The following is a 57,671-nucleotide window of genomic DNA, read 5'->3' as shown; positions in this document are numbered from 1 at the left end:
TTGAAGCCTATATTAATGAGTTACGTGAGCGCACCCAATTAGAGCTGGTGTTTGAGCACGATATCGAAGGAGAAGAGTTTGTTTCACAAGTAGAAACGACACTCTATCGAGTTGTACAAGAAGCGCTGCATAACGTCGAGAAGCATGCCAATGCGCAGGGTGTCGATGTGATCATGCAACGTGAAGGACGAATGTTGATTTTGACCGTTAGTGATGACGGTGTTGGGATCCCTGCAAACCATCTCAAAGCGTATAGATCCAAGAAATCCACTTTTGAGCATATGGGATTACAAAACATGGAAGAACGGATTCAAGCTATTGGCGGCATGTTTGACGTCACTAGTGAACCAGGGCAGGGCACGGAAATACGTGTGAGTTTAAACATGGAGTTTATATGATTAAGTTGGTCTTAGCCGATGATCATAGGTTAATGCAAGACGGGCTGAAGTCGCGCTTAGAACGTGAAGATAACTTAGAGATCCTCGATTGCGTTGGCAATGGCAAGGATGCACTCAACAGCACATTAACTTTAAAGCCAGATGTGTTGCTGCTTGATATCAATATGCCCAAGCTTAATGGAATTGAAGTATTAGAGAAGCTGGCGAAAAGTCCCAGCAAAACTGCCGTCATTATGCTCTCAATGCATGATAGCCGTGACTATGTCATGCGTTCGGTTAAAGCCGGCGCCAAAGGATACGTTTTAAAAGATGTGGGTTCGGAAGAGTTAGTCATGGCAATAAACCAAGTAGCTCAGGGCCGCTCTTATTTGTGCTCGCAAGCTTCAGATCGACTTCTCGAACAAATTAATGAGAAAGCTGAACCAAACGATAACGCCTTATCAAAGCGGGAGTCAGATGTGCTGAAAGCCATCACCAATGGTGCTTGTAACAAGGAGATCGCTGACTCGTTGCACATCAGTGTTCGGACGGTAGAGACGCATCGTTTGAGGATTAAAAAGAAACTCGGTGCCAACTCTACCGCTGCATTAGTGAAGCTTGCTTTACAAAAAGGGCTGGTGAGCTAATGGCCGCCAACTTACTCTCCAGTCGCCAACCCATCCTCGACAAGGTCGTATTCTTCTGTGCAGTCGTTCGTTTAGGATCGTTTCGAGAAGCGGCATTACAGCAAGGAATATCTCCAGCGGCTGGCAGTCGTTGGGTAAAAGAACTCGAAGATGCGCTTTCCGTCGAACTGATAAAACGTAGTACACGTCAACTCGTTACAACACAGGCAGGGCAACTTCTCTATGACAAATTCGCACCTTTGCTCCCCGATATTGCCAGCTTATGTGAAGAGGTACAGAACTTGGCTGAGGAGCAGCAAGGTGAAATAAAACTCTCTTCAACACCGCTATTTGCGCGTCAATATTTAACCAAGATCGTGGCTGAATATATGACGTTGCATCCGCAGGTAAACTTCAGAATTTTCATTGAGGCAGGAGAATTTGATCCGCTTAATGTCGACTTCGCGTTTCGCGCCAGCGCGAGTTATCAGGGGGAGCCAGAGCAAGACTCACTGCTGGTTCGGCGTCGCCTTCTGAGTGAACCGTTATATCTGTGTGCCTCCAAACACTATCTAGAGCAGCACGGGACACCGCAGAGTCCGCAGCAACTTAGTCAACACCGTTGTTTATACGCAAGTACTTTGGTTGGTGGAAATCGTTGGTGTTTTGATTTTCGAGGTAACGTAGAAATCGTGACCATTTGTGACACGTTGGAGTGTGACAACAGTGAAATGCTCATGGATCTTGCACTGGAACACGCGGGGATTGCTTATCTTCCGCATTCGCTGGTTTCTGACGCGATTAAACGCGGTGAGTTGATTCATATTCTGCAGGATCATAAATGCGCCAGTTTTGACATCAACATGTTTTACCGTCCCCGCACACCAATGCCAGAGCGTTGCAGCGGATTTAAAGCTTATCTCTATCAGCGCGTGAATGAGTTACGCGACTGTTCCTAATATGAAATTCTTAATCTCTGTTTCTGCAATTAACATCTTGGTAACATCGCACTAAGCTAAGAGTCAACAAAGTAGAGTGACTAAGGAAGGTTAATGTGGTTACCAAATTAACGGCAGAACAAGCGGCGTACTGGATTGAAGACGGTGATGCCGTATTACTTGGCGGTTTTATTGGTAGTGTGGTGCCAGAGGCGATTGAGAGGGCTATAGGGCAACGCTTCAGAGAAACCCAGACTCCACGAGATTTAACCTTGTTATTTGCCGCAGGGCAAGGAGACGGCCAAGGCCGTGCAATCAATCATTTATCTGAACAGGGATTAGTAAAATGTGCCATTGGCGGGCACTGGGGTTTGGTACCTAAACTGCAGCAATTAGCGGTAGATAACCTCATTCAAGGCTACAACTTACCGCAAGGTATTATCTCCCACCTGTTACGTGATACAGCAGCAGGTAAGCTGGGTACAATTAGTAAGGTCGGATTGGGTACTTTTGTTGATCCCCGTTTAGAAGGCGGGAAAATCAATAAGGCGACGGAAAAAGATTGGGTAGAACTGATTGAATTAGGCGGTCAGGAACACCTTTTTTATCACAAATTACCTGTGACCGTTTCTATACTCCGTGGCACCACAGCAGATGAAAATGGCAACATCACCATGGAAGACGAATGTTTGATCGTCGAAAGCCTTGCTGCTGCACAAGCGGCACGTAACAACGGCGGTAAGGTAATTGTGCAGGTGAAACAAATAGTACCCGCAGGGCAACTCGACCCCCACTCAGTCAAAATTCCGGGAATCTTCGTCGATGCTGTCGTAGTGTGTGAAGACCCAAATGAACACATGCAAACTTTCGCAACCATGATGAACCCCGAGTTTGTCGGTATTAAAAACAGAGACAACGTGGTTACGTCAAAGCAAACCAATTCACCAGAACCACTGCTAGATGCAAAAACGATCATTGCCCGCAGAGCGGCAATGGAACTGGAACCGAGTTCAATTCTAAATCTTGGCATTGGGGCACCAGAGTACATCGCAGAGGTCGCCAGACAAGCCGGTATACTCGACCAATTTACCTTGACTGTTGAACCCGGGGCTGTCGGTGGCACACCGCAAAGTGGCCTAGACTTTGGTGCATCTCGTTTACCTCAAGCCATTATTAGCCAGGATCAGATGTTTGATTTTTACGATGGTGGTGGCGTAGACCAAGCGTTTCTTGGCTTGGCTCAGAGTGACGTCACGGGGAATATCAACGTGTCACGCTTTGGTAACATAATTGCTGGCTGTGGCGGATTTATCAACATTACCCAGAATGCGAAAAAAGTTTATTTCTGTGGCACCTTTACTGCACAAGGCTTAAAAATAGATGTTGATAATCATAAGGTTACTGTCACTCAAGAAGGCAGGCAGAAAAAGTTCATTAATCAGGTTGAGCAAATAACTTTTAGTGCTGCGCAAGCGCTGAGCAACAATAAACCCGTGATGTACATTACCGAGCGAGCGGTATTCCTACTTTCCCAGTCGGGACTAGAGTTAATTGAAATCGCACCTGGCATTGATTTAGAAAAAGACATCCTTCAGCAGATGGAATTCATGCCTGTCATTAGTTCTTCATTGAAAATGATGCCGAGTGCCATCTTCCAGTCAACATTCGAACTGACTATATAAACGCTGGATAGGTGTTTAAGTACTAGCAAAGTTAAGTATTACCAAAGGATTAGGATATGTTTGAGAACAAAGTCTGCTTAGTAACGGGTGCTGCACAAGGGATTGGCCGAGCCATTGTGGAAAGGTTTGCAAACAATGGTGCAACGTGTGTTTACGCATTGGATGTAAACGCTCAAAGCTTAGAAAGCGCATTTCATGCTTATGAAAATGTAGAGCCTGTAGTTATTGATATCTGCGATCGCCACGCGATTGAGAACGTAGTTGAGCACATAAGAGAAACTCATTCACGAATTGATGTCTTGGTGAATAACGCAGGAGTCACTCGTGATGCACTGCTCGACAAGATGACAGAGCAGGACTGGGATTTCGTGATTGATGTAAACCTCAAAGGTGTGTTCAACCTGACCCAAGCTGTCGCGCCAATTATGATGGCAAACAATTATGGTTCCATCGTCACCATGTCTTCGGTGGTGGGCACTGATGGCAACATTGGTCAATCTAACTATGCCGCGACAAAAGGCGGAGTGATTGCGATGACCAAAGGCTGGGCCAAAGAGTTCGCACGCAAAGGTGCTCAGGTGCGTGCAAACTGTGTTGCACCGGGATTTATTGAAACTCCGATGACAGCGGATTTGCCAACTAAAGTACTCGAATTAATGAAACAGAAAACACCTCTTGGCAGAATGGGAACCGCCGAAGATATCACTAATGGCGTCGAGTTTTTAGCGAGTGACAAATCCAGTTTCATTACAGGGCAGGTGTTAAAGATAGATGGTGGTTTAGTGCTGTAAAACCGATAAGCGCCTCGATGACGACCTGAGTGATGAGACCCCTATTTTCTGTCGCCCCATATTGGTGATTCATGCACTTAAAAGCCTATTATTTAAGGGCAATAATAGGCTGTTGGGAGTGATTAAATTTTCGTTAATAGAAATTGCTATATAAATCAAATTGTTATTATGAATGATTTGAGTGGTACAATCGTTGCAGTTATTTGTCTTTGTTGTTTCAATTGCTTCTCTGTTATGCGAATAAAGTCGGGGAAGGTTCATCTCAATTGGAACATTCATTACAGATATTGATATTAACGACGAGATCGTTAAAAGGTTGACCGGAAATAGCCAATGACGAACAACAACTCATTAAGTGCCCGCATTACTGAGCATTACTCTTCGCTTAGTGATGGTAATAGACGGATAGCGGATTTCCTTCAGGTAAATCCTGAAAAAATATTGATGTTATCCACCAGTGAAATCGCAGAGGCCTGCCAGGTATCAAAGACTAGCGTCAGTCGGTTTATTCGTAAATTGGGCTATGACGATCATGTGGCGTTGAGAAATGAGATGATGTCTGAGCGCGATAAAGGCAATCCTGTAATAACCGGATATCTACAAGATACTGGCTTTTGTCAAGACGCTGTCTCTCTTGAAAAATTGTGGATGCAGTTAGCGGAAGGAAATACTAAACACATTATCAGTAAGTTAGCGACAGCCAAGCGGGTTAAAATTATTGGGTATAGGAACAGCTATCCGTTAGCGATGCATTTTCGTCAACAGTTGGCTCAATGTCGTCAAGGGGTCGAACTGCTGCCTCTCCCGGGGCAGACTATTGGTGAAGACTTGACGTCGATAAGTGACGATGACTTTGTCATTTTATTTGGGATTCGTCGTCGCGTGGCTAATTTTGAACAAATTGTTGAGTTTCTTAAACCCTATGATTGCTTGTTGATCACCGATCAATCTGGTCAGAAATATGCCTCTATGGTAAACGAGGTCTTCGTTTGCTACATGAACAATGAGCTACCTCTGGATAGTTATGCTGTTCCCATGAGCCTTATTCATTACTTTGTAAATGAAACCTTCATGTTATTAAAGGAAGAGGCTTCCAATCTCAGCCAAATGATAAGTTCCAATTATCGCCTGCTAAGTGAATTGGAATAAGACACTTAATACCTTTTTAGATTGCCAGTACCACAGATAGCTCTTGCGACATTCAGATAGAGTAGGAGCTATTTTCAGCAAAGTTTCTTACTTGAACTTGGGACGGATTACCCGACGCTTGCATGGGATCAATGTTCAGTACCAATTTCATCTTTTCACCAATTTATCCAATCTTTGGCTACACAGTTAATCGAAAAGCAGTAGTCCTGTCTGGAACTTATTGCTCGATAGTAGAAGAACAAAAACGTTGGACTGTATTGCTGCATTATGGTGGTTTTTGCACCAAAAATGATCTTCGTTTTTTGTGCATTATTATCAAATTATGGCTTTATAAATCAGGCGTTGAATTAATTCCCTTTAAAAACAGATGATTATATTTTCGTATCAAATGGGTACGATCGTTGCAAAGTACTAATAAAGTGTTTCAATCGTATCTTGCTTGTATAGGGAAATAATCATGAAAGTATGTAAGTTAATGTCTTTAGTCGCCGTTGCGGCAGCGTTAGTAGCCAATATCTCTACTGCGACAGCGAACCAGTTGGAAGCTATCAAGGAAAAAGCCGTATTAAAAGTTGCCGTTCCTCAGGACTTTCCACCTTTTGGCTCAGTGGGTACTGATCTACAGCCACAAGGATATGATATCGACATGGCGAAATATCTGGCTAAAGAACTCAATGTAAAAGTGGAGTTAGTGCCAGTGACCAGCGCCAACCGTATTCCTTATCTGCAAACTCAGAAAGTGGATCTGGTCATTTCTAGTATGGGTAAAAACCCAGAACGTGAAAAAGCAATCGACTTCAGTCAACCATACGCTCCATTTTTCCTAGGTGTGTTTGGCACGTCAGATGAAAAAGTGGCTGAGGCTGCCGATCTAGCTGACAAAACCATTGGTGTTACTCGTGGCTCAGTTGAGGACATTGAACTAAGCAAGGTTGCACCAGAAAGTACCACGATAAAACGTTTTGAGGATAACAATGCCACACTATCTTCTTTCCTATCTGGCCAGATTGACCTAATCGCTACTGGTAACCTTGTGGTTGCGGAAATTGCAACACGTTACCCAGCTAAGGCACCGGAAGCCAAGTTTATGCTGAAGAATTCTCCTTGTTACGTAGGCGTAATGAAAGGAGAAAGTGAGCTAGTCGAAGAAGTGAACAAGCTAATTTCAAAAGCTAAGGAAGAAGGCGTGTTAGAGGAGTTATCACAAAAATGGTTGAAAGCTCCATTCCCTAAAGATCTTGGTGCATAAGGATAATTTCAATGAGTTACCAGTTAGACTTTACTGGCTTGGCTCCCTACCTGCCACAATTTGTGGCAGGTCTGCAGACAACCGTTGAACTAACCGTTATTTCAACGGTTACAGGTTTAGCTGTGGGAACGTTTTGTGCAGCAGGGCGCACGAGTAAGCAAGCATGGTTACGTTGGTTATGTGCAACCTACATAGAGGTAACACGTAATACGCCATTTATTGTCCAGTTGTTTTTTATTTTCTTTGGATTGCCAGCACTAGGAGTAAAGCTAAGTGCATGGGAGGCGGGCTGTATCGCTATGGTTTTCAACCTTGGTGCTTATAGTGCGGAAATAATACGTGCGGGCATTGATGCGACACCTAAAGGTCAGTGGGAGGCTGGTAAAACGCTAGGCTTAACCAGACGACAAATCTTTACACGTATTGTACTGCCTCCGGCTTATCAGAAGGTTTACCCAGCGTTAGTCAGTCAGTGCATTATTGTCATGCTCGGCTCGGCGGTCGTTTCCCAAATTTCTGTAGAGGAACTCACGTTCGCGGCTAACTTTGTGCAGTCCAGAACCTTTTTAAGCTTTGAATCTTATGCTGTCACTGCGCTCATTTATCTTGTTCTTGCGGTCTTGATGCGCCAGTTGTTTGCATTAATTAAATCCCGCGTATTTAAAAACCCAGCACTGTAGGAGTACACGATTATGATGCAATTTACAGACTGGGATATTCTGCGCAATTTATTGCTTGCTGCGCGTTGGACGGTTTTGCTCTCGATGATTGCTTTTGTTGGTGGAGGTCTGGTGGGGTTAGGCCTTACGCTACTCAGAAGTATGAAAAATATTCACCTTGGCAAAGGCATCCAACTGTACGTTGAACTGTTTCAAGGGACACCGCTTTTGATGCAACTGTTCATGGCATTTTTTGGCTTATCTCTACTGGGGATTGAGGTGAATGCCTGGTCAGCTGCAGCCTTGGCATTAACCTTATATAGCAGTGCCTATTTCCACGATATTTGGCGTGGTTGTATTGAGGCGCTACCAAAGGGGCAATGGGAAGCATGTAGAACACTAGGACTCAATTACATTCAGACCATGCGCAATGTCATTATTCCTCAAGCTTATCGTATTGCGATTGCCCCAACGATTGGTTTCTCGGTTCAAATTGTAAAAGGTACCGCTCTCGCTTCGATAATCGGGTTTGTCGAGTTAACCAAAGCTGGAACCATGCTTAACAATGCGACATTCCAACCCTTTAAAGTATTCGCGATGGTTGCCTTACTTTACTTTGTTATTTGTTTCCCTCTGTCATTATTCGCTCGTCATTTGGAGAAAAAAACCTATGTCTCTCGTTAGTGTTGATCAAGTACACAAATACTATGGTGAGAACCATGTTCTAAAAGGTGTGGACATTAAAGTTGAGGCAGGTGAAGTTGTCTCTATCATTGGCCGAAGTGGTTCTGGAAAAAGTACATTGTTGCGTTGTATGAATGGCTTGGAAACGTATCAGGAAGGAGCCATCATTGTAGACCGCCAGGCAGTGGAAGATGACGACTATAAATTGCGCCTGCTGAGTCGAAGCGTCGGTATGGTGTTCCAGAGTTTTAACCTTTTTCCTCATATGACAGTGGGTGAAAACGTAATGCTGGCACCAAAACTGGTACTCAAAAAGGATGCGAAAGCTTGTGAAGCCCAGGCGAGAGAACTGCTTGAGAAAGTAGGCTTATCGGATAAATTCGATGCCTATCCTGCTAATTTATCCGGAGGACAACAACAGCGCGTTGCGATAGCACGTTCACTTGCTATGAATCCTAAGGTACTGTTGTGTGACGAAATAACCTCTGCACTCGACCCGGAGCTGGTAGGTGAAGTGTTAAAAGTGCTAGAGCAATTAAAAAGAGAAGGGATGACGCTAATTCTGGTTACTCACGAAATGAACTTTGCACGAGAAGTGGGTGACAGAGTCATCTTTATGAATCAGGGCAAAGTTTGGGAAAGCGGACCTAGTGAAGAAGTTTTCGATAACCCTCAGACCGAAGAATTACGCAGCTTTTTATCTGCAGTGAAGTAATGTTTGTGCCCCGCCCACCAAAATAAGAGCAACATAGAAACATACCTCCTTAGCTGAGAACAGCATTTGGTGGTCGTTTACGATCACCAACATTCTGGTCTCAATCGTAGCTGTCGCTTGGTACGCGCAGGGTTTAGTTGGATTTGAGTTTTAACTATTAACCTAAAAAGACCATAAATCATTCGCTCAATAAATAAACGAATGAACGGTGATCACAAACAAAGCGCTTTGATTTGAATCAAATTGTTATATTATAACGTTCTAGTTTGTTCAATTATCTATATCGTGTCTTACTTCCATCATCTTAAGCTAAAGAAATTGCTGCTCCTTGCGATGCTCTTGATCCCTCTAGGGTTGAGTGCGATTTCGCTTGTGCACTCAATGGAGATGGATCAAAACGTTCACGAACATCACACCTGTGAAATTTATGAAGCGATTTGCCACGCTTTAAGCTCGCAACCTACGATCGTAGTACACTCTGATAAAGCACAGTGCTATCAGATATTTGATATTAAGTTCACGACACTGGTTTCTTCAGAGCTTCCACGAACTCGCTCTCCACCTCAAATCGTCTAACTCCCTCTCCGTTAGGAGAACCCATCATTTTTCATTTTTTACCCAAATAGCCTCTAAATCTTTGGTTTAGTGAGGTTGCGTCGGCTTGTGCTTGTAAAACGGATTTAAAGCAATATGGGCAGGAACTTAAGCCGTTCAAAGCGAGATATTGGCTCGATGCACCCCGTTATTTGGGAAATAACGTTTAAAAAATACGTTAGGGATTGTTATGACCGAAATTTCTTATGCTTCTATCGCTAAAAAGAAGAAGCTCGTACGTGGTTTGATTCTGGCTACCTTACTTGCAGCAGGTGCTGCTATTGCATTAACCAGCAATGATTCATCGTCAGCAGATACATCGCCAAGTAAAAATAATACCTTGTCTATCAGTGGGCCTTGGGAGATCTCCAGCTTAGATCCGTCTAAGCAAGGTTATATGCTGATGCGAATGCAGGTTATAGAGACACTACTCAATGTTAGTGATAAGGGAGTAATCACCTCTGGGTTAGCGACCAAATGGCAAAGCAGTGAAGATGGCCTTTTATGGCACTTTACACTTCGCGACAACGTAACGTTTCATGATGGCTCCAAATTAGATGCTGAAGCGGTCGTACGTAGTCTGTCTTTTGCACAACGCAAACACGGCACACTTACTAAAGCAGATGTGCGAAGCATCTCTGCAGTTAATGGTCGTGAGATAAAAATCGAACTGAACAAACCATACGCGGCTTTTGCATCTCTGTTAACCAACTATTCCAACGCCATATTGGCTCCGGCATCTTTTAGATCCGATGGTGCAATAGGGACGCTTTATGGAACGGGTCCTTATCAAATGGAGAGCTTTACACCTCCACACAAATTGACCGTTAAGAAGTTTAACGGGTACTGGGGTGAAGACGGCAAGATAAACTTCGCCACTTACTTGACCGGTCACCGAGCAGAGAGCCGAATTCTGCAAGCTAAATCGGGTGAAGCGGATATCGTGTTCACGCTTGACCCATCTATGCTGCCGCAACTAAACGACAGCGATGAAGTTCAAGTTCACAGTAACCTGATCCCACGAACCATGTTTATAAAAGTGAATGCAGGGCACTCGTTTCTGAATGATGTGAGAGCTAGAAAGGCTTTGAGCATGGCACTGAACCGTGCGTCGATTGCGAAAAACGTTTTGGGTGTACCAGGCTCAGAAACCTATCAGATTATGCCAAGCTCGATGTCGCATTGGTTCATTGAAGGTGCGAAAACGGATGAGTTTAATCTAGAACAGGCGAATGCATTATTAGCTGATTTGGGTTGGATACGCAGTGCAACTGGTGTACTTGAGCGTGAAGGCGTGCCATTCAAGCTTACGATGACTACGTACGCGGATCGACCAGAACTCACAACGGTTGCTACGGCTATTCAGGCACAATGGGCGAGGTTGGGAGTTGAACTCAAAGTTGATGTAACAAATTCAAGTATGATCCCTGCAGGCCACCAAGACGGCTCACTGGAAATGGCGTTGATTGCTCGCAATTTTGGTATTAGCGCGGATCCTCTGCCTATCATCAGTACTGACTTCGCTAACGGTGGAGGTGACTGGGGTACGATGAACTGGAATAACGCTATTGTTGATGGTGCGATAGCAGAGCTACTGCATAGTCAGGATAAAGAACGTGCTTTTGAACTTAGCCAACAAGTCGCGAAAGAGATTTATCAGGACACTCCGGTCATTGCGATAGCGAGTTACAGCCAACATACGTCAGTGAATAAACGCATTAAAAACTTCAAGTTTGATCCGTTTGAGCGTAACTATTTCATCAATCAGATGGAAATCAACTGATGCTGTGGAGTCTTCTAAAAAAGCGCTTCTACCAACTTATTTTGGTGGCCTGGGGTGTAGGTACACTCACGTTTGTTCTTATGCGCAGCTTGCCCGGAGATATGGCATATCGAATTGCGGCGAGTCGTTATGGTCAGGATAACGTAGATTCCGCAGCGGCTGAACTAGTACGGCAGGAACTCAATTTGGAACAAGGGTGGTTCAGTAGCTATGTAAGCTGGATAGTTGATCTGTTGCAACTCAATTTAGGTAATTCGCTTGTGAGTGGTTTACCAGTGAGTGAAGCGGTTGTGCATCAGCTGGGCCACTCTTTGCTTCTTGCTGGGTTTGGTATTGCGCTATCGGTTTTGATAGCACTTCCCCTTGGTGCCTGGTCAGCGAAGAAGGGAGGGTTGGTTAACTCTCTCGTAGTATGTTTTTCGACGTTTACGCGCGCAATGCCTGTGTTTGTACTTGGATTATTGATGATCCTCATTTTCGCAATGAGCTGGAACTGGCTACCCGTTGCGGGGTTCGGCACCTGGCAGCATTTGGTTTTGCCAAGTCTTACGTTAGCTATCAGCTTAGCTGCAGTGTCGAACCGTGTTGTTCATAGCAGCGTCAGAAACGTTTTGCGATCACCGTTCTATACCTTTTCGCGAGTTAAAGGTTTAAGCGAAAGACAGACTTTCTTCCGTCATGGCATAAGGAATATGGCAGTACCCATTGTGGCATTTGTCGGAATTCAGTTAGTCAGTGTGATTGAGGGAATCGTGATGATTGAGTCTCTGTTCTCATGGCCGGGTGTTGGTCATGGTCTCGCACACGCTATTTTTGCCCGTGACATTCCCGTTATTCAAGGTTGCGCGCTAACGATGGGCATTCTGTTTGTAGTCCTCAATAGCATTATTGATGTGCTGTGCTACTGGATCGATCCAAGAGGTCAGCAAGAGAAATGATGAAACAATTTACATTAAATCAAAAGATAGGATTAGTACTCTTACTAGGGCTGTTTAGCTTTTCACTATTTGTAGGGTGGTTGTCACCTTACCCGATTGATGAACAACATCTATCTATTCGATTATTGCCACCAAGTGGCGAACATTGGTTTGGTACCGATCACTTTGGCCGAGATATGATGACACGCCTTGCGAGTGCCATCGGCTTGTCCTTCACCTTGAGTGTGTTGTGTGTGATCAGTTCTTCGACGTTGGGCGTTATGTTGGGTGTTTGCGCTGCTTGGGCTGGAGAGCGAGTTGAGCAGGGACTCAATGTTGTCGTCAACATTCTGTTAGCGTTGCCGGGTTTAGTCTTGGTTCTCTTGTTATCAGCAATTGCGCCGGGCTCGTTCTTGGTGATGTATCTGGCGATTTCATTGGTTCAGTGGGTTGAATACTACCGAGTTACCCGCGCCATCACGCGTACGGTCATCAATAGTCCAGAGAGACAAGTATCCGTGATGATGGGGTTCGGCAAATGGTATCAGTTCAAACGCCATATCTGGCCCGCAATTTCGTCTTCGGTCTTTACTATGGCGGCGTTTGGCGGTGCAAATGCCATTTTGATGATGGCCTCTCTTGGATTTGTTTCCGTGGGTATACAGCCACCACTTGCAGAGCTTGGCCTGATGAGTGTCGAACTGTTCCCGTTCTATGTTGATGCGCCTTGGGTCTTAGCTCAGCCATTATTGGTAATAGCGTTGTTGGTATTGGGCTTTCATTTATTAGCAGGAGCGAGCCGTGAATCTCTTAATTCAACTGACTGATTTGTCGATCAAAGCAAAAGAAGTCGAGCTTCTGCAGCCTCTATCGCTTGAGCTTTATCAGGATAAGCCTGTGACTATTCTTGGACAGACGGGTTCTGGTAAAAGCTTATTAGCGCAGGCAGTGATAGGTTTGCTACCAAAAGAACTTACACAATACGGAACCGTGGAGGTGTTTGGTAAAACTCGTGACAGGCGCTCACTGGTTAACTTGTGGGGCAAAGAGATCATCATGCTCCCGCAAGAGCCGTGGCGAGCGCTAGACCCATTAATGCCAGCATACAAACAAGTGGCTGAGGTTTACGAATGTGTTCATGGCTTAGACGAGGAGCGCGCTTTTAACCGCGCAATCGACGACTTGGATAAGATTGGGCTTAAAAGCAGTGCGCATAAACGTCCCGGACAGCTTTCAGGAGGTATGGCTCAGCGCTTGGCTGTTGCTGCGGCGACATCAGCAGGAGCTAAGCTCATTTTGGCAGATGAGCCAACAAAAGGTTTGGACGTAAGCCGCCGGGATGACATCGTTGGTCTGCTGATGGAAAGTGCTCAAGGTGGCGGTTTAATGACCATCACTCACGATATTGAAGTAGCGCGCCAAATAGGTGGTGACATTATCGTAATGAAGGAGGGGGTTGTTGTTGAGCAAGGGCCGGCTGAACAAGTGCTTAACCTTCCTAAGCATGAATACACGCGATCGTTAATTGGCGCAGATCCGCAACATTGGGATGAGCGCGAGAAGAACTTACACTCGATTAAACCGGTAATGACGGTAGAGAACCTTTCGGTTGGGCGAGGTAATAACGTGCTTTCTCAAGGCATCAACATTACCTTCCATGAAGGAGAGGTCATTGGTGTTGTCGGTGATAGTGGATGCGGTAAAAGCACGCTAGGTGATACCTTGCTTGGCTTATTGCCTGCCTTGGAAGGTACAGTGACGAAGCATTCACCTAACACTAAACCTTATCAATGGCTTAAGTTATTTCAGGACCCGCCTGCGGCGTTCACCTCTAGTGTGACACTCGGAGTGTTATTGGAGGATTTGGTTAAGCTTCATAAGTTGGATAGAAAACGAATTCTTCCATTGATGGAGAAACTGAAACTTTCGCCTGAACTACTGGAAAGAAAAAGTACCAGCGTTTCGGGAGGCGAACTCCAGAGATTTGCCATACTAAGAGCTTTGCTATTGGATCCTGTGTTCCTGTTTGCGGATGAGCCAACCTCAAGACTCGATCCGATCATCGCTAAAGAGGTAACCGACTTATTGGTGGATTTAGCAAAAGAGCAAGGATGTGCGTTACTGCTTGTAAGTCATGACCCAAATCTGATTGAAAAACGTTGTGATACCGTCATGCGCTTAAGTTAAGCATTGGTATATAGAAACAAAAACGCCTTTGGCTGCATAGTCAAAGGCGTTTTTTGTGAGTTGAATTTCTTCGATTAATTTAACTCAATTTTACGAACGGTATTCGCTTCAATGTCCTCTTGAGTGAAGAGAACGTCTCTCCACTCCTAGATTTGTCATTAAATGTCACTTTCAATCTGCTTACTTATCCTTTTTTACTCCTTATTTCCCTCACATTGGCTGGTTATGTTGGTTTGTAATACGTAACAAACAAGACGTCATCACGGAGGTCAATGTGATGATGTTTAAGTTTAATTAAGGGTGTTTCAAACGAGCATGCTAATTAAATTTGATCGAAAATTGGTAAGTTAGATTAAATATGAAAGCGTTAAAAATCTCTTGTTTTACTTCTTTGCTCTTAACGTCTGCTCAATCCTCAGCGGCATTGTACCAAGTCATTGAGGTCACACCTGATACAAGTTATAGCTACGGCAGTGCTTACGGTGTTGCTATCCAGCCATCTACAGTAACAAGCGAAAGCGATAACTGTTTTGAGTCATCCTATGTCGAAGGGGATGGAATCTCTTGTTCAGGCTATACGCTTGCCGGCGAAACCCGAATAAGTGAACCGAGTGAGGGAAAGGCTGTCGACGGCTTGAGTTACCGTGAGGAAACGCCATTTGGCATCGATAACCGTTTTATGTACGTTCAAGATCAAGATGATTTTGAAGATTACTGTGACGCACAATTATTGTATGGAACCTGTGAATCTTGGGCAGCCCTGCACTGGGAACAATGGAGTGATGAACTAAGCGGCAGCACTGTTCCGAACTCGATAGCGTTTCTTGGTGAATCCGATATCGGCACCGTGTATGACGAAAGCTATAACATTGTGATTAACTCGCTAACGGCCGACTCTCAACCTGTAGGTATCCTGCATGGGTTAGGGGATGTGACAAGTTATCTTAGAAATTATACCCAAGCACTTGATGACACTAACCCGATAACGGATTCCTACCTACAATCGAGAGCCTGGAAAACCGATGGTGATTACACAATAGGCAGCGTATCGACAAGTGCATCAAATGATTATGGTGATTTCTATTCTTCTAAAGCCGCATTATGGAGCTCGTCTCTGGGTTCATTAGTAGAACTGAACTGGGGAAGTTCGGTTTCTGATACCGCTGTCTACAAAAACAGAACGGCTCAAGGAAGCCTGAGAGATTTTGTTATCGTCGACAATAAGCTTTACAGCGTTGGCTATAACACATATCTCCATGACTCCTACTACTACTTTATGGAAGCGACGGTCTTTTCTGTTGACCTGGAGAGTGATGTTTTTGACGCAGATAACTGGGAAACAAAGAAAGTTTCTGGAGCAGGTGTAGAAAGTGATGACGATTACATTTACAGCAATACACTCTTAACTGGCGTAAACAGCAACCTTGTTGCGATTGGTGAAGCAAAACGTTCGGGTAGTTACCCATACGAAAATGCGGCATCTAACAGAATGTATGTTATCGATGATATATCAGAGAATTCCCTATCGGCGAGCTACTTAAGTGGTGGTATCTTCTTCGATGGTGTTGGTGGTAAAGCTCGTTCAATAAATAACTTTAATGAGATTGTTGGGCAAGTAGATGCTGAAAATACCAACGAAAGTAGTGGTAAACCAAGGAGAAAACGCGGATTTATTTATCCATATAACGGCACTGGTACAAGCGACACACGCCGTTCAAGGTTCAGTGATCAGGCTTGGTGGTTGGATGATTTGACCAATGGTGGCGATTATTCTGAAGATAATAACCAGTATCGAATCATTGATGCATCGGGAATCAATGATGCAGGTGTCATTTCCGCTACTGCGTTGAAATGTGAATCCGGCTATGACGACACCAGCCACTTTGCGACATGTGGTAATGAAGAAGAGGACGAACAGGTTGTCGCCGTTAAGCTAGTACCTATCGTTGGCGCTACATCTGACGATATCGAGGAACGAAGTGAGGAAACTGACGAGACGACAACAAGCCGTTCCGGTGCAAGCTTAAACTATTTCTTATTGTTTACTTTAAATGTTCTGTTCGGACTTCGTGTCTTCTCAAGAAGACAGGTTCGAAGAAATAAAGACCAGTAAACATAGAACCGTCTTGTTGCCCCGGCTAAATAATTAGTTTGTTTAAACTATGCACTTTAGCCATTTAAAGCGAACTCATAACATGAGTTCGCTCTTTTTCATTTTTCCAATCTATTTGCACATTCTTACAGATTCGTTTAGCCGTGCTGACTTTTGCTAAAGCCTACCAATCCTACCTTTCTCCATAATCTGCTCACATTGTTTCGTTACATTGAGGGTCGTTTAAAGAGGGCCGTTGTGCGTATAAATCGCGCGACTGTTTTTATGGAGAAAAGAGATGAAAAAAATTGTATTAGTCGCAACCACATTAATGTTGGCATTCGGTTCTATGTCCGTATTCGCAGATGATCGACCTGCTCCACCACCTAATGGCGATCGACCAGAGCCACCTTCATTTAGTGATATTGATACAAACGGCGATGGTGTGTTGACTAAAGGCGAGTTGAAAGGCCCTTTCCTTCAAGACTTCGATAAACTTGATGTCGATGGTAGTGGTTCACTAACTGAAGATGAATTACCACAACCACCTGAGCCTCGATAAACACAAATAGTCCATTTTATCGAATGACAGCAATGGGGGAATTCAGTCTGTGAGGTTAAAGGCGCTTGCTTATACAGAAAAATTAAAGCAGCATCACTTTAATTCAGTCCTGGTGAAAGAACGCTAAGCGCTGTAATTCTCCCATTTGTTAGAAGTATCCTATAGGTTTTCCGTGCGTATTTCTCTGTTTCAAAAGCTGTTTTCTGCGTTATTACTTAGTAGTGCTCTTGTTATCGTGATCATGGCGCTACAAATTAATGCGAGCTTTAAAGATGGCTTCCAACAGTATTTGAATCAAGAAGAAATCGCCAAAGTGCGTTTATTGTCTGAAAGAGCAAGTCAATATTATTCCCAGTCAAAAGACTGGTCGCGATATGAATACTCTCCACACTGGTGGGAAGATTTTCTGATGCTGTCTGGAGAAATGCCACCTCCCAGAGACGACATGCTTCCGCCAAATGAAAGAAAACCCTCGTGGCGAGGAAAACCACTTAAAGAGCCGATTATGATGCCGCTAAGTGGAAGGTTGAACCTATTAGATGTGAACGGAAATGTATTGTTCGGCCACGCAGAAAACCTCGACGTGAAAGAAGGGATGCATTTGCATAAAGTGGAGATTCTTTTTGAAGGTGACGTGATCGGCTATCTTTCTATTTTGCAGAGCGATTCATTTAACAATCATTTAGCCGATCAGTTCTTAAAATCGCAAACAAAGAACCTGTTGATCATCAGTGTTGCGGCAATTTGTGTGAGTTTGCTCTTTGCTCTTGTCTTTGTGCGTTACTTGTTGACGCCGTTACGAGCACTTCACCAAGGTGCGAATGCGGTACGTGATGGAAACCTCGATTATCAGATTGAGTATGACAGTAATGATGAAATCGCCGATGTGACCCAGGCCTTTAACCATTTGGTTGAATCCTTGAAATATCAGGAGGAGATGCGCGAACGGTGGCTGTCGGATATTTCGCATGAGTTACGCACACCATTAGCCGTGCTTAGAGGGGAGCTCGAAGCGCTTCAAGATGGTATTCGGCGTCCTGAGCCAGCTTATATTCAATCCTTACATCAACAAGTGTTAACGCTTGCTCAGTTGGTGGAGGATTTACGCGCTTCTGCAAAAGCAGACATCAAGTTGCACCTGAAAAAAGAGATCGTGAATGTACGGAATGGGGTTGAAAATGTTCTGGTCAGTCATTTAAACCGCTTTGAAAAAAAATCGCTGAACTTGAATGTTGATTTTGATATCGACCCGAATGCGACTGTGTATGTGGACAGGCAGAAACTGAGTCAGGTACTGAATAACTTATTGGAGAACAGCTTCCGATACACAGACGAAGGTGGAAAAGTTAACGTCTATTTAGGGCAGGAGCAAAACTCAGTGCTACTCTCCATAGAAGATAGCTCACCAGGCGTGCCGAATGATGCGCTACCAAAGCTTTGCGACCGATTATACCGGGTCGATCAGTCCCGGAGTCGAGCTTTTGGTGGTTCGGGACTGGGACTGTCAATTTGTAATAACATCATCCAAGCTCATAAGGGTGAGCTGAAACTGGAGCATTCTGAGTTGGGTGGTTTGAAAGTTTCTGTTCGTTTACCCATCGAATAGGGCACAAGCTTCAGTTACAAGTAATTAGGATAAGTAAAAAAAGCCATGATATTAATTGTCGAAGATGAGCCGTCACTGGCAAACGTTGTTTCGGATTATTTGATCCACAATGGTTTTAAAACCCATATTATCGGCGATGGTAATGATGTGATTGATTGGGTTAAGAATAATAACCCAGAACTGATTTTGCTGGATTTGATGCTACCAAACCGTAGCGGATTAAGTCTCTATCGGGAACTCAGAACCTTCAGTGATATTCCTACCATTATGGCGACTGCGAAGGTTGAAGAAATCGACCGATTATTAGGTCTGGAACTGGGAGCTGATGATTACGTTTGTAAGCCATACAGCCCACGAGAATTGGTTGTGCGTGTGCGAAACATTCTACGCAGATACAACTCGACCAATAAACCAGTGACCGAAAATGAGAGCGCTCCGGTTCTGATCGATCAAAGCCAGATGAAAGTATGGGTAGATGGTGAGTTGGTCACGCTTACATCAGTGGAGTTTAAGTTGCTGACTCATTTTCATAAACACGAGGGGCAAGTATTCAGTCGTGAGCAGTTGATGAATAAGATCTACAGTGACGAAAGAGTCGTTACGGATAGAACCATAGACACTCATATAAAAAATCTACGCAAAAAGATCTTTGCCGCTAACGCGGAATATGACTGGATAAAGGCCGTGTATGGCGTGGGTTATCGTTTCGAGATGGAATAAGCCAAACTCAATCGTTGCTAAGACGATGCTCATGACGTTGGTTCGTAATTCTCGGGAGTTATGCCATCGTCAGTATTTGGTGAAATCATATTGCTTTAGCGGGATTCGACTATTGCTATCTGACTCATGCGTATAGAATCGTTTATGTATGTAATGAATAAGTAAGAGCTAACAATTGAAGACAAAAATTAAAGCAAAAACCTTGGCCATTTCTGCCGCAGCGTTGCTGATCAACGGCTGCGCTAGCTACAGCATCACTGAGCGAGATATGAATCAATATCTCCAAGATAAAGCGACCATTAACCAATCCGTTGGGGTTGAAAACGTCATGTATGCACAAGTTTCCGTTGATGACCTTGAAGTGAAAATCGGCCGTGTTGATGATGACCGTATATCGGTGTTTGCTAATACAACGGCGAATGTACAGTTTTTTACTCAACGCACTCTAGGGTTGGATCTCGATCTGGAATTTAGCGCTATTCCTAGGTATGACCAAAAGACCGGTGAAGTGTTTCTGCAGTCGCTACGTTTGGAAAAGTTTGAAGATAAAAGTAATTTGCTGACACCGGAAATCACCAACTTAATTAAACCTGCTGTTTCGATGATCGGTTACGCTCTATCAAATCAGCCTGTTTATAAGCTCGAAAGTGATAAAGTTCAGTCAATTCTGCTGAAGTCGACGAATCCAAACTTAGTTATCAAAAACAACAAATTAGTGATTGAGCTCTTCAACTAACTGACCTCTCATTCGTGATCCGCTGCTGACTTAGCTGCTCAGTCACAGCGGATGCTATAGCAACAACTTCTATTCGCTTCGGCGTAAATTATCGTCTAATTCGAGACACAATACTCGTAACGCTTCAATGCTCTCTGCCGACATGCTCGAGCGTGACTCAAGCTTTGCGGTCAACTCTTGAGCATCTTCCTGTAACTGACTGCCTTTTGGTGTCAGAGAGATGACTTTCTTACGCTCATCCAAATCGGAGACTTTCCGAGTTAGTAAGTTTTTTGATTCCAATCGCTTAACAATAGGCGTCAGCGTACCTGAATCTAAATGGGTATCTTGAGAAAGTTCTTTCAGACTAACGTCGCTTTTGCACCAAAGCGAGTGCATCACAATGTACTGTGGGTAGGTTAGATCGTATTCGTCAAGCAGTGGTCGAAACGCACGCACCAGCGAATTGGTCGCGGTGTACAAAGCAAAACACACGTTATCTGATAATTTCTCGGCCATTAGTGAATCCAATTTTAAACAAGACGACAATGTTAACAAATTTTATGCCATTTAAAAAACATTGTGCGCAAAATATTTTTAAGCAAAGTAGTTGCTTTCTTTTCTCTCTCAAGTTAATTTACTCGCAAATTGTTTGTGCACAAAGCATTTGTCTGCCAATCAATTCAAATAACTAAGGCGCGAAAACGGTTTATGACTAACGGTTACGCGTACGTTGAAGCAAAAGTAAGAGAGTTCATAATGATCAGCCAACAAATCCATTTAGCATCACGCCCAGTCGGTATGCCGACAAAAGAAAACTTCAAGTCTGTTGACGTAGAGTTACCGGCAATTAAAGAGGGCGAAGTGTTAATTAAGAATACTTGGATGTCTGTTGACCCATACATGCGTGGTCGTATGTACGTGAGAGAATCATACATCCCACCGTTTGAAATTGACCAAGTATTAGAAGGTGGCGCAATCGGCGAAGTTATCGAATCTAAGAATGAAAACTTCCCAGTTGGTTCAAAAGTAAGCAACATCAGCGGATGGCGCACTACGTTTATCAGTGATGGCGCTGATTTAACCTTGTTACCAGCGGTTGGGCTACCAGACCAGCACTTCCTTGGCGTTATTGGTATGCCAGGCTTAACTGGTTGGGTAGGGTTGTTTAAAGTTGCTCAACTTAAGCCGACAGATACCGTTTTTGTTTCTGCAGCGTCAGGTGCAGTAGGTAGTGTTGTTTGCCAGCTTGCGAAGCTACATGGCTGTAAAGTGATTGGTTCAGTAGGCTCAGACGAAAAAGCTGAAATGGTGAAAGCAATGGGTGCAGACGCGGTTATCAACTACAAGAAAGTAGATGACCTTACTAAAGCACTACGCGAAGCAGCGCCAGAGGGCATCGATGTTTACTTTGAAAACGTAGGTGGTGCACATCTGGAAGCAGCACTTGAAGTTATCAACCCATACGGTCGTATTCCAGTGTGTGGCATGATTGCAGACTACAATGCAGAGACTCCACAACCAGGTCCAAGTAACCTACTGCAAATCAACACTAAAAAGTTGACTATGCAAGGTTTCATCGTCATGGATTACTGGGATCATATCGGTGAGTTTGTTGAGCAAATGGGTCAGTGGATCAAAGACGGTAAAGTGAAGTCTGAAGAGACGGTATACGAAGGCCTTGAAAACGCCGCTGAAGCATTCATCGGCCTATTCGAAGGCAAAAACAGAGGTAAGATGCTGGTTAAGATTTAACGAGCTGAGTTAGAAGTAAAGGTGGGTGAAATGCCCACCTTTTTTAGCTTTAGTGATCACAACATGTACTGGATTAAGTACTATAAATCCTTATATAACAATACATTGTATATCTTAAATTTGAGGTACTAGGCTCTATTAGCCGTGGTTTCTATTTAATAGAGAATGACGAATGAAAGATAAAGTTTTTCTAATATTGGCTAGCATTATTGTTCCTGCCTCCCATGCTGAAATTATAAATATTCCTAAAGAAACTGGATTCTCTGGTTTTATAATGGGCGGAGCCTCTTATATTAATTATTCATCTAACTTATACAAAGGGCAGAGCGATTCAAGTGATGAACACTCCGGTCTCTACAACGAACCCAAAAAACGTTCTACTGGAGTCCCTCTTTTGGGGTTAGATTTACGTTACACGTTTGCAGACTCGCGAACCCAAATATTTTTCGGTAACTTGATCCAAGATGCTGTTCAATTTGACTTTACTCAGCAGTTAGGTGTTAGACAAGAAATTGGTGATAAAGGAATAGTGGCATTGAGCTATGTTTTTCCGCTTATGCCAACAGAAACTTGGTCTGATCCCTACGCCTCTGGTGATAGAGACGATACTGATATTAAGTCGGGTGGTGTACGTTTTGCCTGGGATAAAATTTGGGGTACAAGGTTCAATGCCACCTTAACTTATCGAAAATTTGATATCGATGAAGAAAAAAGTGGTGATAGCTTGGCCTTAGACACAGATCAACAGGCATTATTGGATAGAAACGGCAATCTCACTTCGATGTCATTAGCGTATGACTGGGTTTTAAATTCATCTAATATTGTGACTCCACAGTTGATATTTGGTGTTGGGGATTTTGATGGCAAAGCCATGTCGTACGATAGAACGGCGGCTAAATTGTCGTATCTACATATCCGGAATCAGTGGACTTTTGCGACTAACATCTACGCGGGGAAAGTTGATTATGACAGAGCGAATCCGGTATTTGGCAAAAGAATTGACACTAATGAGTTTGGTGTCAACGCTTCATTTTTCTTAAATAGAATATTTGGTGTTGAAGACTTAACTTGGCTAGTCAGCGGCTCTTATGCTGTCAGCGATTCGGATATCGACTTCTTTAAAAAAGACATGAATAGTGTCAGTACTGCGCTGGTGTATGATTTTTAACCAGTACTATATATTCCATAACTTGCCTGCGACTTTATTCGGTATAGGTTTCTAATTCGTCCTAGTTGTGTTTACTGAGTCTGAATCAAATTTGGCGAAATATCTGCGCCTTCTAGAATGTGGCTGCGGTTGTGGCTAGGCTGTTGCGCTGTCGGTAGAGTTGTTTGCCAGCTTGCGAAACTACATGGCTGTAAAGTGATTGGTTCAGTAGGCTCAGACGAAAAAGCTGAAATGGTGAAAGCAATGGGTGCAGACGCGGTTATCAACTACAAGAAAGTAGATGACCTTACTAAAGCACTGCGCGAAGCAGCGCCAGAGGGCATCGATGTTTACTTTGAAAAATCTGGAAGCAGCACTTGAAGTTATCAACCCATACGGTCGTATTCCAGTGTGTGGCATGATTGCAGACTACAATGCAGAGACTCCTCAACCAGGTCCAAGTAACCTACTGCAAATCAACACTAAAAAGTTGACTATGCAAGGTTTCATCGTCATGGATTACTGGGATCATATTGGTGAGTTTGTTGAGCAAATGGGTCCGTGGATTAAAGAAGGCAAAGTGAAGTCTGAAGAGACAGTCCTGAAAACGCCGCTGAGGCATTCATCGGCCTATTCGAAGTCAAAAATAGAGGTAAGATGCTGGTTAAGATTTAACGAGCTGAGTTAGAAGCAAAGGTGGGGGAAGTGCCCACCTTTTTTGTTTTATAAGGCTAGGGGTGAGTGTGTTAATTGTACTAAGTGCTCCAGTTCGAACAGTTAGGTGGGACCTTACCAGTTTTTACACTTACTTAACCTGGTGTCCAAAACTGTTGGTGTGGATCATTACCGCCATTCCCCGTAATCTGCTTTGTGCTAAGAACCAAAGCTATGGATAGCCCTGCTAAATTTTTCATTTCGCTTGCATGACAACGGTAGCTATATCATTACCCGACGTGGTACAGTCGATGCCCTTATTATTCTCGAGCACTTTTCTATGGGCTGGAGTTATCGTAAAAAGTTTAAAGAGAGCTCAATCAGGAGGTACTTAATAACCTTAGCGACAGGTTTCTCGGGGCATAAATTTGGTACAGGGCCAGCGGCAAAGCAACTTGCGGCCGACCTGCTAGCGAATCGCAGTCCAATAGTCGACCTAACACATTATCGATTCAAGCGATGTTAACAATCGTATATAACAACAAAAATAAATACTCAGACTTTTTTAAAGACAATAACGTATCCCTCACTTTCAACTACTTGTTATTTTAGAGAGAGATTACACCCCAATGAACAACGTAACTGGTATAAATGAATTAAACCAGCTCAGTTCTGACAGAGAAAAAATGGTTGATATTGTCTTAATCGGAGGAGGTATCATGAGCGGGACGCTTGGTACATTCATCCAACAATTAGAGCCCAACTGGACAATAGAAATGTTTGAGCGTCTTGATGACATCGCTCAAGAAAGTTCCAATGCATGGAATAACGCCGGAACGGGGCATGCTTCTCTCGCGGAATCGAATTATACGCCAGAGAAGCCAAATGGCCAGGTCACGATAGGTAAAGCTGTTGATATTTATGAACAATTCCAACAGTCTCGTCAGTTTTGGTCCTATCTGGTAGAGGAAGGCACAATCAGTAACCCGGGTCACTTTATCAAAAGTGTTCCCCATATGAGTTTCGTCACTGGCGAAAACAATGTCGAGTTTCTGCGTAAACGCTTCAAATTACTTCGAACTCTTCCTCTTTTTGATGGAATGGTTTATTCCGAAGATGAACAACAGATCCGCTCTTGGGCTCCATTATTAATGGAAAACCGCGATCAAAATCAGCCAGTTGCGGCCACTCGTTCGCGTTTCGGGACTGATGTAAACTTTGGTGCTCTGACGCATCACATGGTTGATTCCCTGAAAAAAAATCACAACTTCAGACTCAACTTGCAACACGAAGTCCGTTCACTGAAACACCAGCCTGATGGCACCTGGAAATTAAAAGTGAAGGATTTTAGTAATAACAAAACTCGTACCGTACATGCCAAATATGTATTTATAGGCGCCGGAGGAGCATCGCTTACGCTCCTGCAAAAATCAGGAATTAAAGAAGCCAAAGGTTATGGTGGCTTTCCTGTTGGTGGTCAATTCTTAGTGACGGAAAAACCAGACATCGTTAGAGCCCATAAAGCCAAGGTATATGGTAAAGCGCCCGTCGGTGCCCCGCCTATGTCGGTGCCCCATATGGATACCCGAGTCATAGACGGAAAAGAAGTGGTTCTATTCGGCCCCTTTGCAACCTTCTCAAGTAAGTTTCTTAAAAACGGTTCCTTATTAGACTTATTTAATTCTGTAAGCCCATCAAACTTACTGCCAATGACACAAGTCGGAATGAAGAGCTTTGATCTTATCAAATACCTCCTCGGCCAGTTAACACAGAGTAATGAAGACCGAATGAATGCGCTGCGCGAATTTTTCCCGTCGGCAGACACTAATGATTGGTCTTTATTACAAGCAGGTCAGCGGGTACAGATCATCCAGCATGTACCCGGTAAAGGAGGTGAATTACACCTCGGCTCTGAACTTGTTCATGCAGAAGATGGTAGCCTCACCGCCTTACTAGGCGCATCACCAGGTGCATCTGTTTCAACTTCTATAATGCTTCAATTACTTGAACGTTGTTTTAGTGACGAGATGGCTTCAGATAAGTGGAAGCATAAGATTAAAGAAATGATTCCGTCATATGGATTGTCGTTAATCGAACACCCTGAATTGAATCAAGAAATTTTACGTAAAACGAGTGAAATACTGCACTTAGAGCAGGATTTACTTGAGGTTCGCTCAAGTAGAGAAAATATAGTAGAGCAAAACGAACCAGTTTTTGCCTACAGGGCTTAACGTCCTGCGGTTACACCGTTATATTCGCCTTATGTTGATCAACTTCGATAACTAAAATACCGCTCCTAGAGGGCGGTATTTTAGTTCTTCAAATCTAACATGAAAAACATCGTCCTGTTCGGCTATCAAAACAGCCGTGCGAGAGCCTGTCCGGTGGACTTCTTATGTGAATACTCCGGTTATTTGCAAAGCGATGTCTACAGAGCCGATGACGAATTAACTAAAGTTACCAATGTGGGAGTCTTCGCGCACGCTCGTCGTAAGTTAATAGATGTGAAGAAGCTTCACGGTAAAGGTAAATCTGGTAAAGCGGATGTGGCATTAGCGAAAATTCAAATGGTGCCGATTCCAGTGCGCTGTTGTACAGGACCATTGAGACAGCGAAAGCCAACGGGCTAATACTCTACGATTACAGGGTCAAATGCATGAAAGAGCTGGCAAAGGCTGAGCCTGATATAATACCAATCGTAGTAAATAACTGGTCATTCTAGCTTGTTAAAATACTCGATAACTGCGTTAGAATTTTTGATTGTAGAATAACTACTTATCGAAAAATCCTGCCTTGTTCTCAGGCATTTTTCCTACGCTATTTCTGATCACTTACTTACTGTGATTGGTATAAACACACTTCTTCCCTGAAACTTCTCACGCTGAAACCAAATCGCCCCGTGGGATCATGGGGCAGATACAGAATAATCTCGATGAGTATAAAATTAAACATGGTTATCTGTCGCTAGTCTGTAATTGATAAAACACTCAAAAATTAACCTGGAAAACTTGATCAAGGTCAGTTTGATGCTACTTTTTAAGTATGGAACCCCTGTTTTTGGGAGTACGTCCATCAAGTTGAAGTTGATTTTTCATGTTCAGATAGCAGAAAGCTTGCAAGATTTTGCAAAAGATTACTATCAGGATGATATTAAGAACAAATGAATTGGAACTTAGTCTTAGTGTGCGCCTAATATCCTGTTCATTGTAAGGTACTGTTATGAAAGCGTTAATTACAATCGTATGTATGGTGTTTGCGTTTGCCGCTACCGCTGGTGAACGGATGGTACAAAATAACACAAAACTATATTCAGATACATTTGCTAGTAAACAGGATGCGATCAATGCTGGCTTCAATATGTATGACGCACTGGCGAACGCAAATGACAAACAGTTACGTTGGAAACTGAATCCAGCTGGTCAGAATGTCGTCGGAAGAAGTATGCATGTAGAAAGTGCTCAAGTGAGGGTTGAGGAAGTGCCTGTATCTCGAGATACTATTCACTATCGTGCTATTGTTGACGTAGATTACAACTACAAAGTTAGAGAAAGTAGTCGCTAATCTTCAGACATTAAAAAAGGCGGATAACTCATTGGGTTATTCGCCTTTTCTATTTAGGGTTCTATTTGGGGGTCTTCAGATGTCATTAGTTTAAACTAACAAATTTCTGTGTATCACCCGATTTTTGCGCTGCTTGAAATTCTTTCGAAATACGTTCTAACTCTAAAAATGCATAGCTATGTTCATTATAATTGCATACGTTCAAAGATATAGCTAACTTGTACACTGATAGAGCTCGGTTCATATCGCCATGTTCCATATAATACTTACCTAAATAAAAATAAGCTTCGGTAAGTCGCTGTGCCATCACTTTATTGTCCGATGTGCTATTAGTGACCAGTTTGACGACATTTTCTTCAGTTATTTTGTTCAGAAGTATACCTGCTAATATCCAACCCCATTCATCGGTTCGGTTTTTATAACTCTCTTGTAAATGTGCCGTTGCTGAAGTTTTATCTACGTCAGATTCAATAATATATAACCACATGGCACGGAATGGATCGTTAGGGTTTTCCTCATAGAAAGTTTTGATATCTTCCAGTGCAAGTTCTGGTCTTCCACCATAATAAAGTGCAATTGCACGGTTATATATGGCTTGCTTATTATTCGGATCCAATTCAAGAGATGAGTAAAATGCTTCATAAGCAGCATCAAACTGACTAATTTGGGTGTAGTACATCCCAAGCAGGTTATAGATATCAGGTTGTTGTGGATCGATCTGCAGTGACTTTGCATAGTCTGTGCTGGCCAAATCTCTTAGTCCTATCTCGTCATAATTAAGACCTCGTTTTAAATATATTTCGGCACGAGACTTATCGTTGAGTTCTTGATCTGTCAGGAGATGATTTAGTTTTGCAATGTTAGCCTCTGCCATTGCATTCGGTTGCAATGGTACAGCCATAGCTGGGTACACTAATTGTTGTTCATTTCGGGTTGAGCTTTTTTGGGAAATGTCTTTTTCAACAGGGTTACATCCTGTCAAAACAATCAGCGCACCTAAACTATAAAACTTATACCATTTGACCATATCTATACTCCAATTTTACTCCCAAAATCAGTTTGGGAGTGATTTGAGCACCTTTATAGCACAAAAAATAACCAAATTGCCAATTATTAATTAAACACTCAATAAAGGTTTTATTGTTATTGTGATCGTGTCCCTTGGCTTTAGCCTCCTCATCAACACAATACGCTTTAATCCACAAAGCTTACATGGCACTAAAGGCAGCAACAGTGGCTTTATCAATGTTTTTAATCGATTCCCACCGCAGTCCGTTTGCAGTTCTAACTTTTAGCAAGTTGGATGTTGATACGGCCGCATTTCCCACTTATCGGCAAGCCATAAACTGTTCGAGAAACATAAGTGTTAACGGTACAAGTCTTCTTAGATTCACGGTCTATCACTTTAAACCGACGATCTCGGTAACAAAATACATCGATGATCTGTGGAGATTCATCCAAAGTGACTTAAAAGAAGTTACTAATCAGTATGGTAGAAGGCGTAAATACAGTATTCGACTCAACAACGCGGAGAAGAGCCAATAAATCTATGGCAAATAGGTAGGCTTTGTCTGCTAAGGATCAACTACGGTAACTCAGTTGGGGAAGGAATGTGTAAGTAAGATCTCTATAAAGAATTTGTTTTATTACTAGATAAAGCCGTTCAAAAAGCTACTTTCTCGGGTGTTAAGCAAAAAAATAGACAAACCGAGGTTTGTCTATTTTTTATTACTTAGTCCAAGTTTTAATTACTCGGAGATTTACGAAATTAGTCTTCGTAGTTCTCGATGCTTGGGCACGAGCAGATTAGGTTGCGGTCGCCGTAAACGTTATCTACGCGGTTTACTGTTGGCCAGTATTTCCAAATCTTAGTTGCTTTCGATGGGAAGCAACCTAGTTCGCGAGAATATGGGCGATCCCATTCTGCCGCTGCAAGATCCACTTGAGTGTGAGGTGCGTTCACCAGAGGGTTGTTCTCTAGTGGCCATTCACCGTTTTTCACTTTCGACATCTCTTCACGGATTGAGATCATCGCATCACAGAAACGGTTTAGTTCTTCTAAATCTTCTGATTCAGTAGGTTCAACCATTAGCGTGCCAGCAACAGGGAATGACATAGTCGGAGCGTGGAAACCGTAGTCCATTAGACGCTTCGCGATGTCTTCTTCGCTGATACCTGTCTCTTCTTTAAGCGGACGAATGTCAATAATACATTCGTGTGCTACGCGGCCGTTTTTACCACGGTAAAGAATCGGATAGTGTGGACGCAGACGCTCCATCACGTAGTTCGCGTTAAGGATTGCAACTTTTGTTGCTTCTTGCAGGCCAGCTTCACCCATCATTGCGATGTAAGCCCAAGAGATAGGCAGGATAGATGCGCTACCCATATCCGCTGCAGAAACTGCGAAGTCTTTGCCTTCAACACCGTTCTCGATGTGACCCGGTAGGAAAGGAGCCAGGTGAGATTTAACACCGATAGGACCCATACCTGGACCGCCACCACCGTGTGGGATACAGAAGGTTTTGTGTAAGTTCAGGTGAGATACGTCAGAACCAATGAAACCTGGAGACGTTAGGGCAACCTGTGCGTTCATGTTAGCGCCGTCCAGGTAAACCTGACCACCTGCTGCGTGAACCATTTCACATACTTCTTTCACTTGCTCTTCGTAAACGCCGTGCGTAGAAGGGTAAGTGATCATGATGCTTGATAGGTTATCTTTGTGCTTCTCGATCTTATCAGCAAGATCGCTCATGTCGATGTTTCCGTCTTCATCACACTTAACGACAACCACTTTCATTGACACCATTGACGCTGTCGCAGGGTTAGTACCGTGCGCAGAACTTGGGATCAAGCATACGTTGCGGTGACCTTCGCCACGGCTGTCGTGGTAGCGTTGAATCGCGATAAGACCAGCGTACTCACCAGATGCGCCAGAGTTCGGCTGTAGTGAGAACTCATCGTAACCAGTGATTTCACATAGCTTCTCTTTTAGATCTTTCGCTAGCGCTGCGTAACCAGCAGCTTGCTCTAGAGGAGCGAACGGGTGGATAGAACCAAACTCAGGCCACGTTACCGGAATCATTTCCGCGGCTGCGTTCAGTTTCATCGTACAGCTACCCAGTGGGATCATACCGTGAGTCAGCGAGAAGTCTTTGTTCTCTAGCTGTTTCAGGTAACGCATCATTTGCGTTTCGCTGTGGTGCGTGTTGAATACTGGGTGAGTCAGGAACTTAGAAGTACGGCGTAGCGCTTCTGGAATTGAAGCAAACTCGTTACTTGCGATTTCTGAAGACAGATCGTTAACGTCTTGTTGTACACCAAATACTGCGAATAGTGCTTCGATATCATCAGTCGTTGTTGTTTCGTCTAAGCTGATACCTAGTTTGCCATCTAGCTTACGTAGGTTGATGTCTGCTGTTTGCGCTTTCGCGTACAGATCTTCAGTTTTACCTTCAGTGTTGATTGTGATGGTATCGAAGAAACTGTTGTGAGCTAGCTCATAGCCAGATTTTGTCAGGCCAGCGGCTAGGATTGCAGTCATATGGTGAGTACGACGAGCGATAGTACGTAGGCCTTCTGCACCGTGGAATACGGCGTAGAAAGACGCCATGTTTGCTAGTAATGCTTGCGCAGTACAGATGTTCGATGTCGCTTTTTCACGGCGGATGTGTTGCTCACGAGTCTGCATTGCCATGCGTAGTGCCTGGTTGCCGTTTACATCAATAGAAACACCGATTACACGACCTGGCATTGTACGCTTGTGCGCATCACGAGTTGCCATGAATGCTGCGTGTGGACCGCCGTAGCCCATAGGTACGCCGAAGCGTTGAGCAGAACCGATAACAACATCAGCACCCATCTCACCTGCTGGTTTAAGCAGAGTAGAAGCAAGTAGGTCAGTGGCAACCGTCACTACTGTTTTGTTTGCTTGTGCTTTTGCGATGATGTCTGTTAGATCACGAACTTCACCAGTTGTACCTGGATATTGAACTAGCGCACCAAATACGTCTTGTTGTGGTAGTGATTCAAGTGAACCAACTAGAACTTCAAAGCCGATGTATTTCGCACGAGTTTTTACAACTTCTAATGTTTGTGGGTGAACATCGTCAGCCACGAAGAATACGTTACTCTTGCTCTTACCAGCACGTTTACACAGAGTCATCGCTTCTGCTGCTGCAGTTGCTTCATCAAGTAGAGAAGCGTTCGCGATTTCCATACCAGTCAGGTCCATAACCATTTGCTGGTAGTTTAGTAGCGCTTCAAGACGACCTTGAGAAATCTCTGGCTGGTACGGTGTGTACGCTGTATACCAACCTGGGTTTTCTAGTACGTTACGTAGAATGACGTTTGGCGTGAAGGTGTTGTAGTAACCCTGACCGATGAACGTACGTTTGATTTGGTTTTGGTCTGCAAATTTGCGCATCGCGACAAGCATGTCTGCTTCGCTTTTCGCTTCTGCTAGTGCTAACGGTTTTTCCAGACGAATTTGTGCAGGGACCGTTTCTTGGATCAGTGCGTCAAGGTTAGCAACGTTGATCGCTTCCAACATTTTTTGTTGGTCAGATTTATTTGGGCCGTTGTGGCGAGCAACGAACTCATTTTGTGTGCTGAGGCTTTGAAGTAATTCAGTCATTGTCCTTTACCTACTCCATAGTTCGGGTAACGTATCGGGTCGTTACTAAGGTCCGAACATTGAAAAAAAGCTGCCTTCCGGGCGGGGGCAGCTTTGCAAATCTTCCTAATTACTCTTCTTCAATTGAGTTTAGGTATTCTTCTGCGTCTTTTAGATTGTCTAGTTCTGATGGGTCAGACATCTTAACTTTAACGATCCAGCCGCCTTCGTATGGTTCTTCGTTGATTAGCTCTGGGCTATCTTCAAGGTCTTCGTTGATTTCTACGATTTCACCGCTGATTGGTGCATAGATATCTGAAGCCGCTTTTACAGACTCAACTAGAGAGAAGCTATCGCCAGCTTCAATTTCGTCTTCCACTTCTGGTAGGTCAACGAATACTACGTCACCTAGCATTTCTTGTGCGTGCTCAGAAATACCGATAGTTACTGTGCCATCGCCATTATCGCGTACCCACTCGTGGCTATCTGCAAACTTCAATGTGTTGTCCATTGCTTAATCTCCAAAAAATAACTGCGTTTAATTTAAATTGTTTATTGGTAAAGAGGGAATCGGCCACACAGTGCTTTCACTTCTTTGCGAACGCGCTGTTCTACTTCTGCGTTACCTTCAGGGCTTTCAACTAGCCCATCCAATACATCGCCAATCCAATTACCGATGAGCTTGAATTCTTCTGCGCCAAAGCCGCGGCTTGTGCCAGCTGGTGTACCCAAACGGATACCCGATGTAATCATAGGCTTCTCTGAATCAAATGGGATGCCATTTTTATTACATGTGATCCCCGCACGCTCAAGTGCCTCTTCTGCTTTGTTACCTTTCAAACCCTTAGGGCGAAGGTCAACCAGCATCAGGTGAGTATCAGTTCCGCCGGTCACAATGTCGCAACCGCGAGTCTGCAATACTTCAGCTAACACTTTTGCGTTATTGATCACTGAATTGATATAAGTCTTAAACTCAGGGCCAAGAGCTTCACCAAATGCGACGGCTTTTGCAGCAATAACGTGCATTAGTGGGCCACCTTGAAGGCCTGGGAATACCGCTGAATTGATTTTCTTAATGATCTCTTCGTGGTTAGTTAAGATCATGCCGCCACGTGGACCACGTAAAGTTTTGTGCGTTGTTGTAGTCACAACGTGCGCGTGTGGTAGTGGGCTTGGATGAGCTCCAGTCGCAATAAGACCAGCGATGTGTGCCATATCAACCATTAGAATTGCATTAACTTCGTCTGCGATTTCTCGGAACTTGGCGAAATCAATAGTACGTGGAATTGCACTACCGCCAGCGATGATCATTTTTGGCTTGTGTTCTAGTGCCAGAGCACGAACATCTTCGTAATTAATTTCTAATGTTTCACGGTCAACACCGTACTGTACCGCGTTGAACCATTTGCCAGAAAGAGCAGGGCGAGCTCCGTGTGTCAGGTGACCACCCGCGTCGAGTGACATACCTAAAATAGTGTCACCTGGCTGAAGAAGTGCCAGCTTCACTGCGCCGTTTGCCTGAGCGCCTGAGTGAGGTTGAACGTTTGCGTATTCACAACTAAAAAGTTTTTTCGCACGTTCGATAGCGATTGCTTCTACGGTATCAACATGCTCACAACCACCGTAGTAACGACGGCCTGGGTATCCTTCAGCGTATTTGTTTGTCAGGCAAGTGCCTTGAGCTTGCATTACCGCTTTAGAAACAATGTTCTCTGAAGCGATAAGTTCAATTTGTTCGTTTTGGCGAGCGAATTCCGCCTGAATTCCAGCAAAGACTGCATCATCTGTCGCAGAGAGGTTGGTAGAGAAAAAGTTTTCCAAGCTGTGGTTAGGGTAACTCTTATTCATGGTAGTTGACCTTCCAAATCTGAAAATGAACCCGCAATAGATTGAATTATTGGTTTGCGGTTAGGTTCATTTGTCCTCAAAACAGCTGTACTGCGTAGCAGAACAGAGCGAACATCCAGCCCTAAATGTGGGCAAAAACTCCGTCGGATTTTGCGTTACTAATCCAATCTCTCACGCCTAATCGTTTACGGAAAAGTGCATCTCTACATCTAACAAGGCTGTAACATAGCGCTTGAGAAAGGAACAATCAACAAAAAATTTCCTATAGGAAACACGACTTCGTGTTTTGTTAACAAGCGCACACTTTAATTAACCTGGTGGACTTTTATCCATTATATGGTTCATGCACAATGCGTATAGGGAGAGAGATAAGAACATTTAAAGAGGGAATTATGGCAGGAAGTATTTATGATGAATACCCATCGATGACGTTAACGAAAGATAACTATGATGAGAACATAGAGCCACTAAAGCTCGGTCAGCGCATTAAAGACATTCGCTCGAAGTTGGGTATTACACTCGAAGAGGCGAGTCAAAGAACTGGCCTTGCGCGCTCTACACTTAGTAAAATTGAGAACGAGCAGATTTCACCTACGTTTCAGGCGATGCAAAAACTGGCTCTTGGTTTACAAATTGATATGCCGCAACTGTTTGAACCGCCTAGAAAAAAGGTTGCTACTGGTCGTAGGGATGTCACCAGAAAAAGTGAAGGAAAACCGCATCCAACCCAAACCTATGAACACGAACTTCTTGCTACTCAACTTTCCAATAAGAAAATGATGCCGTTTAAAAGTCAGATTCGTGCGCGTAGTTTTGATGAATACAAAGATTGGATTCGCCACGACGGTGAAGAGTTTTTACTTATCTTATCTGGTGAAGTGCGATTCTATTCGGAGTTCTACGAACCAGTGGTATTGAGCGAAGGTGATAGTGTTTACTACGATGCAAACATGGGTCATATGTTGACCAGTGTTAGTGAGGAAGATGCACAGATCCTTTGGGTTACTGCCAAATAATGATAAAAAATTGTAAATTTCCTATAGTGAAGGCAAACGATTGCTATTGGTTTTAAATTCGTTAAAATGGCGTTCTATTGATGATCCATCACTCAATGTAGCGCCTTTTTTCAGCATTTTGTTGTGATTAAAATGTTAAAAGTCACACTTTTGAAAGCCAACAGTCGTCTTGTTCGTGCAAAATGGAATCAAGCGTGTTTATTATTGGAAACATAGAAAGCGAATGCCGACAGCATTCTCGGGTCTATCTAAATGGAGACGAACATGACTCAAGAACTTCTGAAAACACCTCTGCATGCACTTCATATTGAAGTTGGCGCAAAAATGGTCCCGTTCGCGGGTTACGATATGCCTGTTCAGTACCCACTAGGCGTAAAAAAGGAACACTTACACACTCGCGATGCCGCAGGTCTGTTCGATGTTTCTCACATGGGTCAACTTCGTTTGATTGGAGAGGGTGCGGCGGCATTCCTGGAAACATTGGTTCCTGTTGATATCATCGACCTGCCACAAGGTAACCAACGCTACGCTTTCTTCACGAACGAGCAAGGTGGCATCATGGATGACCTGATGGTGGCTAACATGGGTGATCACTTGTTCGTGGTTGTTAACGCTGCATGTAAAGAGCAGGACATCAATCATCTTAAAGCTCACCTTCCTGCTGACGTAGAGTTAGAAGTCATTGAAGATCGCGCGTTACTTGCTCTTCAAGGGCCAAAAGCAGCAGAAGTACTTAAGCGCTTTAATGCTGAAGCAGCAGATATGCTATTTATGGACGTGAAGAAACTAGAAATTCTGGGCGTTGAATGCATCGTGAGCCGCAGTGGCTATACGGGTGAAGATGGTTACGAAATCTCAGTTCCTAACACTCATGCTGAAGAGTTGGCACGTAAACTAACCGCAGAAGTTGAAGTTGAGTGGATTGGTCTGGGTGCTCGCGACTCACTACGTCTGGAGTGTGGTCTGTGTCTATACGGCCACGATTTGGATACAACTACAACGCCAGTTGAAGCAAGCCTTCTATGGGGTATTCAGAAAGTTCGCCGTACTGGTGGTGAGCGCGAAGGCGGCTTCCCAGGTGCTGACGTTATTCTAAAGCAGATCGAGACTAAAGATGTTGCGCGTAAGCGTGTTGGTTTAGTTGGTCAAACGAAAGCGCCAGTTCGTGAAGGTGCGGAACTGTTTGATGCTGAAGGCACATTGATTGGCGTAGTAACTAGTGGTACTGCGGGTCCTAATGCGGGTAAGCCTGTCTCAATGGGTTATGTAAGAGCAGATTTAGCAGAAATCGGTACGGAGTTATTTGCTGAAGTACGTGGCAAAATGCTACCTATGACGGTAGAGAAAATGCCGTTCGTACCTCAACGCTACTACCGTGGCTAATTAGATTAGATGAAAAAATGCCGAGCTAGTAAGCTCGGCATTTTTTATTTTTGACTGGTCTACTAAAGTTCTTCGCCTACAGCTTCATCAATCGCACAACACATATCAATAACGATATCTTCCACCTTAGCAGGGTGGAGCATGTCTTCTTTTTTGATACTGAATTGACTCGCAATGATTGTGTTGAACAGTTCCCAGTGTCTTAACAGCATCTTTTCACGATCATCAGCAATATCAGGCCATGTTTGCTGCATCAACGGTGCTAATGTCACTGCACCATGAGCAAACAGGATCATTTGCCACTTTGATTCCCAATGATCCACTGGTGCGTCAGGGAACTCAAGGTTGTACTCTTCAAAGATGTGAGCAAAGATGGATTCAAATTCTTTCTTGGTTCGTAGGAAGTAATCAAACAGAGCGTTGTCATCCTGGCGAATAGAGTCCGCAATCATCTGTACAGGGTGCGGATTGACTAAGGTAAACGCCAACATACGAACTATAAATAGATAAATTTTCGTGTTAGATGGGGTGTCTTCTGGCATTTGGTTGATCAATTCGGCCATGTAGTCTTGCATGTACTCGTCCATTGCATCGCTGACGGCTTGCCAAATCTTCTCTTTGCTTCCGAAGTGATGTCTGATCAAACTATGTGAAACACCGGCTTTTTCGCTGATATTTCTTAGCGAGACGCGCTCGTAACCAAGCTCACAAAACATATCTGCTGCAACTTTTAGGATTACGCATTTAGTGTGTTCTGCTGCTTCTGCACTTCTTCGGCCTTGCTTTCTTTCATTCATACTTCGAATTTCCCGAATATTAATCAACGCGTTACTTTTTACCAGAATCAGGCCTATTTGACTAATTTATTTACTATACATGTGGAAAATATGTTGATCTATCTCAATTTGATAATATACTGCACATCTGTGTAGTAAATTAGCTTATGGAGATAACGGGTGCGTAAACAAAATCTAAAACGCACTTTGGTTGGCGCTGTTGTGACATTGAGTCTCTCTGGTGTGCTGACTGGGTGTAATAAAGCCATATCGGAGCCGGCCGAGCCTCTGATCAAACCCGTAAAACTACTTGCGGTGAAAGATTTGTCTGTAGCGGATTCTGATGCGTTCCTTGCACGCATCGACGCAACACATCGAGCACAGCTTTCATTTCAAGTCGGTGGTGAAGTGGACCAGCTGTTAGTCAGAATGGGTCATGAAGTCAAAAAGGGTGATGTTTTAGCTACGCTTGACCCGAAAGATCTCCAATTAGCTCTTGACTCATCTCAAGCGCAATACGCACTGGCTAAAACTCAGTGGCAACGTGCAAAGAGTTTGTACAGCAAAAAACTGATAAGCACTGACCAATACGATCAGCAAGAAACTCAATATAAAGCGGCGTTAGCCAGTTTCGAACAAGCAAAAACGGATCTGAGCTACACCAAAATTCATGCGCCTTTTGATGGGGTGGTTTCTTATACGTATGTGAAACCGTTTCAAGTAGTTGGTGCAAAGCAGGAAATCCTAAATCTTATCGATAACACCACTTTGGATGTCTCATTTACATTGCCGGTAACTTACGTCGAGTCTTTATCACTTGCTTCTCTGAAAAATGCAGACATGTGGGTGACGATGGATAGCGAACCGGGTAAGCGTTTAGCGGGCAAATTCAAAGAAATATCGACTCAGCCAAATGCAGACACCAATAGCTATGAAGCTATTGTGACGATAACTCGACCGTCTGATCGCAATTTGCTAACAGGGATGACGGGACAAGTCCATATCGCGAAACAGAATTTGTCCGCTGCGATGACGTTGCCTGAGACTGCGTGGCTGAATAAAGACATACGTAAAGGTGAGGTCTGGGTGATGGACGGTGCTACTCAACAAGTTCAAAAGGTGACCTTGTCACTTGATGATAATGGCGGTGTGGAAGCGGGATTAGATACCGACGATTACGTTGTTATAGCAGGTGTTGAGCGCTTGGTAGAAGGCCAAGTTGTTAAGGCTTGGGTGCGTGAGGGTGGCATTTAATGAAACGTTCTTTGTTTACGATCTCAGCTATCGCGCTTGCTGTGCTTACCGGATGTCAAGGTGAGAACCAAGATGTTTCCGAGCATCCCCTCTACGTTTCTACCGTATCTGTTAATGCTCCGGTAAAAAGTCAGTTCCGCGCATTTAAAGGCATTGTGGTCCCGGCAGAGCAGACGCCCATCGCATTTCGACGTGCGGGTGAAATTCGACATGTTCTAGTGCAAGAGGGTGATGTGGTTAAACAAGGCCAAATGATCGCGAAGCTTGATGACAGTAAAGAAAAGCAAGCGATGAACGATGCAGATGCTCAATATACCTTGGCCATTCGTCAGTTAAAACGTGGTGAAGAACTGCACCAACGTCAAATGATTTCAAAAGCGGAACTTGACGAACTGACAGCAAATAAAGAACTGGCGGAAGCTAACTTCTATAGCGCTACCAACCAACTGAACTACACGCGTTTGTTTGCACCATTTACGGGTAAAGTTTCTAACGTTTTAAAGGAACGCTTTGAGCGTGTAGCCGCTGGTGAAAGCGTACTTAATCTGTATCAAAATGATTTGGTCTACGTGCGTATCGAACTCTCAGATAACGTTCTTGCACAAGTTGACCCAAATACAGAGAACATGAGCTACAAGCCTAGAGCTACTTTTTCTGGTGATTCAAATTCGTATTCGTTGGACTACTTGGAGCACACGAGTGAACCCAATTCAGAAACTCAGACTTATGAAATGTATCTGACCATGCCACAACCAGAAAAAGAGATTTTGCCCGGAACTAGCGTCAGCGTGATGGTTGACATGGTTGAAGCGGGTATCACATCAATTGACGGCTACAACATTCCCGTCACAGCTCTTCAGGCGGAGAGTGGGAGTAATGCATTCTCTGTTTGGAAACTCAATGGTGACGTTGTCACTAAAGTGCCTGTGAATATTTCACAAGTTAATGGTGAAGGCGCAATTATCTCATCTGGCGTTAATCAAGGAGATGTTTTGGTTAACTCTAATTTACGTAAATTGCGTGAAGGAAAACAAGTGGAAGCTGTGGAGAAGATCCAATAATGAACATTGCTGAGTATTCTATAAAAAATAAAGTTATCAGTTGGCTGTTCATTGTTATTCTTGCCGTTGGTGGTGTTACTTCATTTCTTGAACTCGGCCGATTGGAAGACCCCGCGTTTACCATCAAAGACGCAATGATTGTTGCGACTTATCCCGGTGCGACTTCTAAAGAAGTGGAAGAAGAGTTGACGTATCCGCTTGAAAAAGAGATCCGGAAACTTCCTTATATCGATAATATTACGTCAACGTCTTCAGACGGCATGTCGCAGATTATGGTGAGCATGAAGATGGACTACGGTCCTGATGAGTTGCCACAAATCTGGGACGAAATGCGCCGGAAGATAAATGATCTGCGACCAAATTTACCTCAGGGTGTGCAATCTCTTCAGATCATTGATGACTTCGGTGACGTTTACGGTGTGATGCTGATGCTGACAGGGGATGATTATAACTACGTCGAGCTCAAGCGTTATGCTGATCACCTGACTCGTGAATTGGAGTTAGTCGATGGTGTCGGAAAAGTCGATGTGGCTGGCGATCAACAAGAAATGCTGTTCGTCGAGATTTCACTGGATCGTCTTGCTGCACTCAACATGGACATGAACGTGATTTCTAACTTGTTAAACCAGCAAAATAATGTGGTTTCAGCGGGTGAAGTCATGGTGAATGGCGAAAGCCTTATCATTCGCCCAAGCGGTACGCTTAATACCGTAGAGGCACTCGGCAACCTGATCATTCACGGACGTGATACTGGTAACCTGATCCGCTTAAAGGACGTGGCGACCATCTCTCGTGGTATTCAGGAAAAGCCAAGTAACGTCATTCTGTATAATGGCAAAAAAGCGATCAACATTGGTATCTCATTCGCGTCAGGCGTAAACGTGGTCGAAGTCGGAGAGCGTCTAGATGCTGAGCTTAAAAGCCTAGAATCAATCAAGCCTGCGGGCATCGATTTAAGCTATTTCTATAATCAGGCGAATGAAGTTGATGAGTCTGTAAAAGCGTTTGTTGTTAGTCTGGGTGAAGCCGTTGCTATCGTAATCATTGTTCTTCTGTTCACGATGGGCTTACGAAGCGGGGTGATCATCGGTGTCGTTCTATTGTTGACGGTATTCGGTACCTTCATTTTGATGAACTACAACAATATAGAGCTGCACCGAATTTCTCTTGGCGCTTTAATCATTGCCCTGGGTATGTTGGTTGATAACGCGATTGTCGTGGTCGAAGGGATACTCGTCGGGCTGAAGAAAGGGTGCACGAAGCTACAAGCTGCCGTTGATATTGTTAAACAGACTCAGTGGCCGTTGTTGGGCGCTACAATAATCGCGATTACCGCTTTTGCTCCAATTGGACTTTCACAAGATGCGACAGGCGAATTCATGGGCTCTCTGTTCTGGGTTCTATGCTTTTCGCTGTTCTTGAGCTGGGTTACAGCAATTACACTGACCCCGTTCCTTGCTGACCTGCTTTTAAAAGAAGAGGACAAAGATTCGGGCTCAGACGACGAAGACCCTTATAAAGGTTGGTTGTTCGTTGTGTTTGGCGCATTTCTTAAGTTTGCTCTACGATTCCGTTGGTTAACGGTGGTTAGCATGGTTGCAATGTTAGCGGGTGCGGTGGTGGCATTTGGAAGCGTAAAACAGCAGTTCTTCCCGCCATCAAATACGCCAATGTTCTACGTTGATATGTGGATGCCGGAAGGTACTGATATCCGTGAAACGGTCAAAGAAGCAGAGTCGGTTGAAAACTATATAAGACAGCAGGACGATATTGATTTTGTCTCGGTATCGATTGGTCAGGGTATGCAGCGTTTTGTGCTGACCTATCAACCTGAGAAAAGCTACGAAGCCTATGCTCAGTTCCAAGTTAGGACGACCGACCGTGAAAATATGTTTAAGCTTCTCCATAAGTTGGATGAACACTTAGCGAAGGAATTCAACGAACCGACATTCCAATTTAAGCTGATGGAGTTTGGCCCGTCACCAGCATCGAAGATTGAAGCTCGAATTACCGGCCCTGATCCTCAAGTGCTACGCGACTTGGCGGTGAAAGTGGAAGATATTCTGCATACTGATCCTGGCGCGAGAAACATTCGTCACGATTGGCGCGAACGCACTAAAGAGTTGGTTCCAGTATTTAACGAATCTAAGGCTCGTCGTCTGGGGATTTCAAAAGAAGATCTCTCTAGTACATTGCAGATGTCATTTGGCGGTAGCACGCTAGGTTATTTACGTGATGGTACGCATACGCTGCCAATCATGACGCGTCTTCCTGAATCGGAACGTGTGGATTTCGAATCGCTACAAAACGTGACGATCTGGAGCCCGTCACTTCAAACCTACATCCCTGTGGATCAGGTGATAGATGGTGTGAAGTTAGATTGGAACGAGCCGCTTATTCAGCGTCGTGACCGAAAACGAACGCTGACGGTGCTGGCTGATCACGATGTACTGAGTGAGGACACTGCAGCAAGCCTATTTGCTCGTGTTCAACCAAAGGTGATGGCATTACACCTACCTGATGGCTACGAAATTACATGGGGTGGCGAATACGAATCATCGAAAGATGCGCAAGAAGGTCTGTTCGGTTCACTGCCGATGGGTTACTTGCTGATGTTCATCATTACCATCTTGTTGTTTAACTCGATTAAAAAGCCGCTGGTTATTTGGTTCACTGTGCCATTGGCTATCATTGGCGTGTCATTTGGTTTATTGGCGACAAATATGCCATTTAGCTTCACCGCTTTCTTAGGCTTATTGAGTTTGAGCGGGATGATTTTGAAAAACGGTATTGTGTTACTCGATCAAATTAACCTTGAATTGGATTCAGGCAAGGATCCATATGTCGCCATCGTAGATAGTGCGATCAGCCGTGTGCGCCCGGTAAGTATGGCGGCGTTGACAACAATTCTGGGTATGATTCCGCTCGTATTTGATGCCTTCTTTGGCTCAATGGCGATTACGATTATGGCAGGACTTGGTTTTGCAACAGTATTGACACTCATAGTTGTGCCAGTAATGTTTGCGATTCTGTATAGGATTAAACCGACCACTGCATAAGGACTCCTGACTTTTTAAAGTCAGTTTCCTGCCTAGCCCTGAGGGATTTCCTCAGGGCTTTTTTAGTTTTAAGAAACAGTGAGTAAGCATCGATAAGTTATCTAGGCTATGGTGTTGATGTTAACGACGTTAGATCGAAGTGAGTGGTGCTGATCATCTTTGTTGATTTCTAGCTCAGGTTATTTCGGTATAATAGTCAACTTCACACATAACAAAGCGAGAAAGTATGAACAATCGCGTATTAAAAGGGATTTACCTTCTTGGGTCACTATCACTGGTTGGCTGTTCATTTGTGGATAGTACTTCGACTGAAGCACAAATGAGTGAAGCGGAAGTGAACCAGGCGACGCCCGAGATGATTTCTTCATGGATTGATAAACAAGTTTTAGCGCCAGCAGGCCTCTCTTTGGAGAAAGACAACATTCAATATTTAATGGGAAGCGCCGATCTAAACAGTGATGGAAGTGCCGAGCATATCGTTCTTATGCAAGGTCGTTTTTTCTGCGGAAGTGGTGGTTGTACGGGATTCCTTTTCGATAACAACGGAAAAGTAATTAACAGTATGACCGTTGTAAAAACGCCTGTCGTATTAGCGGACAGTTACAGTCATGGTTGGCAGGATTTTATGGTGTGGAGTAATGGCTCATACCGACTAATGAGTTTTAACGGTGTAGCTTATCCAAGCAACCCATCACTCGAACCGTCAGTGAATCGTGATGCGAATATGCAAGCGGCGATTGCCAACGTAATGGCGTCGGATCTGTATCAGGAAGATGGTTATGACATCCAGCCTGCGCAGGAGAGAGTGCTTTGGACACCAGCGAATGTGTACTACTTTACGTTCAAACATTCTGGTGACTCAGACCGCATTTATCGCGCTAGAGTAGATATGAATAGCGGAAATGTGGAAATCGAAGCTGAACCAAACGCTCAATAAAAAAACGCCTCCCTCTACCGGAATCTGAGGGAGGCGTTGGATGCCAAAGTGGAGGGTGGCGTTTTTAAATTGTTTAAATCAGATTAAGCAGTCACTTCTTGTTTTGCTTCTGCTTTGCTTTTTAGGAAAGCGTACGAGAAACCTGTTACCGCTGTACCTGCAGCAATCGCTACCAAGTACATCAATACAGGAGTGATTGCGTTAGGGATAAGTAGCACGAACAGACCACCGTGTGGTGCCATCAGTTTTGCACCGAACAGCATTGAAAGCGCACCTGTTAACGCGCCACCTGCCATACAGGCTGGGATAACACGCATTGGGTCTTTTGCTGCGAATGGGATAGCACCCTCAGAGATGAAGCAAAGACCCAGTACAAATGATGCTTTACCAGCTTCACGCTCGTTCTCTTCAAATTTGTTCTTAGCAATGAACGTTGCCAGACCCATACCTAGTGCAGGAACCATACCTGCCGCCATGATTGCAGCCATTGGCGCGTAAGTTTGAGAAGCCAACAGACCAACACCGAACGCGTAAGCCGCTTTGTTTACAGGGCCACCCAAGTCGAAGCACATCATCGCGCCCAGGATAATACCTAGTAGTACCGCACGATCTGAACCCATGTTGTTCAGGAACTCAGTCAAGCCGTTCATAATGCCTGCAACTGGACCACCAACGATGTAAATCATTACCAAGCCAGTAAACAGGGTTGCGACGAATGGAATGATCAGAATTGGTTTAAGTGCTTCCATTGACTGAGGAAGTTTAACTTTATCAGCGAGGAATTTCGCCGAGTAACCCGCAATGAAACCAGCCGCGATACCACCCAGGAAGCCTGAACCGATAGAGCTAGCCAGCATACCGCCAACCAAACCTGGAGCCAGTCCCGGACGGTCAGCAATAGAGAATGCAATGAAACCAGCTAGAACAGGAATCATCAGAGCAAATGCAGAGCCACCACCGATACTCATCAGAGCTGCAGCTAAAGTGCCTTCCTCTTTAAACGCTTCGATACCAAATACGAAAGATAGGGCGATGATCAAACCACCAGCAACCACTACCGGAAGCATGTGCGATACGCCTGTCATTAGGTGTTTGTACACGCCTTTCTTCTCTTCGGTCGCAGAGGCAGAAGAAGAGCCAGAGTGTTGATACACGGTAGCTTGCTCAAACGCTTTATCCATCTCTTCCGCTGTTTTCTTAAGCGCAGGACCAGTCTTGGTACGGTACATTTTCTTACCGTTGAAACGATCAAGTGGTACTTCGATATCAGCAGCAATGATAACTAAATCCGCTTCTGCTATTTCTTGCTCGGTCAACTGGTTCTTTGCACCCACAGAGCCACGAGTTTCAACTTTGATTTGGTGACCACGACGCTTGCCTTCTTCATCAAGCGCTTCTGCTGCCATAAACGTATGTGCAACACCTGTAGGGCAGGCTGTGATTGCTACAATTTTTTTAACAGCAGAAGAAGCAGTACTTTCTGCAGGGGCTGAAACTGCTGTTGCTTCATCAAGAGTGGCAGCACTCTCTACAGCAGTTTGAAGAAATGCTGTGGCGTCTTTTGCAACAGCGCTAATGTCTGCTTGATAGACCTTTTTACCAACGAAACGAGAGGTATCTACTGGAGTATTCGCCGCAATGACGATAGCTTCAGCCTGTTCGATGTCAGCGTCTGTTAGCAATGTAGGTTCAATTATGCTTGATTGGCATTCAATTTTTGCATTCCAACCAAGTTTAGCGGCCGCTTGTTCTAATAGTCCTGCTGCCAGGATGCTATTTGCTACACCGCTTGGACAGGCTGTAATAATGGCAATATTCATACTGATAACCTTCTGTTCCCTAGTTATTGTCTAAGTTTGTATTGGTATTAAGCTCGTTAACCTGAGTTTGTAGCTTAATGTTCTCCAGTTCTTCCTGACTGGTAAGTCCTACGCCGACCTGGCTGACTGCGAGTGCAGATAGTGCGGTGGCGAAGCGTAATAAATCGTTTTTTGGCATCACTTGCATGTGACCCCAGCACAAACCAGCAACCAATGTGTCTCCGGCACCTACGGTACTGACAACATTCATTCGTGGTGGTTGAGCTCGCAACCATTCACCCTGGTTTAGCCACATCACACCGTCAGCACCCATGGATACCACGATGTTTTCGATGCCTTTGTCGCTAAGTGTTTGCGCTGCTTTTTGACACTGTTCTGGTGTCTCCAAATGTTCGCCAACAAAATCACTTAGCTCTTCATCGTTGGGCTTGATAAGCCAAGGGTGTGCTTCAATACCTGCGCTTAGTGCTGCTTTACTGCTATCAAACAGAACCTTTTTGCCAAGTTGGTGCAGTTTTTCAATCCATGCAGCGCATAGCTCTGGTGTCACACCACCAGGAAGGCTGCCGGCAAGAACAAAATATTCGTGTGTTTCTGCCAGACGGAAAAGTGTATCTTCAAAACGGGCAATATCTGACGCGGTGACCTGAACACCCGGGAAGTTGATGTCGCTGACTTCACCGTTTGATTCAACAAGTTTTACGTTGATTCGAGTAGAGCCTTCAACTTCAACAAATTCGTCTTTTACATCAATTTCTTTAAATAGCTGATGGAAGAGCTCAGGGTTATCTTTACCTAAGAATCCAGTAACCGTAACGTCTGCGCCCAAATCACTAAGAACTTTCGCTACGTTCACACCTTTCCCAGCGGCATGCAGACTGCTTTGTTTAACCAGGCTTACTGAACCGACTTTTAACGCCTCAACCGAGCCGGTAAGATCCAGCGCAGGATTCAGCGTAATCGTGACGACTTTGCTTGTTTTTGTGCTAGTCATATTCGTTCCTTAACCTTCGCCAAGGCCAGAAGCGATCGCGTTACCAATGGACTCAAGCGCCTGAACAGCATCCGGACCTTCAGCAGAGAACTGAAGTTGGTGGCCGTGTTTAACACCCAGAGCAATCACTTTCATTAAGCTTTTCGCGTTTACAACTTTACCGTCGCCATCTAGGTTTGCTACGCGAATCGTGGACTCAAACTTCTTAGCTTCTGCGACCAGCATTGCGCCCGGACGAGCGTGCAGACCGTGCGAGTTTTTGATTTTGAATACTGCGATGTTGCCATCTTCAGATGCGGCAGGTGCCATCTCTTCACCTTTAAACAGGGCAAGAATTTGTTCCGCAGATGCATCCAACAATTTGCTGTGCTGTTTGTTAAACACAATGTTTGAGATTGTGTTCAAGATAGACTGGTGTGCGTTGTTACATGCAGCAAAGGCGATGAGCGCGCGTACTGGCTGACCTTCGTATTCACAATCATTTGCAGTTGAAACAAATGAAACACCAGTGCGAGATACTTGTTTGTTACTGCCTACCAGCCATAAGCCATTACCAAGAGAGGTTGGTGCTTTAGTCACTAGGTCTGCAACAAATGCTTTGTCTGCACATCCAGTGTTAGTAAGTAGGCCCCCCGCAACTGCACTCATTTGAATCATGTCGCTGGCAGGAAATTTCAGTTGGATAAGTGATGCGTCAAAATCAGCTTCTAGCTGAACATCTCCGTGAAGTAGGGCGATAATGTCATCTTCGCTTTTAGCATCACGCAGACGTTCTTCAACACCGTCAGCACCAAGAACTTTGGTCAGTTGTTTTAGAATACCAAGGTGTTCGTCAGACTTGGCTGCAATGCCAATAGCAACGAATACTTTGTTGTCATCTCCCCAGTCAACGCCTTCAGGGAAATGATGAACAGCAACACCTGTGGTTTTTACCATCGAGCGCGTATCGGTTGTTCCGTGGGGAATTGCAATGCCGTTGCCTAAAAAGGTTGAGTTTTGGTTTTCGCGGTTAAGCATGCCTTCTACATAACCAGCTTCAACCAAACCTTTTTCAGTCAGGCTTTGTGCAATGCTTTTAATTGCTTGAAACTTATCTGTCGCAGATTGTGATAGGGTAATGTCGTTTTTACTTAGCTTAAGCATGGTGCTTCTCCAGCCTTAAGATATCAATTTAAAATACGTTTCAGTTGTGCTGCTAAGCGTCGCCTTTATAGACAACTGTGCCAGCGCTCAACGTCTAAAATTTTTCTTGCGGTTCTTTGTTTTCACATACAGTGCTGAAACGATTCAGCACTGTGATAAATTTTTTAAGCTACTCAGCAAAATATATTCTCATCAAACGGTAGCTATCGTTTTTTTAATCCTAGACTAAGTCTCTGACAACTTCCGCTTTTTGGTGATTTAGGTCAATTTTTAAGTTTTTGCTGAATCCTTTCAGCTTTTATACTGAATCGGTTCAGCATATAATTCAACTTATCGTAGGATCATTGATGTATTAATATGATCGCGCGCACAGAATAAGGTGAAGAATATGACACTGGATGAAATAGCTAAATTGGCAGGAGTTTCTAAGACAACTGCAAGCTATGTAATTAACGGGAAAGCGCAGAAATACCGCATCAGTGAGAAGACGCAAAAAAGAGTGATGGCAGTGGTAGATGAATATAACTATCAGCCCGATCATGCTGCTTCGGCATTGCGTGCAGGAAACTCGCGTTCATTTGGGCTTATCATTCCAGACTTAGAAAACACCAGTTACGCACGTTTAGCAAAACTTATCGAACAAAATTCTCGCAAAGCGGGATATCAAATTTTGATCGGTTGCTCAGATGACGACCCGGATACTGAGCAAAAAGTTGCGGAAGCGTTGATCAGTCGTCGAGTTGATGCGCTGTTCGTTGCCAGCGGTATGCCATCGGCAAATGAGTTCTATCTAAAATTACAAAACTCAGGGACACCGGTAATTGCTCTCGACCGTCCGATGGATGATGAACATTTTAGCTGCGTGATCAGTGAAGATTTTGATGCCGCATTAGAACTGACGGATTCGGTGCTTTCACAGGAGATAACTTCAATCGGTTTGATTGGAGCATTAAGAGATCTACAGATTTCTAAGGAGCGTGAACTCGGCTTCCGCTCTGCTTGTGAGAAAGGCGATAGAGTCATCATGGTCGGTTATGGTCAACACTTCTCTCGAGAAGAAGGGAAAAAGGTAATCGCGAAATGGCTGGCTGAAGATAATCTTCCCGATGCTATTGTCACCACTTCCTACACTTTGCTTGAAGGCGTGTTGGACATGATGTTAGAAAAACCTGATTTGATGAGCAAAGTGCGTTTAGCGACATTTGGTGATAATCGATTGCTGGATTTTCTGCCCGTCAAAATTAACTCACTACCTCAGCAATTCGAAGTGATTGCGGACAGCGCAATGGAATTAGCCTTGAATGCTTCGGCAAAGCGTTATAAACCGGGTGTTGAGTTAATCCCACGTAAGATAGTGAAGCGACAATAATACCGTTACTACAAAGCGTGTTTAGATAGCCGATGGAAATGGAATTCTTATAGTTTTATTTCCACGGTCAGTGCCACAAACGCGTGGTCGCTGGCATACTTGTCTCGTTGATAGGATGGATTAATCAAATGCTCGTCCAGCACTTGATAGTCGACCACTTCAGCGACAGAGACCTCTGAATGAGCATCAAACTCCTGTGAAAGAAGGATGTAGTCGAGCACATTCCCTTGTGAAAAATGGTAGTGAGTCGCAGGACGATCAGCCAAGGCTGGGGTTACCTGTAAATCCCATCCATCTCGCAGCTGTAGTTCAGTGACGCTGTCACCAAAAGGTTCGGTTAATACACTGTTCACGCCATTTCGTGTAATGGGTTGATTCATGTCGCCCATTAATACCGTTGGCATGGGTTTGTCTTTATATTGATTCTGCATCGAATCCCTCAGCATTGCAGCTTCCCACCCTCGTTGTTGTGTCGATAGCCAACGAGCCATGACAGGGCTCACATATTCGGTATTGTTTGAATCTGCAGGGCGTTGAGACTTCAAATGGGTGACATAAACGGCAATGTGGCCAAGCGTTGGGTGAATGACCTGCGCATAAATCGGCTTACGGCTAAATGCTGGTGCGGTATTCAGTCCGAATGGAGCGAGGGAATCACTATTGAATGTAACGGGTTGTACTTGCTCTATCGGATATCGAGATACAATAGCAACGACAGGATGTGTGTAAATATACTCATCTTCCACATGTGGATTGTCTACGGTTGCAAAATAAGGATACCCCAGTTCATGAAAGTAAGATCTGGCTTGTTCAATGCTGAATACTTCTTGTAGACCGATAATATCAGGCTCGAGTTTTTCAAGTTGATTTTGAGTCCAGCTTAGTTTTCCTTGCCACTGCTCACCTGAGTAGATGTTTTCAAAATCATAGTAAGCGTCAGGTGGCGCAATAAAATTAAATAGATTTGCAGTAACAAAGGTTATCTGGCTCGGTCTGGACAAAATGCGTTCTCGTTTTAGAAATTATTTGGACAGTATATACCTAAATAGCCTCAAGATGCTTGGTTCAGCGAGGATGACTTGGCGAACAGAAACAACACGTTAAACTTTAGTCTGGGACTCGTCTAAAATTACGCTTAGGTATCTATTTACCTGCAATCCGTTTAAACTCCCGTGCAACAAGTTAAATGAGTAAAGAACATGACCCAAGATTACGACCATGAAGCCCATTTAGATAACGAAGAGCTAGAAGGCGAAGAGATTGAAATCGAAGCAATAGGTATCGAGGTCGATGCGCATCCGATCGAGTTGTATAAGCTTTTTAAAATCGCAAACTTGGTTAGCGGTGGTGGTGAAGCAAAACATATTATCGATGAAGGTTATGTTGCCGTAAACGGAGAAGTGGAAACCCGTAAGCGCCGTAAAATGTACGATGGTGACTTTTTTGAGTTCAACCAGGAGTACTATGTTGTTGTCTGTGATGCCCCTGTGACTGAACCTGAAGCAAAAGAGGCGAAACCTAACCAACAAGCAGCGAAAAAACAGCAGAATAAATCTCAGCCTTCATCTAAGAAACAAAAGCCAGCTAGCAAGTCAAATAAAGGCAACCCAGATAAAGGTCATAAGGCGACTAAGTCAAAGAACAATAAAAAGAACGCAGCGGAAAACAAACCAAAGCCGAGTCGCGATCCAAAAAGCGGACGTAATTCTATCGACTTCTTCTGATACTTCTCTCAGAGCACAAGAATCAAAAAATAAGCGCCGACATTATGTTCGGCGCTTTTAATTTCTGTCATTGAAATCAGAAAGAGTAAGACTTCGATTTTTTCTCGACATAGCGAAAAAAGAGCGAGAGTCCAAAACAGACTAAGAAGTAGGTTAACCCTACAAGCAACCAAATTTCAAAAATATAACCTGATGAATTCGCCATTTCTGTTCCGACGAAAGTCATCTCCTGGATAGAAATGAGAGAGACGATCGAGGTGTCTTTGACTAGAGAAATAGTCTGCCCAGCGAGTGCGGGCGTAATTGCTTTCAGAACTTGCGGGGCGATAATAAAGCGATACTTAACCCAACGTGGGAGCCCTAAGGAATCCGCCGCTTCCCACTGCCCTTGAGCAATACTCTGCAATCCGGCTCGGATGACTTCTGCAATGTAAGCTGATGACAATAAACCAACACAGAGCACGCCTGAAGCGAGGTTTTCCCATAATTGAGCGGGACCAAACAAAAAGTTCTGGATGGTGTTTGGTTCACCTCGGTAATTTCGCAGCAATGCTTCAAGTCCGACTAGTGGGATTATTTGGTTTGAGATAAAAAAGTAAAAAATGAAGACGAACACCAATGGGGGGACATTACGTACCAATTGGATAAACGCATTAGCAGGTGTTTTCAGCCATACCGATTCGGAGAAGCGGGCTAATGCAAGCAGAGTCCCTAAAACCAATGCAAAGGCGAGTCCCCAAAGGCTTAATCTTAGCGTGGAAATTAAGCCCTGAAAAAAATAAGGGAGGCTGCCGTCCGCTCTTGGCGTAAACAACAATGCAAATGCTTCTGACCAGTGCCAAATGTAATTAACTCCAACCGTCGAGCGGTAGTAAAGCCAAAATACAAATACTGCACAGAGAACAATCAACACCAAATCGAGTAGATTAAGCCGTGTCAGTAACGAGCTTGACTTATCTCTGCTAGGTGAGAGTCGAGTTCCGGTTTGTCCGCTCAAACTATCTGATTCCGATTTTATTAACATTGGCTTTGGCTCGCATTTAAGCGAGCCACGTAATGCTATTGCCCTTGAGCGACTTGATCTTGCCAGTCTAGCGTCGAGAACCAGTATTCATAACGATCTTTTAACCAACCATCTTGAGTGCGGGCTTCAATCCACTTGTTGAAGAACTCTTTCTTATCTTCTTCGCCTAAGCGTACAGCAAAGGCCTCATTGCCTTTTGAAAGACGCTCAGAAAATGGCAGGAATAACTTATCACTGTGTTTAACCGTCTCATGCTCTGGCTTAGGGCTTGAGGCGATAACCGCGTGCGCATTTCCGTTTAGCACTTCCTGAAACGCTTGAGCATCATCATCGAACTGTAGCAGCTTCGCTTTCGGGAAAGTTTCTCTGGCCACCTGAACGGTAAACGCGCCACGACGAACAGCGATATTTACTCGGCGAGAATCAAAGTCAGACAACTGAGTAAAGCCTGAAGCTAGCTCTTTATTTGCCGCTACCTGAACGCCAGAATGGGAATACGGATCGGTGAATAACACGCTTTTTGAGCGCTCTGGCGTGATAGACATACCACCGATAATGACATCAAATTTCTTAGCAAGAAGTGCAGGGATAATGCCATCCCATGCAGTAGGCACAAACTCGACTTTCAGATCAGAATCTGCCGCCAAGCGTTTTGCAACGTCAATTTCAAAGCCAATCAGTTCTCCTTGCTTGTTGCGCATTGCCCAAGGAACAAAAGTCGACATACCAACGCGTAGCGTGCCTCGCTCCTTGATTTGGTCTAAATTTGGTGTTGCTGGTTCTTCACTTGCTAACGAAGGTACAGCGAGAGCAAGCCCTAATATTGCAGTAATGGTCGCTTTGAATAACTTCATGTTATCTCCTTATAATTTGCGCCAACTGGCTCCTAATTTGTGTTCCAGCAAAGCAGATAAGCCGGACAATGAGAGTGTGAGAGCAAGGTAAATCGCTGCCACAGTAAACCAAATTTCAAACGGCATCGCCGTTTCTGAAACAATATTTCTCGCTTCGGTTGTCAGGTCGAAGATGGCCATCACGCTGACGATCGAAGAGTTTTTTATCAGCGAAACAACTTCGTTTGTTAACGGTGGCAGTGTACGTTGTAAGACCTGAGGCAAGATGACGTCTTTATAACTATAGAATGGTGAGAGACCGAGTGTTTTGGCGGCTTCAAATTGCCCTTTAGGGATACTGTTTAAACCCGCACGAAATATTTCTGCGGTATAGGCACCCTGAAAAAGTGATAGCGCCAATACGGCGGTGGAGAATCTGTCGAGTCCGATGACAGGACCAAATACGAAGTAAAGTAAGTAAATTTGCACCAACAGTGGTGTGTTACGGATCAACTCAACGTATGCGCTGCCAATGGCTTGACCGATTTTTGAATCGCTTAGTCTAAGTAGTGCGGTGACCAAACCGAATACTAAAGTGAAAACTAAACTGATGGCGGATATCTTGACTGTTACTAGCAAACCGCTTATCAGTTCTGCAGACCACCATTCGCCATCTTCATAAAACGCGATGTAATCAGGCACACGTTCCCATTGCCACTGATAACCCATGGCTTGTGCGCCGGAGTCAAGTAGCCAGGCAATGGCTACAAACAGGACCACTATTTGCGTCAGGGCTTGGAATGCTGGTTTGAATACTCGTCTTATCATCAATAGCTTAAAATCTGGTTTAAAAACGCGCGTGTTCTGGGGTGCTGAGGTGTATCGAATAAGGCCGCAGGGGAATTGATTTCCACGATTTGACCTTCATCCATAAACACGACACGGTGTGCTACTTTTTTCGCGAAGCCCATTTCGTGGGTTACGCAAATCATTGTCATACCGGTTTGAGCAAGCTCAACCATGACATCAAGCACTTCATTGATCATCTCTGGGTCAAGCGCAGAGGTCGGCTCATCAAATAATAGCAGGTCTGGTTCCATGCATAAGGAACGTGCTATCGCAACGCGCTGCTGTTGCCCGCCGGAAATCTGAATAGGGTATTTGTTTGCTTGTTCTTCAATGTCCACGCGTTTGAGGTAGTGACGTGCTTTTTTCTCGGCGTCTTGCTTGGATAATTTTAGTGTTCGCATTGGCGCAAGGGTGAGGTTGTCGAGCACGGTCAGATGGGGGAAAAGGTTGAAGTGTTGGAACACCATGCCAATTTTTCCGGGTTTGATTACTTTTCTATTCGAAGGTTGGCCAAAGATATAAAGTTGTCCCTCTTGTATCGACTCCAAAGCGTTGATGCAGCGGATCAGCGTTGATTTACCTGAACCTGATGGGCCACATACCACAACGATTTCACCAGAGTGAATCGATAAGTTGATATCTTTTAGCGCGTGATAATCTCCATACCACTTGTTTACGTTGCTAAATTCAACGACTGGAGTGTTGTCTTTCAAAAGTTCTCGCTTTTTAGGATAACCGTTATTTTAAAATAGCAAGTTGTGAGCCTGATTTTAGTTAGTGGGGGCACATAATTAGATAATGAATGGGACATAAAAGAAGTCTCCCTGATCAACTGACTTTGGGGAGTCGCTATGAATAAAATCATTTGCAAGCCTACTTGCTTACGTTGGCTGCTGTCTTAAATAAAACTAAGAGTTGATCACGGTGAAATAAGGCGTGCGAATGACAATAGCAATTACTGACAAAGTAATGAGTGTTTGTGCAGAGTAGTATGTCACCATCACCACTTGACGTGAAAACAAAGACTGTTCGTCAAAACGTCCAAAGCCTAACACCGTACCGGAAATAATAAAGATCAAACATCCCAGTACGGCAAAGGACGAGGACTGTGTTTGGCCACTCAAATAATATTCTAAAGCCGTCCAGCACATGGCCATCAACACTAATATATAGATTGCGACGGGGAGTTTTTCGTTTCCGAGACTAGGACTGAATAACCAGTAAATGCAACCACCTAAACCAAACACCGCGACAGGTAACCAAGGGGTTAGGTGCCAAGCCGAAATAAGCGCAAAACTGAAACAATAGGATAGGTGAGCCAGACAAAAGGCAATTAAGCCTAATAGGAACTTATCTCTGGGTAACATAAGTAATATGTCACCGATTAGCGAGAGACAAAGTCCAAATAATATCCATTGAGCATAGGGCAAATGGGTTGCTTCTGACGAGAACAGTATCCCTATCATCAAAAGAACAGGTAAAGGTTTCGATAAGTAAAACAGCCACTTGGGGCCATTTCGAATGCTAACAACATGTAATGCTGCCAAGACAGCAACGACTAGCCACATAGATCATTCTCTGAATAGACAAACTAAGCAGCATGGTGCTATCGCGCAGAGAAAGACTAACCTTTGATAAGGGTTGTACACTCGTCTCCGTTATATTTTTATTTACGCTAAGCTGCCACTTTAAATCTAATTATTTTTAGTATTTGTTGAGCTCCCTTGGAATCCATTTTCGTACTGACAAATGATTCACCAAGGCTCATATGTGCTTAAAGAGTAGCATAAAAAAAACGGCATTGTGATTCTTAATGCACAATGCCGTTTATATTACTTAGCTGACTTATTATCGTGTTTATTCGATAGCAAGCTCAAGGATTTTACGGCTGCAATCTAGATCGATCGCTTGGTTTTCACCAAGGACGGTCATGCCGTGTTTGTCTAACTGTTCGATCACGGTATTGATTGCTTGTTCACGGTCATCGCCGTAATTTTCAAGTTTCGTCGCAACGTCTAGCTGGCGGTAGAAGGCTTCAATTGCTTGAACTGTACGTTCTGCGAGATCATCTCCAGCTTCAAGTGCAAAAACATTTCTCCCCATTTGCTCTAGCTTAGCGCGCTTAAATTGCATTTGATTACGTAGTAGAGATGGTTGAATGATTGCAAGTGAACGTGCATGGTCAACACCCCAAATCGCCGTCAATTCATGGCCTATCATGTGCGTCGCCCAGTCGTGAGGTACACCGCTACCAATAAGGCCGTTCAATGCCTGGTTAGCCGACCACATTAGATTTGCACGCCACTTGTTGTCATCACGTTCATCAAATTGTTCGCCAAGCGTTTTCAGCGTTTTTAGCAAGGTTTCTGCATAGCCATCTTGTACCATTGCACCAGTTGGTAGCGTCAAGTACTGCTCACAAACGTGAACCCAAGCATCAACGATGCCATTGATCAACTGGCGTTCTGGCAATGTTTTCATCACATCAGGATCAAGAACCGCGAATTTTGGTTGAACTGCAGGCGCCATGAAAGCAAGTTTGTCCTGAGTTTCTGCTTTAGTGATAACTGCACCCATATTGGACTCTGAACCAGTTGCTGGAAGCGTCAAAATCGCAGCTAATGGTGTAGCTTCTTCTACCGTGTGTTTACCAATCAGGATATCCCAACCGTCACCGTCGTATTTAGACGCTGCTGCTACGTATTTCGAACCATCAATTACCGAACCGCCCCCAACAGCAAGTATAAAGCCGACATTTTGATTTTTTACAATTTTTACTGCTTTATCCAGCGTTTCTTTGGTTGGGTTTGGTTCTACACCAGAGAATTCTGACCAATCATGACCTTGTAGGGCATCAGTGATTTGAGTATAGACACCGTTCTTCTTAATAGAACCACCACCGTAAATTACCAGGACTTTTTGGTCAGCGGGAATGGCATCTTTGATTGAAGCGATTTGATTTTGACCAAAGTAAATTTTGGTTGGATTGACATAAGAAAAGTTCATTACAGACCTCTTGTTTCTTTAATGAGGATATTGAATACATGCATATTAGTATTAGTTAACTTGTTGTAGAATGCCTGTTTCTGTAAATAACTTGCCTATTTCTACAAAAATTAACATTGTGCTCTGGAAAGTCTAATGGAAACGAAAGTATAGTATGTAAATTCACCTGATAAGCCGAAGTTATGGCCATTTAAGGAGTAGCAAAATGAGTTCACTTGCAGAAATCATGCAGCACTATGTCGAGAAGCATTCTTTACATGATTTGGAAGGTATTAAAGAAACCGCGATTGAAGGGGTATGGTTTTATCGCAGTAGCAAGGGAAACAACCGACAACCCTTTGTTTATCAGTCAGGAATCATCGTGCTGGGTCAAGGGCATAAAAATATCCACATTGGTTCCAACCCAGTGAAATACGGACCTGATGATTATCTTGTTGTTGGTGTACCAATGCCACTGGAGTGCGAGGCTTTCGCTTCTAATAACGAGCCTTTGTTGGGTATATCAATCGATATCTCGCCAACTTTATTGCACAAATTAGTTAAAAAGCTAGAAGCTCAACAGTTTAGTAACACATGCCCAGACTCATCTCTGTGTGGACTTAAATCGGTGAGCATGAACGAAAATATGCTTGATGTGTGCAAAAGACTGATGAGTGCGCTTTGTAATGACCTGGACGTGGCAATATTAGGTGATTTACTGCTTGAGGAGATTGTATACCGAACCTTAGTGAGCAAAGAAGGGTACGTATTATTTGAACTGGCTCACCAAGAAGGATCATACGCAAGAGTCGCTAAAGCGCTAATGCGAGTCCATCAGGAATACCATGAACAACTGAACGTACAGATGTTGGCCGAAGATGCGAACATGAGCGTTTCTGCATTCCATCATGCCTTTCGTAGCGTGACGCTTGAATCCCCTCTGCAGTACATTAAAAAGGTACGGCTAAATAAAGCGCGTGAGCTAATTCAATTGGAAGGACGACGAGTGAACGACGCTGCACGCCTTGTTGGTTACAGTAGCCCATCGCAGTTCAGTCGCGAGTACAAGCGTCATTTTAATGAAACCCCTCGTTCTACAAAGGCTTAGTGATCTTTACTCAAAAATGGTTACTTTTTTTCCCTTTTTTATTAATTTGCGACGCACTTATTTATTTGCTCCACGAAATTAGCCATTAGTGCCAAATGTAAGGTGTTATGTTGCAATATTGTAATGAATTATTGAGAGGTGGCAGCGAAAACACGTAAGTTGATAGTGTGAAATTTTCAACTTGTACTTAAGTTATTTTACGTCGAAATAAAAGTGTAAACGCGTTGAAATAACCGCGTTTATTATTGTTTTAACAATAACTTAAGGAAAAGCGATTATGCACCTTAAAAACGGCAAAGCAGTAAAAAGTGTCTTCACACTAAGCACGTTAACTGCGTCTTGTCTTATGGCATTCAATAGTTATGCGGCTGTTGATTGTGCCTCTTTAGCGGTTTGGGAATCATCAAAAGTCTATACCGGTGGTGACCAGGTTCAGTATGAAGGTAATGCATACAAAGCGCGTTACTGGACTCAAAATAACAATCCAGCTCAATCTGGCCAATGGGGTGAGTGGGAAAGTCTCGGCGCGTGTGATGGCACTGGTCCTGTAGACCCGCCACAAAATGAAGCTCCAACCGTTGTGTTAACTTCACCTGCGGCATCAGACACAGTTACCGCGGGAGAGGTGGTTACTTTAACCGCTGATGCATCTGACTCAGACGGCACCATTAGTAACGTAGAATTCCTTGTTGATGGGGTCATCGTTGGTCAGG

The 57,671-nt window shown here is 44.0% G+C and carries 51 protein-coding genes and 1 pseudogene (2 of these 52 only partly in view); 36 read left to right on the top strand and 16 right to left on the bottom strand.

Annotated elements, in window-relative coordinates:
• The 19 genes from WJM94_RS12065 to WJM94_RS11975 all read left to right on the top strand — a co-directional run.
• Nucleotides 1–398: the final stretch of a cache domain-containing protein gene (locus WJM94_RS12065; RefSeq protein WP_444494457.1), read on the top strand. 988 nt of this gene lie to the left of the window's left edge; the window shows 398 of its 1,386 coding nt (coding positions 989–1,386); its start codon lies off the left edge, out of view; it ends in the stop codon at nucleotides 396–398.
• Entirely contained in the window at nucleotides 395–1,024 is a 630-nt protein-coding gene (locus WJM94_RS12060) for a response regulator (RefSeq protein ID WP_444494456.1), read from the top strand. The genes WJM94_RS12065 and WJM94_RS12060 overlap by 4 nt, the downstream gene beginning before the upstream one ends.
• Nucleotides 1,024–1,962 carry a LysR family transcriptional regulator gene (locus WJM94_RS12055; protein WP_444494455.1) on the top strand — a complete coding sequence of 313 codons (939 nt, stop codon included), beginning with the start codon at nucleotides 1,024–1,026 and terminating at the stop codon, nucleotides 1,960–1,962. The genes WJM94_RS12060 and WJM94_RS12055 overlap by 1 nt, the downstream gene beginning before the upstream one ends.
• Before the next feature lie 95 nt (nucleotides 1,963–2,057).
• Nucleotides 2,058–3,623, top strand: a complete 1,566-nt coding sequence (locus WJM94_RS12050; protein ID WP_444494454.1) for an acyl CoA:acetate/3-ketoacid CoA transferase — start codon at nucleotides 2,058–2,060, stop codon at nucleotides 3,621–3,623.
• 56 nt (nucleotides 3,624–3,679) lie between these two features.
• A complete protein-coding gene (locus WJM94_RS12045) occupies nucleotides 3,680–4,414 on the top strand; it encodes a beta-ketoacyl-ACP reductase (protein WP_444494453.1) in 735 nt (244 codons plus the stop codon).
• Between the two features lie 333 nt (nucleotides 4,415–4,747).
• Entirely contained in the window at nucleotides 4,748–5,563 is an 816-nt protein-coding gene (locus tag WJM94_RS12040) for a MurR/RpiR family transcriptional regulator (RefSeq protein ID WP_444494452.1), read from the top strand.
• Nucleotides 5,564–6,038: 475 nt separating this feature from the next.
• Nucleotides 6,039–6,812 carry a transporter substrate-binding domain-containing protein gene (locus tag WJM94_RS12035; protein ID WP_444494525.1) on the top strand — a complete coding sequence of 258 codons (774 nt, stop codon included), beginning with the start codon at nucleotides 6,039–6,041 and terminating at the stop codon, nucleotides 6,810–6,812.
• A gap of 11 nt (nucleotides 6,813–6,823) precedes the next feature.
• Nucleotides 6,824–7,492: an amino acid ABC transporter permease gene (locus WJM94_RS12030; protein WP_444494451.1), complete on the top strand. Its 669-nt coding sequence runs from the start codon at nucleotides 6,824–6,826 to the stop codon at nucleotides 7,490–7,492.
• A gap of 12 nt (nucleotides 7,493–7,504) precedes the next feature.
• Nucleotides 7,505–8,155: an amino acid ABC transporter permease gene (locus tag WJM94_RS12025; protein ID WP_444494450.1), complete on the top strand. Its 651-nt coding sequence runs from the start codon at nucleotides 7,505–7,507 to the stop codon at nucleotides 8,153–8,155.
• A complete protein-coding gene (locus WJM94_RS12020) occupies nucleotides 8,142–8,870 on the top strand; it encodes an amino acid ABC transporter ATP-binding protein (RefSeq protein ID WP_444494449.1) in 729 nt (242 codons plus the stop codon). Before WJM94_RS12025 ends, WJM94_RS12020 begins: the two co-directional genes overlap by 14 nt.
• A 784-nt stretch (nucleotides 8,871–9,654) precedes the next feature.
• Nucleotides 9,655–11,247 (top strand): ABC transporter substrate-binding protein, encoded by a 1,593-nt coding sequence (locus WJM94_RS12015; protein WP_444494448.1) that lies wholly within the window; start codon nucleotides 9,655–9,657, stop codon nucleotides 11,245–11,247.
• Nucleotides 11,248–11,249: 2 nt separating this feature from the next.
• On the top strand, nucleotides 11,250–12,185 hold the full coding sequence (locus WJM94_RS12010) for an ABC transporter permease (protein WP_444494524.1): 936 nt from the start codon (nucleotides 11,250–11,252) through the stop codon (nucleotides 12,183–12,185).
• Nucleotides 12,182–12,991, top strand: coding sequence for an ABC transporter permease (locus tag WJM94_RS12005; protein WP_444494447.1), 810 nt, complete (start codon nucleotides 12,182–12,184; stop codon nucleotides 12,989–12,991). Before WJM94_RS12010 ends, WJM94_RS12005 begins: the two co-directional genes overlap by 4 nt.
• Nucleotides 12,966–14,351 (top strand): ABC transporter ATP-binding protein, encoded by a 1,386-nt coding sequence (locus WJM94_RS12000; RefSeq protein ID WP_444494446.1) that lies wholly within the window; start codon nucleotides 12,966–12,968, stop codon nucleotides 14,349–14,351. Before WJM94_RS12005 ends, WJM94_RS12000 begins: the two co-directional genes overlap by 26 nt.
• A 358-nt stretch (nucleotides 14,352–14,709) precedes the next feature.
• A complete protein-coding gene (locus WJM94_RS11995) occupies nucleotides 14,710–16,464 on the top strand; it encodes a DUF3466 family protein (RefSeq protein WP_444494445.1) in 1,755 nt (584 codons plus the stop codon).
• Nucleotides 16,465–16,741: 277 nt separating this feature from the next.
• Nucleotides 16,742–17,005: a hypothetical protein gene (locus WJM94_RS11990; RefSeq protein ID WP_444494444.1), complete on the top strand. Its 264-nt coding sequence runs from the start codon at nucleotides 16,742–16,744 to the stop codon at nucleotides 17,003–17,005.
• Nucleotides 17,006–17,246: 241 nt separating this feature from the next.
• A complete protein-coding gene (locus WJM94_RS11985) occupies nucleotides 17,247–18,611 on the top strand; it encodes an ATP-binding protein (RefSeq protein ID WP_444494443.1) in 1,365 nt (454 codons plus the stop codon).
• Between the two features lie 45 nt (nucleotides 18,612–18,656).
• Entirely contained in the window at nucleotides 18,657–19,331 is a 675-nt protein-coding gene (locus WJM94_RS11980) for a response regulator (RefSeq protein WP_444494442.1), read from the top strand.
• A gap of 175 nt (nucleotides 19,332–19,506) precedes the next feature.
• Entirely contained in the window at nucleotides 19,507–20,067 is a 561-nt protein-coding gene (locus WJM94_RS11975) for a DUF1439 domain-containing protein (protein ID WP_444494441.1), read from the top strand.
• 69 nt (nucleotides 20,068–20,136) lie between these two features.
• Here the strand turns inward: WJM94_RS11975 and WJM94_RS11970 are convergent, their stop codons facing one another.
• Complete coding sequence (locus WJM94_RS11970; RefSeq protein ID WP_444494440.1) at nucleotides 20,137–20,565, bottom strand: MarR family winged helix-turn-helix transcriptional regulator; 429 nt, start codon at nucleotides 20,563–20,565, stop codon at nucleotides 20,137–20,139.
• Between the two features lie 192 nt (nucleotides 20,566–20,757).
• Between WJM94_RS11970 and WJM94_RS11965 the strand changes: the two genes are divergently transcribed.
• From WJM94_RS11965 to WJM94_RS11935, 7 genes and pseudogenes are all read left to right on the top strand, one after another.
• Entirely contained in the window at nucleotides 20,758–21,801 is a 1,044-nt protein-coding gene (locus WJM94_RS11965) for an NADP-dependent oxidoreductase (RefSeq protein WP_444494439.1), read from the top strand.
• Between the two features lie 172 nt (nucleotides 21,802–21,973).
• Complete coding sequence (locus tag WJM94_RS11960; protein ID WP_444494438.1) at nucleotides 21,974–22,969, top strand: DUF2860 family protein; 996 nt, start codon at nucleotides 21,974–21,976, stop codon at nucleotides 22,967–22,969.
• Nucleotides 22,970–23,086: 117 nt separating this feature from the next.
• Nucleotides 23,087–23,329 carry a zinc-binding dehydrogenase gene (locus tag WJM94_RS11955; protein ID WP_444494437.1) on the top strand — a complete coding sequence of 81 codons (243 nt, stop codon included), beginning with the start codon at nucleotides 23,087–23,089 and terminating at the stop codon, nucleotides 23,327–23,329.
• Nucleotides 23,295–23,636 carry a hypothetical protein gene (locus WJM94_RS11950; protein ID WP_444494436.1) on the top strand — a complete coding sequence of 114 codons (342 nt, stop codon included), beginning with the start codon at nucleotides 23,295–23,297 and terminating at the stop codon, nucleotides 23,634–23,636. Before WJM94_RS11955 ends, WJM94_RS11950 begins: the two co-directional genes overlap by 35 nt.
• Before the next feature lie 595 nt (nucleotides 23,637–24,231).
• Nucleotides 24,232–25,833, top strand: coding sequence for a malate dehydrogenase (quinone) (gene mqo, locus WJM94_RS11945; protein ID WP_444494435.1), 1,602 nt, complete (start codon nucleotides 24,232–24,234; stop codon nucleotides 25,831–25,833).
• Nucleotides 25,834–25,929: 96 nt separating this feature from the next.
• Nucleotides 25,930–26,324, top strand: a pseudogene (locus tag WJM94_RS11940) (IS66 family transposase); the annotation flags it as partial.
• A 497-nt stretch (nucleotides 26,325–26,821) separates the two neighbouring features.
• Nucleotides 26,822–27,163, top strand: coding sequence for a DUF3316 domain-containing protein (locus WJM94_RS11935; protein ID WP_444494434.1), 342 nt, complete (start codon nucleotides 26,822–26,824; stop codon nucleotides 27,161–27,163).
• An 85-nt stretch (nucleotides 27,164–27,248) separates the two neighbouring features.
• Here the strand turns inward: WJM94_RS11935 and nlpI are convergent, their stop codons facing one another.
• From nlpI to WJM94_RS11915, 4 genes are all read right to left on the bottom strand, one after another.
• A complete protein-coding gene (nlpI, locus tag WJM94_RS11930) occupies nucleotides 27,249–28,190 on the bottom strand; it encodes a lipoprotein NlpI (RefSeq protein ID WP_444494433.1) in 942 nt (313 codons plus the stop codon).
• 741 nt (nucleotides 28,191–28,931) lie between these two features.
• Nucleotides 28,932–31,796: an aminomethyl-transferring glycine dehydrogenase gene (gene gcvP, locus WJM94_RS11925; RefSeq protein ID WP_444494432.1), complete on the bottom strand. Its 2,865-nt coding sequence runs from the start codon at nucleotides 31,794–31,796 to the stop codon at nucleotides 28,932–28,934.
• Nucleotides 31,797–31,905: 109 nt separating this feature from the next.
• Complete coding sequence (gene gcvH, locus WJM94_RS11920; protein WP_444494431.1) at nucleotides 31,906–32,286, bottom strand: glycine cleavage system protein GcvH; 381 nt, start codon at nucleotides 32,284–32,286, stop codon at nucleotides 31,906–31,908.
• Between the two features lie 41 nt (nucleotides 32,287–32,327).
• A complete protein-coding gene (locus WJM94_RS11915) occupies nucleotides 32,328–33,623 on the bottom strand; it encodes a serine hydroxymethyltransferase (protein WP_444494430.1) in 1,296 nt (431 codons plus the stop codon).
• A 392-nt stretch (nucleotides 33,624–34,015) separates the two neighbouring features.
• Between WJM94_RS11915 and WJM94_RS11910 the strand changes: the two genes are divergently transcribed.
• A complete protein-coding gene (locus WJM94_RS11910) occupies nucleotides 34,016–34,639 on the top strand; it encodes a helix-turn-helix domain-containing protein (protein ID WP_444494429.1) in 624 nt (207 codons plus the stop codon).
• 264 nt (nucleotides 34,640–34,903) lie between these two features.
• Nucleotides 34,904–36,022, top strand: coding sequence for a glycine cleavage system aminomethyltransferase GcvT (gcvT, locus tag WJM94_RS11905; RefSeq protein ID WP_444494428.1), 1,119 nt, complete (start codon nucleotides 34,904–34,906; stop codon nucleotides 36,020–36,022).
• 62 nt (nucleotides 36,023–36,084) lie between these two features.
• On the opposite strand, the gene WJM94_RS11900 is transcribed toward gcvT, so the two are convergent.
• Nucleotides 36,085–36,819, bottom strand: coding sequence for a TetR/AcrR family transcriptional regulator (locus tag WJM94_RS11900; protein ID WP_444494427.1), 735 nt, complete (start codon nucleotides 36,817–36,819; stop codon nucleotides 36,085–36,087).
• 159 nt (nucleotides 36,820–36,978) lie between these two features.
• On the opposite strand from WJM94_RS11900, the gene WJM94_RS11895 reads away from it, so the two are divergent.
• From WJM94_RS11895 to WJM94_RS11880, 4 genes are all read left to right on the top strand, one after another.
• Nucleotides 36,979–38,052 carry an efflux RND transporter periplasmic adaptor subunit gene (locus tag WJM94_RS11895; RefSeq protein ID WP_444494426.1) on the top strand — a complete coding sequence of 358 codons (1,074 nt, stop codon included), beginning with the start codon at nucleotides 36,979–36,981 and terminating at the stop codon, nucleotides 38,050–38,052.
• Nucleotides 38,052–39,113 (top strand): efflux RND transporter periplasmic adaptor subunit, encoded by a 1,062-nt coding sequence (locus tag WJM94_RS11890; RefSeq protein WP_444494425.1) that lies wholly within the window; start codon nucleotides 38,052–38,054, stop codon nucleotides 39,111–39,113. The genes WJM94_RS11895 and WJM94_RS11890 overlap by 1 nt, the downstream gene beginning before the upstream one ends.
• A complete protein-coding gene (locus WJM94_RS11885) occupies nucleotides 39,113–42,172 on the top strand; it encodes an efflux RND transporter permease subunit (protein ID WP_444494424.1) in 3,060 nt (1,019 codons plus the stop codon). The genes WJM94_RS11890 and WJM94_RS11885 overlap by 1 nt, the downstream gene beginning before the upstream one ends.
• Nucleotides 42,173–42,398: 226 nt before the next feature.
• A complete protein-coding gene (locus WJM94_RS11880; protein WP_444494423.1) occupies nucleotides 42,399–43,109 on the top strand; it encodes a hypothetical protein in 711 nt (236 codons plus the stop codon).
• A gap of 83 nt (nucleotides 43,110–43,192) precedes the next feature.
• Here WJM94_RS11880 and fruA read toward each other — a convergent pair whose 3' ends face one another.
• From fruA to fruB, 3 genes are read right to left on the bottom strand one after another with little or no spacing between them, the layout of a single operon-like run.
• A complete protein-coding gene (gene fruA / locus WJM94_RS11875; protein ID WP_444494422.1) occupies nucleotides 43,193–44,929 on the bottom strand; it encodes a PTS fructose transporter subunit IIBC in 1,737 nt (578 codons plus the stop codon).
• A gap of 19 nt (nucleotides 44,930–44,948) precedes the next feature.
• On the bottom strand, nucleotides 44,949–45,923 hold the full coding sequence (gene pfkB, locus WJM94_RS11870) for a 1-phosphofructokinase (RefSeq protein WP_444494421.1): 975 nt from the start codon (nucleotides 45,921–45,923) through the stop codon (nucleotides 44,949–44,951).
• Between the two features lie 9 nt (nucleotides 45,924–45,932).
• A complete protein-coding gene (gene fruB, locus WJM94_RS11865; RefSeq protein ID WP_444494420.1) occupies nucleotides 45,933–47,066 on the bottom strand; it encodes a fused PTS fructose transporter subunit IIA/HPr protein in 1,134 nt (377 codons plus the stop codon).
• A gap of 388 nt (nucleotides 47,067–47,454) precedes the next feature.
• Between fruB and cra the strand changes: the two genes are divergently transcribed.
• Nucleotides 47,455–48,435, top strand: a complete 981-nt coding sequence (gene cra, locus WJM94_RS11860) for a catabolite repressor/activator (RefSeq protein ID WP_444494419.1) — start codon at nucleotides 47,455–47,457, stop codon at nucleotides 48,433–48,435.
• Nucleotides 48,436–48,482: 47 nt separating this feature from the next.
• Here cra and WJM94_RS11855 read toward each other — a convergent pair whose 3' ends face one another.
• Nucleotides 48,483–49,436: an endonuclease/exonuclease/phosphatase family protein gene (locus WJM94_RS11855; protein WP_444494418.1), complete on the bottom strand. Its 954-nt coding sequence runs from the start codon at nucleotides 49,434–49,436 to the stop codon at nucleotides 48,483–48,485.
• Between the two features lie 198 nt (nucleotides 49,437–49,634).
• Between WJM94_RS11855 and WJM94_RS11850 the strand changes: the two genes are divergently transcribed.
• Nucleotides 49,635–50,159, top strand: a complete 525-nt coding sequence (locus WJM94_RS11850) for an RNA-binding S4 domain-containing protein (RefSeq protein ID WP_444494417.1) — start codon at nucleotides 49,635–49,637, stop codon at nucleotides 50,157–50,159.
• A gap of 76 nt (nucleotides 50,160–50,235) precedes the next feature.
• Here the strand turns inward: WJM94_RS11850 and WJM94_RS11845 are convergent, their stop codons facing one another.
• The 6 genes from WJM94_RS11845 to WJM94_RS11820 form a co-directional block, all read right to left on the bottom strand.
• Nucleotides 50,236–51,156, bottom strand: coding sequence for an amino acid ABC transporter permease (locus WJM94_RS11845; RefSeq protein ID WP_444494416.1), 921 nt, complete (start codon nucleotides 51,154–51,156; stop codon nucleotides 50,236–50,238).
• A gap of 62 nt (nucleotides 51,157–51,218) precedes the next feature.
• Nucleotides 51,219–52,037, bottom strand: a complete 819-nt coding sequence (locus WJM94_RS11840) for a transporter substrate-binding domain-containing protein (RefSeq protein WP_444494415.1) — start codon at nucleotides 52,035–52,037, stop codon at nucleotides 51,219–51,221.
• Between the two features lie 9 nt (nucleotides 52,038–52,046).
• Nucleotides 52,047–52,844: an amino acid ABC transporter permease gene (locus WJM94_RS11835; protein ID WP_444494414.1), complete on the bottom strand. Its 798-nt coding sequence runs from the start codon at nucleotides 52,842–52,844 to the stop codon at nucleotides 52,047–52,049.
• On the bottom strand, nucleotides 52,844–53,578 hold the full coding sequence (locus WJM94_RS11830) for an amino acid ABC transporter ATP-binding protein (protein WP_444494413.1): 735 nt from the start codon (nucleotides 53,576–53,578) through the stop codon (nucleotides 52,844–52,846). The genes WJM94_RS11835 and WJM94_RS11830 overlap by 1 nt, the downstream gene beginning before the upstream one ends.
• A 195-nt stretch (nucleotides 53,579–53,773) precedes the next feature.
• Nucleotides 53,774–54,433 (bottom strand): lysoplasmalogenase, encoded by a 660-nt coding sequence (locus WJM94_RS11825; RefSeq protein WP_444494412.1) that lies wholly within the window; start codon nucleotides 54,431–54,433, stop codon nucleotides 53,774–53,776.
• Between the two features lie 289 nt (nucleotides 54,434–54,722).
• Nucleotides 54,723–55,871, bottom strand: coding sequence for an iron-containing alcohol dehydrogenase (locus WJM94_RS11820; protein ID WP_444494411.1), 1,149 nt, complete (start codon nucleotides 55,869–55,871; stop codon nucleotides 54,723–54,725).
• A 205-nt stretch (nucleotides 55,872–56,076) separates the two neighbouring features.
• On the opposite strand from WJM94_RS11820, the gene WJM94_RS11815 reads away from it, so the two are divergent.
• Together WJM94_RS11815 and WJM94_RS11810 are read left to right on the top strand one after the other, a co-directional pair.
• Nucleotides 56,077–56,958, top strand: a complete 882-nt coding sequence (locus WJM94_RS11815; RefSeq protein ID WP_444494410.1) for an AraC family transcriptional regulator — start codon at nucleotides 56,077–56,079, stop codon at nucleotides 56,956–56,958.
• A gap of 277 nt (nucleotides 56,959–57,235) precedes the next feature.
• A protein-coding gene (locus WJM94_RS11810) for a chitinase C-terminal domain-containing protein (protein ID WP_444494409.1) crosses the window boundary here: on the top strand, nucleotides 57,236–57,671 show its beginning. The gene runs 2,732 nt beyond the window's last position; 436 of the gene's 3,168 nt are visible here — the first part of the coding sequence; it begins with the start codon at nucleotides 57,236–57,238; its stop codon lies off the right edge, out of view.

The sequence above is a fragment of the Vibrio sp. YIC-376 genome (genome assembly GCF_052353105.1).
Taxonomy (GTDB): domain Bacteria; phylum Pseudomonadota; class Gammaproteobacteria; order Enterobacterales; family Vibrionaceae; genus Vibrio.
This window is presented reverse-complemented; position numbering and strand designations above follow the sequence as displayed.

Bases quoted from the DNA above. Each gene is read 5' to 3' on its own strand.
- WJM94_RS12060 (WP_444494456.1), top strand. From the start codon at position 395: ATGATTAAGTTGGTCTTAGCCGATGATCATAGGTTAATGCAAGACGGG.
- WJM94_RS12055 (WP_444494455.1), top strand. From the start codon at position 1,024: ATGGCCGCCAACTTACTCTCCAGTCGCCAACCCATCCTCGACAAGGTC.
- WJM94_RS12045 (WP_444494453.1), top strand. From the start codon at position 3,680: ATGTTTGAGAACAAAGTCTGCTTAGTAACGGGTGCTGCACAAGGGATT.
- WJM94_RS12040 (WP_444494452.1), top strand. From the start codon at position 4,748: ATGACGAACAACAACTCATTAAGTGCCCGCATTACTGAGCATTACTCT.
- WJM94_RS12035 (WP_444494525.1), top strand. From the start codon at position 6,039: ATGTCTTTAGTCGCCGTTGCGGCAGCGTTAGTAGCCAATATCTCTACT.
- WJM94_RS12030 (WP_444494451.1), top strand. From the start codon at position 6,824: ATGAGTTACCAGTTAGACTTTACTGGCTTGGCTCCCTACCTGCCACAA.
- WJM94_RS12025 (WP_444494450.1), top strand. From the start codon at position 7,505: ATGATGCAATTTACAGACTGGGATATTCTGCGCAATTTATTGCTTGCT.
- WJM94_RS12020 (WP_444494449.1), top strand. From the start codon at position 8,142: ATGTCTCTCGTTAGTGTTGATCAAGTACACAAATACTATGGTGAGAAC.
- WJM94_RS12015 (WP_444494448.1), top strand. From the start codon at position 9,655: ATGACCGAAATTTCTTATGCTTCTATCGCTAAAAAGAAGAAGCTCGTA.
- WJM94_RS12005 (WP_444494447.1), top strand. From the start codon at position 12,182: ATGATGAAACAATTTACATTAAATCAAAAGATAGGATTAGTACTCTTA.
- WJM94_RS11995 (WP_444494445.1), top strand. From the start codon at position 14,710: ATGAAAGCGTTAAAAATCTCTTGTTTTACTTCTTTGCTCTTAACGTCT.
- WJM94_RS11990 (WP_444494444.1), top strand. From the start codon at position 16,742: ATGAAAAAAATTGTATTAGTCGCAACCACATTAATGTTGGCATTCGGT.
- WJM94_RS11985 (WP_444494443.1), top strand. From the start codon at position 17,247: ATGGCGCTACAAATTAATGCGAGCTTTAAAGATGGCTTCCAACAGTAT.
- WJM94_RS11980 (WP_444494442.1), top strand. From the start codon at position 18,657: ATGATATTAATTGTCGAAGATGAGCCGTCACTGGCAAACGTTGTTTCG.
- WJM94_RS11970 (WP_444494440.1), bottom strand. From the start codon at position 20,565: ATGGCCGAGAAATTATCAGATAACGTGTGTTTTGCTTTGTACACCGCG.
- WJM94_RS11965 (WP_444494439.1), top strand. From the start codon at position 20,758: ATGACTAACGGTTACGCGTACGTTGAAGCAAAAGTAAGAGAGTTCATA.
- WJM94_RS11960 (WP_444494438.1), top strand. From the start codon at position 21,974: ATGAAAGATAAAGTTTTTCTAATATTGGCTAGCATTATTGTTCCTGCC.
- WJM94_RS11955 (WP_444494437.1), top strand. From the start codon at position 23,087: ATGTGGCTGCGGTTGTGGCTAGGCTGTTGCGCTGTCGGTAGAGTTGTT.
- WJM94_RS11950 (WP_444494436.1), top strand. From the start codon at position 23,295: ATGTTTACTTTGAAAAATCTGGAAGCAGCACTTGAAGTTATCAACCCA.
- mqo (WP_444494435.1), top strand. From the start codon at position 24,232: ATGAACAACGTAACTGGTATAAATGAATTAAACCAGCTCAGTTCTGAC.
- WJM94_RS11935 (WP_444494434.1), top strand. From the start codon at position 26,822: ATGAAAGCGTTAATTACAATCGTATGTATGGTGTTTGCGTTTGCCGCT.
- nlpI (WP_444494433.1), bottom strand. From the start codon at position 28,190: ATGGTCAAATGGTATAAGTTTTATAGTTTAGGTGCGCTGATTGTTTTG.
- gcvP (WP_444494432.1), bottom strand. From the start codon at position 31,796: ATGACTGAATTACTTCAAAGCCTCAGCACACAAAATGAGTTCGTTGCT.
- gcvH (WP_444494431.1), bottom strand. From the start codon at position 32,286: ATGGACAACACATTGAAGTTTGCAGATAGCCACGAGTGGGTACGCGAT.
- WJM94_RS11915 (WP_444494430.1), bottom strand. From the start codon at position 33,623: ATGAATAAGAGTTACCCTAACCACAGCTTGGAAAACTTTTTCTCTACC.
- WJM94_RS11910 (WP_444494429.1), top strand. From the start codon at position 34,016: ATGGCAGGAAGTATTTATGATGAATACCCATCGATGACGTTAACGAAA.
- gcvT (WP_444494428.1), top strand. From the start codon at position 34,904: ATGACTCAAGAACTTCTGAAAACACCTCTGCATGCACTTCATATTGAA.
- WJM94_RS11900 (WP_444494427.1), bottom strand. From the start codon at position 36,819: ATGAATGAAAGAAAGCAAGGCCGAAGAAGTGCAGAAGCAGCAGAACAC.
- WJM94_RS11890 (WP_444494425.1), top strand. From the start codon at position 38,052: ATGAAACGTTCTTTGTTTACGATCTCAGCTATCGCGCTTGCTGTGCTT.
- WJM94_RS11885 (WP_444494424.1), top strand. From the start codon at position 39,113: ATGAACATTGCTGAGTATTCTATAAAAAATAAAGTTATCAGTTGGCTG.
- WJM94_RS11880 (WP_444494423.1), top strand. From the start codon at position 42,399: ATGAACAATCGCGTATTAAAAGGGATTTACCTTCTTGGGTCACTATCA.
- fruA (WP_444494422.1), bottom strand. From the start codon at position 44,929: ATGAATATTGCCATTATTACAGCCTGTCCAAGCGGTGTAGCAAATAGC.
- pfkB (WP_444494421.1), bottom strand. From the start codon at position 45,923: ATGACTAGCACAAAAACAAGCAAAGTCGTCACGATTACGCTGAATCCT.
- fruB (WP_444494420.1), bottom strand. From the start codon at position 47,066: ATGCTTAAGCTAAGTAAAAACGACATTACCCTATCACAATCTGCGACA.
- cra (WP_444494419.1), top strand. From the start codon at position 47,455: ATGACACTGGATGAAATAGCTAAATTGGCAGGAGTTTCTAAGACAACT.
- WJM94_RS11850 (WP_444494417.1), top strand. From the start codon at position 49,635: ATGACCCAAGATTACGACCATGAAGCCCATTTAGATAACGAAGAGCTA.
- WJM94_RS11840 (WP_444494415.1), bottom strand. From the start codon at position 52,037: ATGAAGTTATTCAAAGCGACCATTACTGCAATATTAGGGCTTGCTCTC.
- WJM94_RS11835 (WP_444494414.1), bottom strand. From the start codon at position 52,844: ATGATAAGACGAGTATTCAAACCAGCATTCCAAGCCCTGACGCAAATA.
- WJM94_RS11825 (WP_444494412.1), bottom strand. From the start codon at position 54,433: ATGTGGCTAGTCGTTGCTGTCTTGGCAGCATTACATGTTGTTAGCATT.
- WJM94_RS11820 (WP_444494411.1), bottom strand. From the start codon at position 55,871: ATGAACTTTTCTTATGTCAATCCAACCAAAATTTACTTTGGTCAAAAT.
- WJM94_RS11815 (WP_444494410.1), top strand. From the start codon at position 56,077: ATGAGTTCACTTGCAGAAATCATGCAGCACTATGTCGAGAAGCATTCT.